This window comes from Brucella gallinifaecis (assembly GCF_006476605.1).
Taxonomy (GTDB): Bacteria; Pseudomonadota; Alphaproteobacteria; order Rhizobiales; family Rhizobiaceae; genus Brucella; species Brucella gallinifaecis.
The window spans coordinates 113090-163994 of sequence record NZ_ML636807.1 but is presented as its reverse complement, the minus strand read 5'-3'; the positions used below and the strand labels follow the sequence as shown (position 1 = coordinate 163994).

Below are 50905 nucleotides of genomic sequence, written 5' to 3'. Positions count from 1 at the left end.
AAATTAGCTTTACCCATCGTAAGCTCCTTGCCTCTTTTTTAAGTCACAAGGTGTCTACAAATCTAGGGGCTATTCAGATCTCGTCTATACTGCGCAGCAGAATTTCGAAAATGCACGCATCTTTTACGAAGGTTTAAAAGCGCGGCTTCCAGCTGAAGGACGAAACCGGGATTCGCTGAAAATATTGCCGGGAATTTTGCCTATTATCGGGCGTACGCGTATGGAAGCGGAAGAACGTCACCAAAAGCTTCGGTCGCTCATTCATCCTGCTGTGGTTTATGCGATGCTGGCGCCGAAATTCGGCGATATGTCTGCTTACCCGCTTGATGGTCCGATCCCGGATCTGCCGGAAACAAATGGCATCAAATCTATCAAGGCGCAACTGGATGCAGCACGCATCAAGGGGCTGACCATCCGCGAATTATACGAGACATCGGGAGCGGGGGGCCATCGTCAGGTCGTTGGTACTGCGGAAGAAATAGCCGATCTCATCGAGGAATGGTTCGTCGGCGAGGCCTGCGACGGCTTCAACATTATGCCCCCTTATTTCATAGAAGGGTTGCAGGATATTTTTGACCTGCTGATCCCTGAATTGCAGAGACGTGGTCTTTTCCACGACGATTATCAAGGGAAAACCTTGCGGGAAAACCTTGGCCTGGAACGTCCCGCTCATCCCGCCGCTCATGTTGCTGACAATGCTGCAACAGAATAATCACAAGAGACACATCATGACATCATTCAATCGCAGAGCTTTTATTTTAACCGGCATTGTCGCACTCAGCACAAGCCTTGCAAGCACTTCGTCCAGAGCGGAGGAAACGCTTGTCGTCGTGGGGCAGGGCGGCTCCTATCAGGAGGCGCAGCGCAAGGCGTTCTTTGAACCTTTTACCAAGGAAACCGGCATAAGAATTATCGAACAGTCGCCGTCCGATCCAGCCAAGTTTCAGGCCATGGTCGAAAGCGGAAATGTAGAATGGGATGTGGTCGATGTCGATCAGGAGTTCGTTTATCGCGGCTCAAAACTCAATCTTTTCGAGAAAATCGATTATGCCGCAGCTGGAGTTAAAAGTGAAGACTTCGATGCCAGTCTGATCAGCGATTATTCGGTTCCGAGCATCATCTGGTCAACAACATTAAATTATAATTCCGAGCGTGTTGATCTTGAAAAATCTGCCACATCATGGGCTGAGTTCTGGGACGTTGAAAAATTCCCCGGTGATCGCACCTTGAATAAGCGCCCGATCAATACACTGGAAATTGCGCTTCTGGCCGATGGCGTTGAGGCGGACAAGCTCTATCCTTTAGATGTGGATCGTGCATTTAAAAGCCTCGACAAGATTAAACCACATGTTCAGGTCTGGTGGGAAACTGCAGGCAAGGCGGAGCAATTATTGGTTGACGGCGAAGTTGCCTATTCGGCGGCTGGCAATGCACGCGTGCAGAAAGCAAAACGTGACGGTGCGCCTGTAGATGTGAACTGGGGGCAGGCCCTTCAGACATCTCAGTCATGGGTTATTCCGCGTGGTTCGCAGCACAAGGATGCTGCGGTGAAATTCATTGCTTTTGTATCGCAGCCGGAGCGCCAGGCAGATCTTGCGAAGCTCATTGATTATGGTCCGAGCAACAAACGCGCATTTGAATTTATCGACGATGATGCGCAATTGCCGACTTCACCGCAGTTGCAGGAACAGGCGGTGAAAACCGACCCGAAGTGGTGGTCAGAGAATTACGGAAAAGTCAGTGAACGTTTCAATCAATGGCTGCTGAAATAATTCTCTGAAGGGAGGGTGTCACCCTCCCATTCTCTTCCTTGAAAGTATGGACGACAGTCGTGCCCCCTTTAGACGACGCCAATATAATTCAAATCAGACAGCTGAATAAAAATTACGGTTCAACGCCTATTCTGCGTGATGTTGATCTTGACGTTCGGCAAGGCGAATTCCTGACCCTGCTTGGGCCAAGCGGATCGGGTAAAACCACTATGCTCAGTATCATTGCCGGTATCTTGCAAGGTGATTCCGGTTCTATAAAGCTGCGTGGCGTTGATATTTCGCATCTGCCGCCAGAAAAGCGCGACATTGCGGTGGTCTTCCAGAACTACGCCTTGTTTCCGCATATGACGGTCACACAGAATGTTGCCTTTCCGCTCAAAATGCGCGGCATTGGCCGCAATGAATGCCGCAAACGCGTGGAAGAGGCCCTCACCATCGTCAAGCTGGAAGCATTTGCTGGGCGTTATCCTTCGGAGCTTTCCGGTGGGCAGCAGCAGCGTGTTGCTCTGGCGCGGGCGCAGGTCTTTGGTCCGGCAATCATGTTGATGGATGAGCCGCTGAGCGCTCTCGACAAACGCTTGCGTGAGCATATGAAGTCTGAACTCAAGCTCATTCAGCAAAGACTGGGCCTCACGGTCATCTATGTCACACATGATCAGGGTGAAGCGCTGGCTCTGTCTGATCGTATTGCGGTTATGGAAGAGGGGCGCATTGCACAATTATCTTCACCGCAGGAAATTTACGAACGCCCGGCTAACCGCTTCGTTGCCGAATTTATTGGCGAAGCCAATCTGATGCCGATGGAACTGTTCAAGCCGGGACAGACGGGGACTATGCTGGTTCGCCCTGAGTATATCTATACAGGCGATCGGGTCACGCTCTCGGATTACAGGCTGGATGCGCAGGTGCAGGCCATCATTTATGAAGGCACGCATTATATTGTTTCCCTGCAGGCACAGGGAAGGCCGATCACCGTCAGGCTTGAAAAGGGAAAGCTACCCGACCAATTGGCGCAGGGCCAATGGCTCAAACTGGGGTGGGATGCGAACAACGCACATGAGTTAGCTCAATGAGCGATATTTCAGCCAATTATCCATCGAAAAAAGCCGCAGAAAAAGGCCAGACCCTGCTTATGCGTTTTCGGATGCACAAAGCAACGGCTTCAGCCTATATTCTTTGCGCTCCCGCTCTTATTGTGTTGCTGTTTATCTATCTTGGCCCGATCGTGCAGACGCTGTTGCGCAGCTTTTCTACCCAGGATGCATGGTATGAAAATTATGCCCGGCTATTCTCTACCGAGATTTACTGGCAGTCTTTTGTTATAACGTTTCGCATATCGGCCATTGTGACGCTGATCTGCCTCGTGCTTGGCTATCCGGTCGCCATATGGCTCACACGGTTGAGTGCGAGGCGGCGCACAATTGCATTTGCATTCATCCTGATACCCTTCTGGACCAGTGCGCTCGTCAGAACCTATGCCTGGACTGTTATCCTGCAAAAGCGCGGCCTCATCAATGCCACGCTCAAAACGCTTGGGGTGATCGATTCGCCGCTGGCATTATCCTATACGACGCTTGGAACGATCATCGGTAATGTGCATATCCTGCTGCCTGCCATGATCCTGACGCTTTATGCCGTGCTTTCAAGGATCGACATTTCGTTGATCAATGCTGCGCGTTCGCTAGGGGCACGGCCCGCTTCGGCGTTTCTGCGTATTTATCTGCCCTTGTCGCTTCCGGCTATCATCGCGGGAAGTACTCTGACTTTCGTGGCATCTCTTGGCTCATATATCATTCCTGCGTTGCTGGGTGGGCGTGAAGACCTATTCGTTGCGCAACTGATTGACCAGCAGGTCAGTAAATTGCTTAATTTGGGATTTGCTTCGGCTATAGCCATGGTTTTGCTGGTATTGTGCCTCATATTATGCGTGGCTTACGCTCGTTTTATGGAGCGGGGCGAACGGCGAAGCGGAACAAATGGCACATTTGTCGTCAAATCTTCAGGGTGGGGTCTGCCATCCTACGCGGCACTGGTGCTTCTGTTTCTGGTTCTGCCCACTTTTGTGCTGATCCCGCTTTCGTTCAGTTCGGCGCGTTATCTGACTTTCCCGCCGCCCGGTTACTCCCTGCAATGGTATCAGGCTTATTTTGGCAATCCTGCCTGGATGGAGGCGACCCTTCGCAGCTTGCGCATTGCGCTGGCCGCAGCAATCGGCGCAGCCATTCTGGGAACCCTTGCCGTACTTGGCATGAGCCGCATGAGCAGATTGTCACGGTATATCTTTGTAGGATTAATGCTTTCGCCGCTGCTGGTCCCCAATATTATTTTCGCACTTGGGCTTTATCAGCTTTATTCGGCTTTGGGGCTGGTCGGCACGGAGACAGGGCTGGTGATGGCGCATATGGTTTTGGGATTGCCTTATGTCATCATCACGGTCAGTGCGGCTTTGTCAGCCCGCGATCATCATCTTGCGGCTGCCGCACGCAGTCTGGGTGCTGGTCCGGCCAAGGTCTTTCGTTTCATCCAGTTTCCACTGCTTCGCAATGCTATCCTGGCTGGCGGGTTTCTCGCCTTTATCGCGTCTTTCGACGAAGTGCTAATCGCGATTTTCATTTCTGGGGCACGCACTGCAACATTGCCGAAAATGATGTGGGACGGGGTGACGACCGAAGTCAATCCAACCATATCGGCGGTATCGGTTTTTGTAATTATAGTTTCGTTGCTGGTGATCATGCTCATGAATTTAATTCAGGTGCACGGCGAACGCGATGCTAAATATGATTCTTGCAATCAACCAAAATGAAGGTTGAGGTGGCAGTAAAGCTCCTCGGCCTTGATTGACAGCGGCAGCTATTTTGAGATGCATTCCGCATGCTTGTATTATCAGGCATATAGGCATTTGAGAAGCAAGTCTCAGTCAATCATACATTTGTTGAGGTTATGCTGAGGGACCACATTGAAGTTCACTTCTTCTCAACGCACGTAGAGCTATGGTTCGACGGGTTTGAATTAGAGCCACGAATGGCGACTGGCAATTAGAGGTGGTTCTTGTAATTTGAATGGTTATGATAAGTTGAAGTTCTGCTTGAATTTGGTTTAGATGCTGGAAACAGGAGTTCACGCTACGAGATGGTCGTGGCGAAACTACAGCTCATCCTTTAAAGCTAAGGTAGCGTTTGCTGCGATCAGTGGTGAGAAAAACTGGTCGAATTATAGCAACAATTCGATGTATATGCCAACCAGATCAAGCAGCGCAAAGATCAGCTTTTTGAGAGGGTCCGCGACTTGCGCCTTTGGTGATGAGACCAAGGTTGAATCGTCAGTTCCAACCATGACTTTAAAACGCTTCATGCCAAGATCGGGGAGCTGGCGCTGAAAAGCGATTTTTATCCAGAGCGCTCAGCAAGACGGGCTTGCTGGATGGGAAGAAATTATTGACCTTGTCCGCAAGCTGTCGGTTAGTCGGTAGACCAAGCTTCTCAGCTTTACCAATAGTAGCCTATTATTCTGCGCGACCAGTGCCGGATCGACCAACTGTATCTCAACGACTTGTTTGCTGAATGTCAAATGTTGCAAGGTCTTTCAACGGCAGAAGGGCTACAAATCGGATGGTTGCACTTCGCACCACTGATGAAAAAGATGGGCATTGAAGTAATTTATCGCTCCGAACATCTCGAAGTGAGCGCTAGGTAAAAAATCTATCCCTATCCCCTGCGCACCATGGTGATAACCAGACACAATCAGATGTAGGCAGTGGGTCTGACCTAAATCTCTGCGGAAATTAATTTAACAAAATGTCCGAAACTATCCCGACAAACTGAACTAATACTAACTAACAATTGCCGAATGCTTTATAGATAAGGCTCTGGCTCACCACGACAGGCCAGAGCGCATTATCATTGCCGCTAATATATGCGGCGGAACTCATCTAAGTTTTCGTGATAGGTTGCGATTTATAAGTAAATCTTTTCTTTTAAATACTTAAGTCTACCACTAAGGCAGCTCGTTAATAATGGTATACAGCTATTCTTCAACCCAACGGCGTTTGGACGCGGTGAGGTGTGCATGCATAGCGACCTGCGCCGAGAAGGGGTCTCTCGCCCGTAGCGCAGTCAAGATGGCATAATGCTCTTCAACTGCTGATCGCCATGTGCTCTGGCTTTCCGTACGCCGTTGCATGTGTTCTGAGATAGGACTGTGCCTTTCATCGAAGAGCTTAGTTACCATATTGATCATAACACTGTTCCCCACCGCCGATGCGAGACCGATGTGAAACTGTCTATCTTGTTCGACAGGCCTGCGATTGGCTTCAATTTCTTCCGACATTGCTTCGAGGATGCTCTCCAGTTTTGCTAATTCCTGCTCGCTGATTTTTGCTGCGCATTGCGCTATTAAGCCGCATTCGATCAAGATTCTCGCCTGCATCAATTCAACAGGGCTTTCACCCAATGTCTGCTCGTTCACATCAGCAGAGATCGATGGAAGCACATAAATGCCTGATCCAGATCGAATTTCTATAACGCCTTCGATTTCGAGCGCAATTAGCGCTTCGCGAAGGGATGGACGTGAAATGCCCAGTTGCTGTGCCAATTCACGTTCAGCCGGCAATCTGGATCCGGCAACCAGTGAGTTTTCACCGATAAACTCACGGATCTGGTCCGCGATTTGCTGGTAAACTTTTCGAGCCTCAAGCATTTGGTAAGACCAATACAATTGAAAGCGATTGGAAATCGCGACATTTTCCCCATTTTATTCCAGTTTTGAACAAAGTACGAGAAAGCGGCTTGACCAATTATCTATTTTCCCCCATTAAATGGCAACTTTTATCAGAGCCTCGGGAGGAGGAGCGCGATGAGAGGTCTTGCTGCGAAGGAGTCATATGGGGCGACTCCTGTGCTGTTGAAGCTCGAAGACGTATCAAAGGAATTTCCAGGCGTAAAAGCACTTTCTGGCGTCAGTTTTGATCTACGCGCCGGAGAAGTTCATGCTGTCTGCGGAGAAAATGGTGCAGGCAAATCAACGCTGATGAAAATCATCAGCGGTGTATATCAGCCAAATTCAGGTTCGATCACCTATAAGGGAGCACCGGTCAGTTTCGCTTCGACACTTGAGTCGGAAGCGGCTGGCATCGCCATTATTCATCAGGAACTTAACCTTGTGCCGCATCTGAGCGTCGCGGAGAACATCTATCTCGCACGGGAACCCCGCTGGGGCTTTCTGGTCGATCGAAAGAAGTTGATCGCAGATGCCAAGCGTTGTTTGGATCGGCTCGGAGTTAGTATCGATCCGAATCTGCAGGTGCGAACGCTTTCTGTCGCCCAATGTCAGATGGTGGAAATCGCGAAGGCGCTTTCTCTGGATGCGAATGTGCTGATTATGGACGAGCCGACCTCGTCTCTGACCGAACAGGAGGCGCAACTTCTTTTCAAGGTGATCCGCGACCAGAAAAGTCAGGGGACCGGCATTATTTATATCTCTCATCGATTGGATGAGATGCAGGAAATTGTTGATCGCGTTACGGTTTTGCGTGACGGGCGATATGTTTCGACCGATGATTTTGCTGACCTCACTGTCGATGATATTGTCGCGAGAATGGTTGGACGCTCGTTGGAGGACAAGTTTCCCGAGCCGACCCGTCGGCCTGTTGACGATGTCATTTTCTCGGTGAAGGGGCTGACAAGGCGCGATGTTTTTGAAAACATCAGCTTTGATATTCGTCGTGGCGAGATTCTTGGTTTTGCCGGACTAATGGGGGCGGGACGAACGGAAGTAGCGCGGGCAATTTTCGGTGCTGATCCGCTTGATGCGGGCACGATTATGCTCGACGGTCGAGAATTGAAGATTACAGATCCACGCAGCGCAATTGATGCAGGCATTGCTTACCTGTCTGAAGATCGCAAGGCTCAAGGTCTGGCCGTAGCAATGCCCGTCGATGCCAATCTGGTAATGGCGCACATGCAGGCGGTCAGTAATAGTCTCGGTGTTATCGAGCGCAAGCAGCTGCGGGATGCGAGCCAGCATTATGTCGATCTTCTGAATATCAAGACTCCGAGTCTCCATCAGCCGGTCCGCCTTCTGTCGGGCGGCAATCAGCAGAAGATCATCATTGGAAAATGGCTGTTTCGTGAGCCGCGGGTTATGTTTTTCGACGAGCCGACCCGTGGCATTGACGTTGGAGCGAAATTTGCGATCTATCAGATAATGGATGAGCTTGCGGCGCGTGGTATCGCGGTCGTTTTGATCAGTTCTGAATTGCCGGAAGTGCTTGGGATGTCTGATCGCATCGCCGTCTTTCATGGCAGGCGCATTGCTGCGACACTCACGACGCGAGACACCAATCAGGAAGAGATCATGCATTACGCGTCCGGCAGTGGCCGGCGCGGCGAATAAGGATAATCAGCATGGCGGATGTAATCAGCGACAAACCCGAAGAGCAGACACAAGTCCCGGCAGGGAAAGGACGACGTCTCAGCGAGCGGCAAAAGGATATTATTCAGAAGTTTGCCGCACTCGGCAGTCTTGTCGTGCTGGCTGCGATCTTCTCCGCAACGAGCAGTGCTTTCTTTACTGTCGGCAATGGCATGACGATTGCTCTTCAGGTTACCTCGATTGCATTGCTTGGCATTGGTGCGACTTATGTCATCATCACTGGTGGTATCGATCTGTCTGTTGGTTCGGTGCTCGCTCTTGCTGGCGTTGTCGCCGCGCTGGCCGTCAAGGAATTGCAACTACCCATCTGGATTTCGATGCTGCTCGGCATTCTGACTGGGTCTCTTTGTGGATTTATCAACGGGCTCGTTGTTACAAAGTTGAAATTGCCTCCCTTTATCGCCACGCTCGGCATGATGCTGATTGCACGTGGCGTGGCGTTGCAGATAACTGGCGCCCGCGCAGTGTCGGGACTGGGAGAAGACTTCGGTATTCTGGGTAATGGCTCGCTCTTTCGGTTCGAGTCTATCGATGAGCAAGGATTTCCGGTCGTCACTTTTCCAGGCATCCCCTATCCCGTTGTCCTGATGATTTTAATTGCGATAATTGCTGCATATGTCCTCAATCGGACCGTGTTTGGCCGTCATATCTATGCCATTGGCTCAAACGCTGTTGCGGCGCGTCTATCGGGAGTCAACGTCTCGCGGATTACCACTTATACCTACCTGATTTCCGGCACGCTTGCAGGATTGACTGGCTGTGTGTTGATGTCGCGACTGGTTACGGCGCAGCCAAATGAGGGTGTCATGTACGAACTTGATGCCATTGCCAGCGCGGTTATTGGCGGAACCTCATTAATAGGCGGGGTAGGTACAATCTCCGGAACCTTTATCGGTGCATTCGTCATCGGCATTTTGCGTAATGGTTTGAACATGAATGGCGTATCCGCCTTCACACAGCAAATCATCATCGGCCTTGTCATTTTGGTCACCGTTTGGATCGACCAATTGCGCAATCGTCGCTGAAGAGGAGGACGGGAAGGATAGAACCTTCCCCCGTTTCGAGCTCCGGTCGGGTTCGGTTAGTTGGAGGAAAACATGGGTAAATTTAAAACTGCGCTTTTCGCTTCGGTCATGGTTTTTTTCGGAGGGGGCGTGGCTTCAGCCGGTGAAATTGCTGTTATCGTCAAAACGGTCAATTCGACTTTCTGGCAGAATGTTCAGAAGGGTGCTGATGCTGCTATTGCCGACGCAAAAGGCGAGCACACGATGACTTTCCAGGGACCTGCATCGGAGTCGGCTATCGCTGATCAGGTCAATATGGTCGAAAATGCTGTCAACCGCAAAGTCGACGCCATACTCCTTGCGCCGTCCGATCCTGATGCGCTCGTGCCAGCGGTGAAAAAGGCTTGGGAAGCACGCATCCCGGTTGTGATCATCGACAGCCAGCTCGCTGACGGTGCTGAGAAATATTATCAGTCTTTCTTGTCCACGGACAATAAAAAGGCTGGTGAACTTGCTGCCAAGGCTCTTATCGACGAGGTCGGAACCACGGGCAAGATCGCGGTTATGTCTTATGTTGCCGGTGCCGGATCTGAAATCGGTCGTGTGGGCGGCTTTACCGACTACATAAAGGCTAATTCCGAACTGGAAATAATCGGTCCTTATTATTCGCAGTCGCAAATGGCTACTGCGCTTAATCAGACCACTGATGTTCTCGCTGCAAACAGTGACCTGAAGGGCATTTTTGGAGCGAATGAACCGACCGCAATCGGCATGGGTCGGGCAATCAAGCAGGCTGGCAAAGCAGGCAAGATTGCGGCAATTGGTTTTGATGGAAACCAGGATTTGCAGGAATTCGTCAAGGATGGCACACTCACTGCAATCGTTGTCCAGGGCTCCTACCAGATGGGCGATATAGGCATTGCGACGCTGCTAAAGCTGCTTAATAAGGAAAAAGTCGAAAAGACAATCGATACTGGCGTTGTTGTTGTCACAAAGGACAATATTGACAAGCCAGAAGCGAAGAATGTTCTTTACTAAGTTAAAGTTGGCGCGCGGAACATTTCCGCGCGCTCTTTTTTGTTAAACTGGGAGTTCGACAGGTTCTGCTGCAAGAATTTGGTTTGTACGGAACACGGCATGTGCAACAGTTTACGTCTATACATAACTCGCTATAAAATCTAAATTACTTGTCTCGCAATCAATTCATCATTCCAAAGAAGCTTTGCACCCGCTGATGCCGGTCGTTGTTGAATGTGTTGAGGTCATATCCGGTCTCAGCCCTTTTGGGGTTGCTCGTTTTTAGTGAAACGTCCTATCTTACCTGAGATTATGTGTAGAGAATCTCAGGATATTTGCGAAATGCCAGTGCTTAATCATGTCGTTGAAACTCAAGGGGAGATTGCTGCATGGCGCCGTCATCTGCATCAAACCCCTGAACTTCTCTATGATGTTCAGGAAACGGCGCGGTTTGTCGAAGAAAAGCTGAAATCTTTCGGTTGCGATCAGGTCGAAACCGGCATTGGACGCAGTGGCGTTGTTGCTGTGATCAAGGGGCGCCATGGTGATGGTCCGGCAATTGGTCTTCGTGCCGATATGGATGCTTTGCCGATCACAGAAACCAGCGGCGTTGAATGGGCCTCGAAAAATCCGGGCAAAGCGCATTCCTGTGGTCATGATGGACATACGTCGATGCTGCTGGGTGCTGCGCAATATCTTGCTGAAACCCGCAATTTCCGTGGTTCTGCGGTCCTGCTTTTCCAGCCGGCTGAAGAAGGTGGCGCTGGTGCACTGGCCATGGTTCAGGATGGGGTGATGGAGCGTTTCGGCATTGAGGAAATCTATGGCGTACACAATCTTCCGGGTCTTGCAATCGGCCAGTTTGCCATGTGCAAAGGTCCGATCATGGCGGCAACTGACGAGTTTGACCTTTCAATAAAGGGGCGTGGCGGCCATGCAGCACAACCGCATCGCACGATTGATCCGATCCTTGCCGGATCTCAGCTTCATATTGCCCTTCAGGGCATTGTTTCACGCAATATTGATCCGCTCGATTCCCTTGTGATCTCGATTACCAAATTCCATGCAGGCGAAGCTTATAATGTTATTCCGGAAACGGCGAAGCTTTCGGGTACAGTAAGGACTCTGAGCAAGGAAACCCGTGCCTATGCCGAAAAGCGTATTCGCGAGGCAGCAGCTGGTATCGCAGCTGTAACGGGTACAGAAATCACTGTTCTTTACAAGAACAACTACCCCGTCACCTATAATCATGATGATCAGACCGATTTTGCAGCCCGAATTGCAAAAAATGTTGCAGGCGAAGGCAAGGTAAAAACGGATGTCTCACCAATGATGGCGGCGGAAGATTTTTCCTATATGCTGGAAGTACGTCCCGGTGCCTATATATTCCTTGGCAATGGCGATACGCCCGGTCTTCATCACCCGGCTTATGATTTCAACGATGAAGCCATTCCTTATGGTGTAAGCTATTTTGTATCAGTTATTGAAACTGCTCTTGCGCCCTGAATAGCAGGATTTGAATAAATACGTTGACCCTGCTTTTTGCAGGGTTGGCGAAAGCCATGAAAAACAGTATGTGTTCGGAAAATGCTCATGATCATCAGGAGCATTGATAAAGGTCGGTCCCGTAGCTCAGTAGGATAGAGCGCAAGATTCCTAATCTTGAGGCCACTGGTTCGAATCCAGTCGGGATCACCATTTAAACACTTTATATAATCAATTCATTTCAATGCATGTCATCGTCTGATTTTTCATGAGAATCGTTAGGGTCAGGACCCATTAATTTGATGAGAATGGCATCTGAAATGAGAAGACTATGCTAGGAGAGACGTGAGGACCGGGGTGTTCCCCCCGGTTGAGCGGCTCGACGCAGCAGATCGTCACGTCATTTCGATGTCCGAAGGATGTGGCCCATCCGCCCGGCCTACTTCGTCGAAAAGTCTTGAAAATGAACCACATTTCCTACGCCTTTTCTTCTCGTATCCGAACGGATGGCCTCACACCATTCCCGTCAAATTAATGGGTCCTGACCCTAGGGTCAAAAAAGCCAGCTTTATGAACTCAGCTGATGCATGAGCAATTGGCTATCGGCGTGACAATTTGATGGATTCGACTGAAATTGCCAGCAAACATTGACGTATGATCGCTACAGCCAATGCTGAATTCTGGCGGCTTTCAAGAACCGCGCGTTGCAGACGTTCCATCACACGCGCCAGGCTTTCAGCATTCCATCGGCTGACAGCATTCTCAATCAGCTTCTTGCGATTGAAGAAAATCGGTGGACGCGCAGCCGCGACCACGACTGATGCAGTTTTGCGCTCGGTGTCCGCTATATGGCGCAGGGTTTGTATCTGCTGAAACTGACGGGCGGCGGTATTAAGCAACAGAAAGGGTGCCGTTCCCGATTTAACAACACGATCAAATGTCACCTCAAAGCGGCGTAAGTCACCCGTCAGCACGGCATCAATCACTTCATCGGTTGACAGTCCTGCTACATCCCCCACCGCTTCACGCACATCATCTATATCGATGCGTTCCTTGCCGCGTGCATAAAGACACAGCTTTTCCAGCTCTCCGCGCGTGGCCAGCCTGTCACCACCAAGGCTTGCCCGCAGGAGCTGACGGCCATCCATGGTGATCTGCATCTTCCATTCAGCGAGAACATCGTCGATGACACCATCAATGCCGCGTGCATCATCTGAATAGCAGGGCAGAGCCATGCCCGCAGATGAATTTTCAACGGCACTGCGCAGGCCAGCCCCTTTTTTGAGATCGCCCGCTTCGATCAGAATATATGTTTCGCGCGGCGGTTCCGTCGCCAGAAGTTTTACCGCTTCGGCAAGCTTCTTCTGTCCGGCAGCATTTTTGATCCAGATCAGTCGTTCGCCGCCAAACATTGAAATAGTATGCGCTTCATCAGCCAGTTTTGCGGGGTCGGCATCAATCTCGTCGGCTTCCATACGAATAACCGCAAAAGGATCATCGAGCGGCAGTTTGGTTGCTTTCGCATAAAGGCGAGCACGTTCATTCACCAGCCCCTTATCCGGGCCATAGAGCAGGACCACCGGAAACGAGCTGCCCGGTCTGTTGATAAATTGATCGACTTCGTGTGCTTTTTTCTGCGCCATGAAGCTTAACTAGCGCAATTTGTTTTCAAACGAAACAGCCGCCGGTCAAACTGGGCGGCGGCTGTGCAACAAAGCTGTTTGCAATGCTACTCAATCAGCAAAGCATCGTCATCAAGCGTCTGTCCACGCACCTTGCGGAACATCTCAATCAGGTCTTCAACACCAAGCGTTTTGCGCTTGTCACCCGTGACATCGAGCAGGATCTTGCCGCCATGCAGCATGATTGTCCGATCGCCATAATCCAGCGCCTGTCGCATCGAATGCGTGACCATAAGCGCTGTAAGCTTGTTTTCAGCAATCAGTGTGCGGGTCAGCTCCATCACAAATTCTGCCATGCCGGGATCAAGCGCTGCCGTATGCTCATCAAGCAGCAGCACTTGCGAGCCGGCAAGTGTAGCCATGACCAGCGAAAGCGCCTGACGCTGGCCGCCGGAGAGAAGCTCCATACGGTCCTGCATACGGTTTTCAAGGCCAAGATTAAGGCTTGCCACACGTTCGCGAAACCATTCACGGCGCTTTGAATTAAGTGCATCTGTAAGGCCACGGCGTGTTCCCCGTGATGCCGCCAATGCCAGGTTTTCTTCAATGGTCAATGTTCCACAACTGCCTGCAAGCGGATCCTGAAACACGCGTGCCACAAGACCAGCGCGCTCTGCTGTTGACTTGCGGGTAACATCCTGACCGCTGATCATCACCTTGCCAGCGGTCGGGATAACATCGCCTGCCAGAACCCCGAGCATTGTCGATTTACCCGCGCCATTGGAACCAATCACGGTGACAAAAGATCCCCGGTCCATCGTCAGGCTGATCCTGTTGAGCACCTGTTTTTCGAGCGGTGTTCCACGGCCAAAGATAACGTCAAGATTGGATAGTTCGATCATGATGATGCTCCTCCGCGACGCAGACGCGGCAATATCAGCGCGAAGGTGACCAGAAGTGCCGTTGCAATGTTGAGATCTGACGCCTGAAGGCCGACAATGCTGCCATTGGAAAGTGCCAGCTGGATGGCGATGCGGTAGATGATCGAACCAAGCACACAGCCAATCAGGATGACAAGAATCAGACGTGAGCGCAGCAATGTTTCACCAATGATCACGGCGGCAAGGCCAACCACAATGGTGCCCACGCCGGAAGTCACATCTGCAAAACCATTGGTCTGGGCAAAAAGCGAACCACCAAGCGCCACAAGCGCATTGGAAAGCGCCATGCCGAGATAAATCTGACGGTCAGTGCGAACACCTTGTGCCCGCGCCATTTTAGGATTGGCGCCGGTTGCACGCATGGCAAGCCCCATGTCGCTTTCAAGAAAGCGCCAGACGAGGAAAACCGTGATTGCCACCAGCACAAAAAGGAAAGCCGGACGCACATAATATTCAGGAATGCCATGGCCGAAAAACGGCGACAGCATCGTCTCCTGATTGATCAATGCGATATTCGGACGGCCCATAATGCGCAGATTGACTGAAAACAGCGCGATCATCGTCAGAATCGAGGCCAGAAGATTGAGAATCTTGAAGCGTACATTCAGTGTTGCCGTAACAAGGCCGGCAAGCGAGCCGGCGATCATCGCAATACCGGCGGAAAGCCATGGATTCCAGCCTGCAATAATCAGAACGCCGGTAACAGCCGCACCAAGCGGGAAAGAGCCATCCACGGTCAGATCGGGGAAATCGAGCACGCGGAAAGCCAGATAGACACCAATGGCGACAAATGAGAAGACGAGGCCCAATTCGACCGCACCCCAGAAGGCGATCTGACTCACATTGAGATTCCTTGTTCTTTGCCGCGAATGAAACATGAATCCAGCCTTGCGGCAAACATCATTCATCGCCTTTCAAACATTGCAGCATTTGCCGCTTATATCTGAAAGGCCTGTTTCAATCACGACCGGTTTTGATTTGAGTTCGCTTCGCAGGTTTTGACCTTGCGAAACCATTCCCCGGTGTTTCATGCGCAACTGCATTGATTGCGATTGTTCTGGCCAGTTATCTTTGCCGATACAACTCAAAAGTTTCAACACGCAAGCATTATCAATGAAAAAGCGCCAAAAAGCCGCGTTCTGTGGGCTTGATACAACATTTGAGCCGCTTGTTCAGGTTCAAACTTCTCCACGAGCACGCCATAATTCCCATGCAAAACGCGCACGCACGCCGATATCAAGGAATGGGCGTGGCGGCAATTCATTGGGGGAACCAAGTTTCAACATGTCATCGATCAGGGGATTGTCGATGTCGCAGGCCATATCGGCTGCAAGAATACCGCCAATGGTTCCCTTGGTGATTCCGACACCATTCTGGCACAGTGATGTGAAGACATTGTTCGCAATCTGCCCAAAACCCGGTGCTCCATTGCGCGACAGGCAGATAAAACCTGTCCATGTATGCTCCATATCCACATTTGCCAGCATCGGGAAACGTTCATCAAACAGGCGTTTGTGTTCCTGTCTGATTGTTGCACGCTGCCTGTCCGACTGACGCAGGGACGGGCAGAAATGCACATTCTGCCGCACCAGAATACGCCGGTCCGATGTAAGGCGCATGGTGATGCCTGCAAAGGAATTGGCAGGGGTCAGGCCCCAGGGAGCAACTTCGCCAATGGCCTTATATTCATCATCGTCAAGCTTGCGGCTGAGGCTTGCATGGGCTGCAAAATTTAAAAGCTTTCGTCTGAAAAAGCCGAATTGCTCACCAAAGCCATTGACCGTCAGGATCATGGCCGGTGCCTGAATACTGCCCTTGGCCGTTGTTATGAGAATGCGATCACCATAGTCGATTTTGGTGACAGCCGAATTTTCAAAAAGCGTAACATTGTCAGGCAGATTATCAGCAAGCCCGCGCACCAGTGCTGCCGGATTGAGCAAAGATGTGCCATAGGTGAAAATCGCTGCCTTGAAATGGCTTGTACCGAGCCGTTTTGCCAAAGCATCGCCTTCGAGCCAGTCAAAGGGTTCTTTAAGGCGCTCCAGTTCTTTAACTGTTGGCTCAAGCACCTCGCGCATGCCCTGATCGGAAACGGCTGCGTGAAACTTTCCATCCTGCCGCCAGTCGCAGTCGATGCTGTGCCGATCAATCTGCTGTTTCAGATGATTGATGGCTGCACGTGCCAAGGCGCGGTAACTCTGCGATTTTGCCAGCTCTTCCGTGGATGAGCTGACATTATGCGGCAGATCGATAGCAAAGCCTGCGGCGCGTCCTGATGTGCCTTTTCCGACTTCTTGTGCATCAATCAATGCAATCTGTTCATTCGGGCGGTTTTCGGCCAGTCTTCGAGCGGCAGCAACACCCGCAAATCCGGCCCCAAGTACAATCCAGTCGGCTTTGATATTGCCTTCGAGTGCTGTATTCGGGATACGAGGGCCAAGAATTTTGCTCCAGCCATTGGCGTTGTCATCGGCTGGAAGGATGCGGATTGCAGGCATTTTTAAAACTCGACAGACATGAAAATATTCAAAAGAAAAGGGCGGGAAATAGTCCCGCCCTTTTCTTTATGATGAAAATTGCAATCAGTCGATCTTGCTGGTTGCGCGGTCGATTACAGCCTGTGGAAATTCAACGCCCATCTTTTTGGCTGCACCAAGATTGATCACAAGATCAGTGCCCTTGGCGATTTCGACAGGAATATCGCCCGGCTTTTCGCCCTTGAGAATTGCAACGACCTTTTCTCCGGTCTGTTTACCGACATCGTAATAGTTGAAGCCAAGAGCTGCGAGTGCTCCGCGCTTTACCGAGTCTGTGTCAGCCGTAAAAAGTGGCAGCTTGCTTTCTTCTGCAACGCCGACTGCACTTTCAAGCGCTGAAACAATGGTGTTGTCGGTGGGCACATACATTGCATCTGCGCGGCCAATAAGAGCACGTGCAGCACCCTGAACTTCTGCCGACTTGGTGGCAGCCGATTCAACGATTTCGATGTTTTCAGCAGCGGCGGCAGCTTTGAGTGCTTCCAGTAGCGAAACCGAATTTGTTTCACCGGAATTATAGAGATAGCCGAGCTTTTTGATATTCGGCATTACTTCCTTGATGAGCTTGATATGCTCAACAACCGGCGACATATCGGAAAGGCCCGTGACGTTGCCGCCCGGCTTTGCCATATCCTTGACAAGCTGTGCGCCAACCGGGTCAGAAACAGCGGTGAAAACAATCGGAATATCACGTGTTGCCGACACAACAGCCTGTGCGGAAGGCGTGGAGATCGGAACAATTACATCCGGGCCATCACCGACGAACTGACGTGCGATCTGGGCGGCAGTTGCCGGATTGCCCTGTGCTGACTGATAGATGAAAGTGAGGTTTTCACCTTCCTTGAAACCGGCATCAGCCAGTGCATCCTTGACGCCGTCGCGTGCAGCATCAAGTGCCGGATGTTCAACAATAGCCGTGACGGCAACAGTTACATCCTTAGCCTGAGCCGTTGTGGCTATGGCTGTTGCGGCCAGCAAGGCCAGAAGCATGGAACGCATGAAAATCTCCCCTGTATCGGTGCTTTGCCCGTGAAGGCATTTGTCGGCCTACACCCTTTGTTCAATGTCGCACTGTCCGAAATTGAAGGTTTATCCGCCTGATAACAAGGCTTAATCGGGTCCGTTTGGACTGTCAACGTGTCCACATAACCTGTTTTGATATGCCGTTATATTCTGTTTCATGAACACAGTGTTCAGGGGGCTTTCCGTGGCTATCATACAAGACCATATTCTGCGAGAACTCTTGAAAAGTGCCTTTGCAATCGCAGGACAGGCACCCGAGGAATATGATTATGAAAAAAATAGGTTTTCTTTCATTCGGCCACTGGTCCCCTTCACCGCAATCGGGCACCCGTTCAGCGAGCGATGCACTTTTGCAATCGATCGATCTGGCTGTTGCGGCTGAAGAACTGGGGGCAGATGGTGCTTATTTCCGCGTGCACCATTTTGCACGTCAGCTTGCTTCGCCTTTTCCGTTGCTTGCAGCCGTGGGTGCAAAAACCAGCAAGATCGAGATCGGTACAGCCGTTATCGACATGCGCTACGAAAACCCGCTTTACATGGTGGAAGATGCCGGTGCTGCTGATCTTATCTCGAAAGGCCGCTTGCAGCTTGGCCTTAGCCGTGGCTCGCCTGAGCAGGTGATCGACGGTTGGCGCTATTTTGGTTATGCGCCGGAAGAGAGTGCAAGTGATGCCGATATGGGCCGCAAACATGGCGAGGTGTTCTTTGAAGCGCTCAAAGGTCAGGGTTTTGGTCAACCAAACCCACGTCCGATGTTCCCGAACCCTCCCGGCCTGTTGCGCCTTGAACCGCACTCCGAAGGTCTTCGGGATCGCATCTGGTGGGGCGCAGGCTCCAATGCAACGGCACGCTGGGCGGCAAAGCTTGGTATGAATCTGCAAAGCTCGACACTCAAGGATGATGAGACGGGTGAGCCGTTCCATGTTCAGCAGGCAGCACAAATCCGTGCCTATCGTGAAGCATGGAAAGAAGCCGGGCACAGCAGAACACCACGTGTTTCGGTAAGTCGCAGCATCTTTGCGCTGGTTGATGATCGCGACCGGGCTTATTTTGGTGGCGGCAGCAAGGAGCAGGATTCAGTGGGTTATATTGATGAGAATACCCGCGCCATTTTTGGCCGTTCCTATGCCGCCGAACCAGAAGCTCTTATCAAGGAGCTTGCGCAGGATGAGGCGGTTGCCGAAGCGGATACGCTGCTTTTGACCGTGCCAAACCAGCTTGGCGTTGAATATAATGCTCATGTGATTGAGGCGATCCTCAAACATGTCGCACCGGAACTTGGCTGGCGGTAACATGAAGCCATAAATAAAAAGCCTCGCGGCATGTTCTGCCGCGAGGCTTTATTTATTTCCTGTCGGGCAATCAGAACTGGCCGGAAAGCCGGATCAGAGCACCAAAAGCATTTTCGCGCGATGCAGTGCGGATGTAATAAGGCGTCAGTGCAAGATTGGCCTGATAGCTGAGCCGGTAACTCAGGCTTGTCGATGCTGATCCACGTGTATGAGAAAATTCAGAATCGAGTGAAACCACACCAATATAATCTGCCTTTGCAGTGAATTGAGGTGTCTTATCGGCAATATCCTGTTCAATTTTCATATTGGCGGACCATTGAAACCTGTCATTGAGCGGGATGCTGTAATGCGCACCCGCATAGGCCGTTGTCAGCTCATATTTCATATCGCTATATGTGAAAGGGAACAGCGCATTGCTTTCTGTATATCCCTGCATGGTGACATGGCTGTAACTGAGACCGCCATAATATCCGAAACGGGAATTCTGAAAGCTCAGATTGTCTGTCCGGCCAAGTTCCAGCGCTGTGCCCCATCCCTGAAAACGGCTTTCGCCGGTGCCTGCTTCTGTGTATGGGAGCAGGGAGCGGGTTATATCGGTATCGTAACGATTTCCTGCCAGACTGGCCCGTAGATACCAATCACCCGTTGCGGCCTTGTCTGTCCATTGCGCATAGATACCGCCACCGAAATTATCACTGCCAGTATCAAAACCTTCCGGCATATTGCGCCAGAATGAATGTGCAAAAGTGAAACCCGCTGAAAGATTTTCCGTGAAGCCGTGTCCCAGCGTGAAACCCGACAACAGGTCTTTCTGATCGCCAAAACCGCTGAAATCCGTAAACAGCGCATAGCAGGTCTGGCCGGCAGCACGCACATCGCAAACATTCTGCAGCTTGTTAAGCGTAAGGCGCTGTCCTTCCATTGCGGAAAAACTGCTGACTGCCGTTTGATAAAGTGTTGCGAGCGTGTGGTTGACGTCGATGGCGACAGGCGTGATGCCGGGCTTTGTTGCTGGCGGGTTCTTAGTCAAACCTGAATCAGGGGCAGGGGAAGGGGAAGGATTGCCGGGAGCGGCAGATGAATCATCACCTGAACCGGTTTCAATATCATTCCCCGGTTTCGTAGCTGAATCCGGGTCTGGGTCCGGGGCAGGGCCCGGGTCGGGGTTTGGATTTGGGTCAGGATTTGGATTGACATGATGATCCGTCTTGGGAATTTTCCAAAGCGTTGCGTGAAGCTCCCCTTCGGCTGTTTCTGCTGTTCCGGCAATGACAGTGCCATCGCCAGAAATATCCAATGCAACCGCGTTTTCTCCACCGATTGTACCGAGATCCATCATCCCTTCATTGGCCGTCCAGCGAAAGGCGCGCATTTGCATTGTATCTGTATAACTGAAGCCAACGACTGCGCTGCCGTCATCCGTTATGGCATGAGCCTTCGACATGCCGCCACCAAGCGAGCTCAGATTGATCATGCCCGTTTCAGCCGTCCAGCGGAAAGCCTGTGTAAAACCACTTTCTACATCTGTGATGCCTACGACCACTTTGCCATCTTTGGAAACGAAATCGGCAATGCTGTTATAGCTACTTCCTGAAGGGCTTAAATCAATCATGCCGGTTGCCTGTGTCCACCGGAAAGCATGCTGTTTGTTATCTGTAGTGTCGCTGGCGCCCACAATGACAGAGCCATCTGCTGAAACACCACGCGCTGTCGAGTTCAGGCCGCCAAGTGTATCAAGGCTGGTCATTCCGGTTGCCTGCGTCCACCTGAAAGCTCGCGTCTCCAAACTGTCAAGCGTGCTATAGCCGACGATCGTACTGCCGTCTGCGGAGATTGCATTGGAGTAGGCCGAGATTCCGCCCAGCGTTCCTATGTTGGAGATTCCATCTTCTTGCGACCAGCGAAAGACATTGGTGGTTGCATCACCGGAAATTTGACTGTCTCCAATAACAATATTGCCATTTTCGGAAACAGCTTTGGCATTAGAAGATGATCCGCCCAATGTTCCAATATCCAGAATGCCGGTATTTTGTGACCACCAGAAAGCATGCGTATGGCTTGAACCAAAAGTACTGTCACCAATGGCGGCCATGCCATTTCCTGACACGGCCAGAAGTGCGGTCTGATCAGAGCCGAGTAAAGAGCCAATGTCGGCCATGCCATCCTGGGTCACTATGAAGGATTTATCATAGCCTATTCCAGGAGATATTCGCCTGACGCCAAAGGTTTTACCGTCTGTTGATATGCTCACCGCATCAGCTCTTGCTCCCCCAAAAGCGCCATAAGCCTCATGAACAGGCTGATTAGCCCATGCACAAGTGCAAATCATAGATAATATTGATGATTTTAAAATTATACTATGAGTTTTCATTTTAATGATGGATCTCTTATTTAGATTTTTATAATTTATATTTACTTAATAAGTATTATCATCATGCTTGTTTTTTTAACTATTATTTAATAATTTATATTTGTAAATATATTTGTATAAATATTATAAAGCTTGCGCATGATTTGTTCAGGCGCAAGCGTTTTCAGGTAATACCTCTGATTCTGATAAATTAGTGACGTATGAATATTGTGCTGGTTTCAGGAAATCAGACTGTCTTTGATGAACTGTTTTGTGCAGTCTTTAAAAGCAATATCAATGGAAGTGCGGCCAGGCTGGCATACATCATCAACAAGAAGCAATCCGCATATGCAATGACTTCTGCTTGCACACTGACAAGACTGTTTATCTCTGCCCGTCCTTGCAAGGTGGACAGATCCACAGCGCTGCCTGCTTGCTGCAATGCACGCGAGTAAGGTGAGATATGCTGAGCCAGTGAAGAATGAATAATTTGCTCGTTTCTTACAAGCAAGAAGCTCATTACAGAAATACCTACGCTCGAACCAATATTGCGAACCAGATTATAAAAAGCAGTGCCCTGGGTTCGCAATGCATCCGGCAAAGTGGCGAAGGCGACCGTAGACATCGGAACAAAGACAAAGCCTATTCCGAATCCCTGAACTATGCCCGTTCTTATCAAAGTGGCCTCTGATACATCCTTCGTAAACATGCTCATTTCCCATAATGAGAAAGCGGTCATCAGGAAGCCAGCGCTCAGGAGCAGTCGAATATCGACCTTGCCGATCAGTCGACCAACCAGAATCATCGCAGCCATTGTTCCAATGCCGCGTGGAGCAAGCACGATTCCCGCAGTCAAAACGGGATAGTCGAGCAGCTCCTGAAGATATGGACTCAACATTGCCAGCGTTGCAAGCAGTACCGCGCCAACCACGAAGATAAGAAATTGCGATACCACGAAATTTCGATCTATGAAAAGTTTGCGGTCGACAAAGCTTTGAGAGCGTGTTGTCATCGTATGCACGATGAAGAGATACAGGCCCAAAACAAACAGGCCAAATTCAAAACGAATTTCAACAGATTGAAACCAGTTGAGCTCCTGACCGCGATCGAGAAACAATTGGAGCGAGGCAATTGCAAGACTAAGTGTAGCAAAGCCAAAAGCATCAACCCGGGCATCGGGATTGGGTGGTTTCTTCGGAAGAGATCCTATAGCAAGAAACAGGGCGAAGGCGCCAATCGGCACATTGACGTAAAAAACCCAGCGCCAATCGTAATATTCAGTGAGCCAGCCTCCCAGTGTCGGGCCGAGAATCGGTCCGAGCATGACCCCAAGGCCGAACATGGCCATGGCTTGGCCCTGAATACGGCGCGGATAAGTATCGAGCAGGGTTGCCTGTGCCAGAGGAACCAGCGGCGCACCAAATATTCCCTGAATTAGCCGGAACATGACCATTTCTGTCAGGCTGGTCGCCGTGCCGCAGAGCATCGAGGCACAGACAAAGCCAATGATGCAGATGATAAATAATTGCCGGCGACCAAACCTTTGTTCCAGCCAGCCGGTTGCCGGTGTGGTAATGGCGGCAGCAACAATATAGGACGTTAAAACCCAGTTGACCTGTGTGCTTGTAGCAGACAGGGCACCCTGCATATAGGGGAGTGCGACATTGGCAATGGTGGAGTCCAGCGCCTGCATAAGGGTTGCAACCATTACACAGAGCGTTATCGCAACCCGTTTTGAGCCTGTCACCTCAGATTTTACCATCATTGGCGATGCCATTACAGGTTCACGATGCTTGCGAGGTCAGTTATCAGTGTTTTCAATGTGCGTTTGTAATTGGTGTAAATCGTTACATTCGCACTTGAACCAACGCGCAAAAGAATATCTTCAGGACGATTATCAATTGTAATACGAACTGGAATGCGCTGTACAACCTTCACCCAGTTGCCGCTGGCATTTTGTGGAGGCAGCAGTGAAAACACCGAACCTGATGCTGGAGAAATGCTGGCAACGCGCCCTTTCAGCTGAAGATCGGGGTAATTGTCAACGACTATATCTACAGGGTCACCCACCTTTACATGAGCTAGATCTGTTTCTTTTATATTCGCGTCAATCCATGATTTTTCAGATACAAGCGTGAAAGCTGCCTGACCCGGTTCAAGATAGGTGCCGATCTGGATATTGCTGACCTGGGTGGTGATGCCATCAAAGGGCGCCAATATAGTGGTCTGACTCAAATTCCATTCAGCCTTTTCCTGCATTGCCATTGCTTGCAGGTATTCTGCCTGTTGCTCGATTGGAATATTGACAGAACCGCCCAGCAGAGCCAGTGTCGAGCTTGCGGCATCTTGCGCTGCAAGGCGCTGATCCTGAGCAACGCGCAGACTGCGCCGTGCTGCATCAACAGCCTGCACGGTGCCTACACCGGTCTGGCGAAGCTGCTGCGCCCTGTCAAACTCGCCCTGTGCATATGTTACATCGGCCTCAGCCTGTTCTACAGCGGCCAGATTTTGCTTATAGGTCTGAGCAAGCCCGGCCAGCTTTTCCCGTACTGCCTGTACCTGCGCCTTTGATTGATCCAGAGCGATACGGTATAAAGCAGGGTCAATTTTGAAAAGCGTCGAATTAACGGAAACATGTCCGTTTTCCTGTGCTTCAACATCTATGACGCGGCCTGAAACCTGCGAGACAATGGTTATATTAGGCGCTCCAACATAACTGTCATCTTCAGAAACTGTGCGACCGCCGGTAAAATAAATCACAAGCGCAATTATGATTGCGATGATCGGTCCTGCAATTAATAAAACGGGTCTGAGCATGTGATCATGGGAGTGCGTGCGGGCTTTTGTGTCATCAACATCTTGCCCCAAAGGTTGATTTTCAGTCACTTAAACCTCGCATCATATATTCTAGCATTGACGTTCATGAAATTCAGATACGCAAATTACACTGAAGTTCTGATCCCATGTTCAATAGTCCGCTGATATGACTTTGAACCTGGAACTCGTTTATATGAATGTTTTGCAATCATATAATTTCAGTCCTGCCGTATTTACGCATTTACTGTTTAACTTAAACATTGGAAATGCTCTATCTTTTTGTGTTCAAGCGCGTCATTTTCTGAAAGCTGCTTTTATGTTCACAATTGGCTTCAGACATTACGGCGGAATGAATGGAGATGGTGATTATTACTTGCGTCAGGACAGGCAGCTTTTAAAGCTGAAATCACATATATTGCTGTTGGAACAAGCAAATATCCTGTCTGTTATAGACCTGTATAGTTGATGGGGCTGAGACAAACGCCATTATGCTCCGGACCTGCTGATGAGATCAAGAACAGTTTCGCTAAAATTGTAATTATCCTACTTAATAGCGAGAAAAAAAGTAGATGATTCTGAGAATATATCAATAGGGTCACTTTAAATTAAAAATAATATTTATACTTGATGCATCGGCCTAACTTGTATTCAATCTCTCTTGTAAAGGGTTCTATTTTTTGGGAAGGCGGATTGAATGACTGATATCATACAGCCAATACGGGGTACAAAGGGTGCAGATATTGTTGGGCCGCGTAATCCGGCAGTAGAAGCACAGAATCCAGATATTTTTCTCCCACCTGAAACAGATCATGGCGGAATTCCAAATTTGAAATTCCCTTTTGCCATGGCACATAACCGTCTTGAAGACGGTGGTTGGGCACGCGAAGTCACACAGCGCGAAATGGGCAGTCTGAAAGAGTTGGCAATCGTCAACATGCGTCTTCCTGCCGGCGTTGTACGCGAAATGCATTGGCATAAGGAAGCTGAGTGGGCCTATGTTTTGAAAGGCAAGGTCCGTTTCTATCTCGTGGATGACCAGCGGCAGACTCTTGTTGAGGATCTTGAGCCGGGCGATCTCTGGCTTGCACCTGCAGGGTTTCCCCATGCGATCCAGGGGCTTGAAGAAGGTACGGAATTCGTGCTCGTCTTTAACGACGGAAACTTTTCTGAAAACCAGACTCTTCTTGTCACAGAGCTTTTCGCCCATACGCCGCGTGAGGTTCTTGCAAAAAACTTTGGCGTTCCTGAAAGCGCCTTTAACGGCATTCCTTCAGAGGAAAAATATATTTTCCGTCAGCCTGTGCCACCGTCAATCGAAGAGGTTCGCCGTGACCTTGGCGCTGTGACCTTTACGGATAAATATGTGTTCCGTGCCTCAAAGCAGCAGAAAAATCATTTTGAAGGCGGGGCCACACAGGTCGTTGATAACAAGACGTTTGAAGCAACCAATCTTGCTGCATTGTTTATTGATCTGGAACCGGGTGGCATGCGTGAAATTCATTGGCATCCTGATGCTGATGAAATTCAGTATTACATCAGCGGTCAGGCCCGCATGACGGTTTTTGATGCTGTCAACAATGCACGGACTTTCGATTTCGTGGCAGGTGATGTCGGTTATGTACCCAAGACTCTTGCCCATTATATTGAAAATACCGGCACTGAACCGGTCCGCGTGCTGAATGTTTTTCATACCGGCGAATATAAAGACATTTCGCTCAACAACTGGCTTGCATTAACACCGCAAGAGCTGGTCAAGGGACATCTGGATGTTGGTGAACCATTGATGGGATCGCTGCGTCAGAAATATCAGACTATCGTCAAGGGCTGATAGCCCAATTCTAAGGTCAGGAGTTCGTTCATTAATAACGAACTCCTGCATTTACTGTATTTTACTATGTGCATTTTGTTGGGTGTCATGCGCTGCTAATCACCTCAGATCATTCACCTGATGGTTTTGATGCAGTGGGTTGTGTCAAGGGGAGCTATCATGGAAGAATTCATGTCGAAGATGCTGGTCTCGGACCTCATCCCGATCTTTGTTGTAATGATTCTGGGTTATGTCAGTGGCAAGAAGAATATTTTTGCTGAAGACCAGGCAAAAGTTTTTAACAAACTCGTTCTCGATTTTGCGCTTCCAGCCGCGCTTTTTGTTTCAATTGTTCGCGCAGACCGGGCAATGTTGTTTGAAAATGCGACTTTGACAATCATTTCATTTGTCGGACTTGTTGCACTTTTTATGCTGTCCTATTTCACGATGCAGTGGTTTTTCAAGCGCAGCAAAGCTGAGGCAGCCGTTTGCGCCCTGATTGCCGGATCACCAACAATCGGATTTCTGGGCTACGCAATTCTCGATCCGCTCTACGGGACAGGTGTTGAAACTGGTCTCGTGATTGCAATTGTGGCGATTGTTGTGAATGCAATTACGATCCCGATCGGTCTTTATCTGTTGAATGCAGGCGGAGGCGGTGACAAGTCAACAGACGGCGCTCCGAAGGACAATGCATTGCTTTCAGCATTGAAAGAGCCTGTTGTATGGGCTCCGGTATTGGCCGTTGTGCTTGTTCTTATCGGCATCAGAGTGCCTGCCCAATTTGACCCGACTTTCAAACTTCTGGCACAGGCAAATTCCAGCGTAGCGGTGTTTGCGGCAGGTCTTACACTCGCAGCCTACAAGATAGAACTGGATCGGGAGGTTGCTTATAATACAGCATTCAAACTTATCCTGATGCCAGGCGTATTCCTGCTTGCTGGCTGGGCATGTGGTCTTAGCCCGATTGTATTGCAGATGCTGGTTCTCAGCGTTGCACTTCCGCCCGCCTTTTCGGGCATTATCATCTCAAGCCGTTTTCAGGTCTATACGCGCACGGGAACATCTTCGCTTGCAATAAGCGTTCTGGGCTTTGTTATCGCTGCACCGGTATGGGTTTATCTTGCAAAAATAATCGGCAGCTGATCCAGCCTGAAAGCGAATTTTGTAGCGAATAGATTATCTGTCTTTGAGGAGTATTTCTTTTGATTTAGAGCGCTGATCTGAGTGAATCAGATCAGCGCTCTAAATATTTGTTTTAACGCGCATCTTTGTCCGAAAACCGTTTCACACTTTTCGGGATGTGCTCTGATCAGAAGAAGTGCTCTCGCTTTTTTGCGCATGCTCTATTTGCCTTTTGATTGCCATATGGCATAGATAAGAGCGATATAAATCCTCCTATTTGACTGATATATTCGCAAGCCGTTTAGGGCTTTTGCTGATTGGAACTACGAATGATCTCGAAGTCGTTGAAAATCCTGTGTGCGGCAGCGGCTCTTTCAGCCCTGACTTTGTCGAGCGCTTTGGCTAATCCATCGATTGCCGTTGATGTAGCCACCGGCAAGGTTTATTCGGCGCAGGATCCATTCCAGCGCTGGTATCCGGCCTCGCTCACCAAGATGATGACGGCCTATGTGACGTTTCGGGCGCTTCAGGCTGGACAATTGAGCCTTGAGTCACCGGTCAAAATGAGCGTGAATGCATCCAAAGAGCCGCCGAGCAAAATGGGCTATCGTTCGGGTTCGGTATTGACGCTTGATAATGCGCTCAAGATCATGCTGGTCAAGTCAGCCAATGACGTGTCGGTTGCGGTTGCAGAGGCTGTGGGTGGAAGTGAAGCAGCTTTCGTCAAGCGCATGAATGCGGAAGCGCAGCGTATCGGCATGCATGGAACGCATTTCTCCAATCCGAATGGTTTGCACGATCCGAACAATTATTCGACCGCGCATGATCTGGCTGTGCTTGGCGTGCAGCTTCGCCGTGAATTTCCGCAATATGCGCATTACTTTAATACCGAAGCCATTGATGCAGGTGATGGCAAGAAGCCACAGGCCAATTATAATATTCTGCTTGGCCGCTTTGATGGTGCGGACGGTATGAAAACCGGTTTTGTCTGTGCGTCAGGCTTTAATCTGGCCAGCTCTGCGACCCGTCAGGGCCGGACAATTCTGGCTGTGGTTCTGGGGGCTGATCGTCAGGAAACCCGTGCGGTGCAGGCCGCGCAATTGATGAGCGATGCATTTCGCAGCAATGGTGCGGGTGTGCCAACTTTAGGATCAATGGTTCCGCCAGCAAGCAGTGCAATCAATCAGGCTGTGGATATGCGCAAGCAGATTTGTAATCAGCAAGCCATGGCTGATCGCTGGGATGGCCGCGATGTTGAAGGGCGTTTGCAGCTCAATTCGCCTTATATTCATGCGATGACCCGTGATCCTGTTCCGGTTCAGGTTGGACTTGTTTCTGCACCACCTGCAACGATTACCAAAGTCGGACAGCTTGATATTTCGCAGATACCTTTGCCAATGCCACGCCCGCAGCGTGCTGCGGCTTCAATCAATTAAGATCGTACCATGGCGCATCCCATTCCTGTTTCTGTTCTGACCGGTTTTCTTGGTTCAGGGAAAACCACCTTGCTTAATCGTTTGCTGAAAGACCCGGCATTGAGCGATACGGCTGTCATTATCAATGAATTTGGTGAGATCAGTATCGATCATCTGCTGGTTGAAGAAGCGAGCGAAGGGGTGATCGAGCTTGCCGATGGCTGCCTGTGCTGCACGGTGCGCGGCGAGCTGGTCGACACGCTGGCCGATCTGATAGACCGTCTTCAGACGGGAAAGATCAAGGCATTAAAGCGGGTGATCATCGAGACAAGCGGTCTGGCCGATCCGGCGCCGGTACTGCATTCGATTATGGGGCATCCGGTCTTGATGCAGGCTTTTCGTCTGGATGGGGTGCTTGCAACGGTTGATGCCGTCAATGGTATGGCAACGCTCGATCATCACGAGGAAGCCGTCAAACAGGCAGCAATGGCTGATCGCATTATCATCACCAAAGCGGATATGCCGGAAGCGCAGGCCGGGCTTGGAGCGCTCAAAGCACGGTTGAAACTGCTTAATCCCGGTGCAGATGTTCTTGAAGCATCGGACAAGCGCACAGGCTATGCAGCTTTGTTTGAATGTGGGCTTTATAATCCTGAAACGAAAACGGCAGATGTGCAGCACTGGCTGAACGCTCAAGCCTATGAAGATCATCATGATCATTCGCACCATCATGACCATGATCATGTGTGCGGCCCTGATTGCGATCATGACCACCATGATCACCATCATCATGGGCACCATCACCATCATGATGATGCAATCCGCTCTTTCTCGCTGCGCCACAAGGAGCCGATCCCGTTTTCAACTTTCGAGATGTTTCTGGACCTGCTGCGCTCGACCCATGGTGAGAAACTTTTGCGTGTGAAAGGCATTGTGCAGATTGCGGAAGACCCGGAGCGTCCGCTGGTCATTCATGGTGTGCAGAAGATTTTCCACCCGCCTGCGCGTTTGCCAAAATGGCCAAATGATGAGCATGAGACGCTTCTGGTCATGATCGTCAAGGATTTGCCGGAAGCCTATATTCGTGAGCTTTTTGATGCATTTCTTGGCAAGGCCGGGATTGATCGTCCTGATCGCGCGGCAATGATGGATAATCCGCTGGCAATTCCGGGTTATTCTACGCGATAATTATTTTTTTTGTATGAGAAAACGGTGAAGGTTCTCACTGCGCTCCTGCGAAAGCAGGGTGTGGCCTTCCTGTGTGCAGAAATGCGGAAGGTCGATTCCCGACAAAGGGTCCGTTGTTTCCACCCAGAGGAGCGCATTGGCTGGCATGTTTTGCAAGCGATTGCGCGTCTTTAAAACGGGAAGAGGGCATTTAAGTCCTCTCAGATCATAGATTTCAATATCAGTATCGCGTGGCATTAGAGCATGATCCGATTTTCGTTCAACGAGGATCGATAAGATTATGCTTAAGGTAGAAGAGTTAGAGCGCCGATCTGATTCAATCAGATCGAAACGCGCTCTAATTCCCACCGAGTTTCCACCATGGCTTTTTCTTTTCAGGCGCAGGGATTGCAACGGTGTTTGCCGTGGCCATAGGTGCCACAGTGGCCGGGTTCTGCTGCGGAACAGGAACAGAAGCTGTCTGGGTTGCATCAACGATAGCGGGAGTTGATGCAATTGCTGTTGGCTGGGCCGAAATTGGCGTTGGCGCAGGTGCAATATCCGGGGCGTTTGGCGTTTCTGCCGATGCAGGCGAAAGCGACGGCGGTTCGCGCGTTACTTTTTCACCGCGTGCACGCGCAGCGCTCCATGCAGAGACGAGCTTGGCTTCGCTAATGCCCTGAATGGATGGTGCAGGTTTCTTCTGTGCCGCACTGAAAGCCGACTGGAACGTCTTTTCATAGGACGAGGCATAAGCCATGGAGCTGGCATTGGCCGAAGGCGGGCAGGCACCGGTTGGAGATAATGGCTGGCCGTCAGGTGTTGCTACGTTGAAAACATAGCGCTTTTCGCAGACGTCAACTTTTGGCGGCACTTTCGTTGCTTCAAAAGAATCATAGCCCTGCTTGAGCATTTTCCAGAAGTCATAATTCGGGTCATTCTTGTAACGCGCCATATTGGCCGCGGTCATGCGGAATGGAAATGCCTGAATCTGAAAATCGCGCTGACCACCCTTGAATGCATCACGACCAAAAGCATAAATTTCGCTCACACTTTCATCGGTCATCGAATAGCAGCCCGAGGAAGAACAGGCGCCATGCACCATCAGATTCTGGCCGGTGCGGTTATGTGCACGGTCATAGGCATTCGGGAAGCCCATGTTAAAAGCAAGGTGATATTGCGAATTCGGGTTCATCTGTGCCGGGCGAACTGTATAGAAACCCTCTGGTGCCTGACGATCACCTTCGATGAATTTCGGTCCAAGCTTGCCTGACCATTTACAGATTTCGTAAGAGGCAATCTGGTCGTATTTGCCATTATTCTTCTGTTTCCAGACTTCGAGAACGCCTTCTTCCTTGAAAATACGAACCATGACAGGCGAAGTGCGGGTCATGCCCTTCGCTTTCATCTTGGCAACAATCTTCTGGGGCAGTGGCTTTTCGGCACGCAGACTGAGATCGGAGACAGACGAACCCTGACAACCCGCAAGCAAAGCGGATGCCATGAGAGTTCCCAAAAGTGCGGTTCTGATCTTCATATCGTATCAAACCTGTTCGAAATCTGAATTTTCAGTATTCTTAACTATCAACAAAACCTTTCGGTATCGTTGATGAATCCTTGCTCAAATACCTAAAAAACAGCGTGTCCGCAATATGGCGGAAATGCAGGTCAGATGCAAATCCGGCGCAGTTTGTGCTGCGCCAGAGCAAGTTTTTGAATTTTATGGTAAATTAAAGCATAATCCTACCTTCGTTCAACGAGGATCGATAAGATTATGCTTAAGGTAAAAGAGTTTAGAGCGCTGATCTGATAAAATCAGATCGGAATGCGCTCTAAATATTACGACCGATCTCCAGGAATTTCTGGCGACGCTCCTGTTTGAGGGTTTCGCCATCAATATCTTTCATGGAGCGCAATGAAGCGGTGATAATCTCGCCTGCTGCTGCAATGGTCGATTGCTTGCCGCGATGCGCACCACCAAGAGGTTCAGGGATAATTCCGTCGATGACCTTGAGATCGAACAGATCCTGCGCGGTGATGCGCATATTGGATGCTGCATCTTTTGCACGGGTTGAATCATGCCAGAGAATCGATGCTGCACCTTCGGGCGAAATGACCGAATAGATCGAATGTTCGAGCATATAGACGCGGTTTGCCACAGCAATTGCGATTGCGCCGCCTGAACCGCCTTCACCGATGATGATCGAGATAACCGGTACACGCAGCTTGAGGCATTGCGCTGTTGAGCGTGCAATGGCTTCCGCCTGACCACGTTCTTCAGCACTTACGCCCGGATAGGCGCCGGCTGTATCGACAAAGGTAATCAATGGCAGCTGGAAACGGTCGGCCATTTCCATGATGCGTACCGCCTTGCGGTAGCCTTCAGGGCGGGCTGAGCCAAAATTATGCTTGAGACGTGTCTTGGTGTCCGAGCCTTTTTCCTGACCGAGAATGGCAACAGGCAGACCATTGAAGCGGGCAAAGCCACCCTGAATAGCCTCGTCATTGGCAAATTGCCGATCACCGGCCAAAGGCGTGAATTCGGTGAAAAGCGTGTTGATATATTCAAGGCAGTGCGGACGGTCCGGGTGGCGGGCGATCTGCGCCTTCTGCCATGGGGTCAGCTTGCGATAAATATCATTGAGCGCATCGGCCGAGCGTTTCTCGAGACGGCTGATCTCGTCGCTCATCTCGACGCTGCCCTGTTCCTGCGCGAGCTTTTTCAGCTCAAGGATCTGGCCTTCGAGGTCTGCGACGGGTTTTTCAAAATCGAGATAGTTATACATCGGGCCTGACTATTGTGCGTTTCCAGAGATATCGGGCATAAAACATCCCAGATAACGGCTGTTTTACGGCTTCTTACATATTTACTTCGAGCGCATCATGCAAATTTTTCTGAAATTCTCTTAAACGGCGCGAGCTTAATCGGCAAGCGGATGATGTTCACTTACCAGCTTATGCAGTCTTTCTTCCAGAACATGGGTGTAAATCTGGGTCGTTGATATGTCGGAATGGCCGAGCAATTGCTGTACGGTTCTCAGATCTGCGCCGTTTTGCAAAAGATGGCTGGCAAAAGCATGGCGCAGCACATGCGGGGAGACGGAAGCGCTTGAGAGGCCTGCACGTGCCGCAAGGCTTTTCAGCTCCCGGCCAAAGACCTGTCGCGCCAAATGGCCGCTTTCTGAATAAGCGGGAAACAACCATGGATTATCGTCACTGCCCGGCAACGTATCGCGCAGGCTTATAAAGACCTGCAATGCGTCGCGTGCCTTTTGTGAAAGTGGCACCATGCGGTCTTTGGAGCCCTTGCCCCGGACAATCAGGAAGCGATGGTCAGTACGCGCAACGCTGACGGGCAGGCCAACAAGCTCCGAGACACGTAAGCCTGTGGCATAAAGCGTTTCAAGAAGAGCATGAAGCCGCAGGGCTTTGAAACGTTCTGCTGGCTCAACGGCCTCCTGTGCTTCTCTTGCTGCGCGATCAAGAAGGCGGCTGACATTTTCGACGCTCATGATTTTGGGCAGCGGTTTTTGTTTTTTGGGGGCGTCAATCAGGCTTGTGGGGTCGTCTTGTCGAAAACCTTCTGCATAGAGAAAGCGAAAAAACTGCCTTATGGCCGAAAGACGCCGTGCCTGCGAGGTGGCCGCAAAGCCTTCATCAGCCATAGTGTCGAGCACATGGCGAATATCATCGGTTCTGGCTTCAGCCAGATTGACACCGCGTGTCGCCAATAATTCGGCGCAGGTCTCGAGATCGCGGCGGTAGGATTCGAGCGTATTGTTTGCAGCACCGCGTTCGGCGCTCATCATTTCAAGAAAGTTTTCAATGGCCAGTGACGCCCGCATGTCTATTCCTCACGCTTGGTTTCGTCTTCCACGAGGGGTGCTGGTTGCGGCGGCGGATCTATGATCGTCTGTTTCAGCTTTGATGCTGGAATTTCGATGGTGATTTCATGGGTGGTTGGCGTAACGAAACGCGCAAGTGAGTACATCGCGCCATAGATAATGGCAGCAATCACAGCAAGCAGGAAAAGAATGCGCGTTAGCGTAGGCATGAAGCGTTTATGCTGTTCTATTGAGGTGAAAGCAAGGACTGGTGGTCTTTGCGGCGAAAAAGCTGCCCCCGGTTTGATTTTGTCGATGAAAGCGATTGACGCAGCACGGTTTTTAATGTGGAACCGGAGGAAATGGATGAGGTCAATGAGCAGTACAGCAAAACAAACAAGTCTGAATGAGAAGGCGGATATTGTCCGTCAACTTCTTGGCACGAAAGTGGTTGTTCTTGTTGGGTTGATGGGTGCAGGCAAGTCGACGGTTGGTCGCAAAATGGCAACCATGCTTAATCTGCCTTTTAAGGATGCCGATAACGAGATTGAATCGGCAGCCCGTATGACTGTTCCTGAACTGTTTGAGGTCTATGGCGAGGCGGAATTTCGTGATCTTGAACGCCGGGTGATCCTGCGTCTGCTTGAAGATGGTCCGATGGTGCTGGCCACTGGTGGCGGCGCCTATATGAATGCTGAAACCCGTGAGGCCATTGCTGCGAATGGTGTTTCGGTGTGGCTCAATGCCGAGCTTGATGTGCTGATGGATCGCGTGTCTCGCAGGCAGAATCGCCCGCTTCTCAAAAATGATGACCCGCGTGGTGTGATGCAGCGGCTGATGAATGAGCGCTATCCTGTTTATGCGCTCGCCGATCTCCAGACCATGACGCGCGACGATAAGAAAGAAGTGATTGCCGGAGAGCTGATCGATATTTTGATCGCTCATCTGGAAAAGGATCAGGTTTAAAGCCTCTGGGAGAATGCAATGATTGCCGACAGTGTAACAGTTCCGGTTTCGCTTGGAGACCGTTCTTATGAAATCCTGATTGGCAAGGGATTGGTCGCGCGTGCCGGTGAAGAAATTACAAAACGTCTGCCGGGCATTCGTGTTGCAATCATTACGGATGAGAATGTTGCCAAAGCGCATCTTGAGGCACTGACAGAAAGTTTTACCCGTGCCGGCATCGAATCAACCTGTATTATTGTGGCTCCCGGCGAGAAGTCGAAATCCTTTTCGACATTGGAAACCGTTACCAATGCTGTGCTGGCAGCAAAGCTTGAACGCGGTGACGCGGTGGTGGCTTTTGGCGGCGGTGTGGTCGGTGATTTGTCGGGCTTTGTTGCGGGTATCGTAAGGCGCGGCATGAATTTTGTGCAGATGCCGACGTCACTGCTTGCACAGGTGGATTCATCCGTTGGCGGCAAGACCGGCATCAATACTCAATATGGTAAAAACCTCGTCGGTGTTTTTCATCAGCCGCAACTGGTGCTGGCGGATACGGATGTGCTTGATACATTAAGCCCGCGTGAATTTCGGGCCGGTTATGCAGAAGTTGCCAAATATGGCCTGATTGATCGCCCGGATTTTTTCGCATGGCTTGAGAAAAACCGGGAAGCTGTTTTTGCAGGAGGCTCTGCCCGCACTGAGGCAATTGCCGAATCATGTCGCTCGAAAGCGGCGGTTGTTGCACGCGATGAGCATGAAAATGGCGATCGTGCGCTGCTTAATCTCGGTCATACTTTTGGCCATGCGCTTGAAACGGCAACAAATTATGATTCGAGCCGTCTGGTGCATGGTGAAGGCGTTGCCATTGGTATGGCGCTTGCGCATCGCTTTTCAGTGAAGATGAACCTGTGCGGTATCGAGGATGCTGAGCGTGTTGAGGCACATTTGAAAGCGGTTGGTCTGCCGACATCATTGCAAGATGTGCCGGGTGGATTGCCGGATGCTGAAAAGCTGATGGATTATATCGCACAGGACAAGAAAGTCGCCCGCGGTGCGCTGACATTCATTCTCACACGCGGCATTGGTCAGTCCTTTATTGCCAGGGATGTGCCACCGACGGCAGTGCTTGAATTTCTTAAAGAGCGGCTTTCTGCCTGATGGCAGTCCCTGCAAACAAGCAGGAACTGCTTGCGGCGATTGAAAGCAATTATGATCGGCTGGCGCTTGACCTTGCACGTGTCACGCCGGAGCAGTCTGCACTTGAAATCATGGAAGGTCATGCAAAAGGCACCATGATGAGTGTGCATGATCTGGTTGCCTATCTGGTCGGCTGGAATGAACTGGTGCTCAAATGGTGTGAGCGCAAGGATCAGGGGCTGGAGGTTGATTTTCCTGAAACTGGATTCAAATGGAACGAGCTTGGTGCGCTTGCTGCCAAGTTCTACCGCGATTATGAGGATGTGCCGTTTGCCGCTCTTTTATTGCGGCTTGAAACAGCGAAAAATGCGCTGGTTGCACTGGTTGCAGCGCGTAGCAATACCGAGCTTTATGGCGTTCAATGGTATGAGAAATATACGCTTGGACGCATGATCCAGTTCAATACGTCCTCGCCTTACGCCAATGCGCGCACTCGTTTGCGCAAATGGCTCAAAGCTCAAGTATAGGAAAATTAGCGGCGGGTGACTTCGCCGGGGGCTGAAGGTTCCAGTGCGAGCGCATGAACACCGTTATTGAGTTCATCTTTGAGAAGGTCATTGATGGCGCGGTGACGGGCAATGCGACTCAAGCCTTCAAATCTGGCTGATATGATGCGTATGCGAAAATGTGTTTCGCCAGTGCCGTCATAGACCTCATGATTGCCACGATCTTCGTGATGATGGCCGGCATGGAGATGGCTTTCATTGATGATTTCAAGCTTTTCAGGCGCAAAGGCTGCATGCAGTTTTGCTTCCATTGAAGATTGTTTGCTATTGTGAATGGACATTTGAGCCAGTTCTCCCCATATAGACGCTGTGCTTCATATAGACGTCGCTTTGGCGACAACCGGTGGGGCAAATCCGCACAGGAATTGCAATCTATATTCAATTTTGCCCTGAAGTCATGGCCAAAACCATTCAGGATGAAATGTCAATTCTTGTTTAGCCACTCTTAATTCGCATAATCTGATTCGATGACAACGAGCTCAAAATTTTTCGACAGCATCCGCATCCGTCCCAAGAAGGAAGCGGAAAAGAAGTCCAGTGGTCCCTGCTGCCAATGGGATGGTTGCGATAAGCCTGGTACGCATCGTGCACCGGTGGGGCGTATGCGTGAGGGTGAATATCTGCATTTCTGCGTTGATCACGTCCGCGAATATAATAAGAATTTCAATTATTTCTCGGGCCTGTCGGACAAGGATATTTCCAAGTTCCAGAAAGATGCGATCACCGGCAATCGTCCGACCTGGTCAACGGCGTCTAATTCGACCGCTTCCGCGCGTACATCGCCTGATATGGCGACACGCCGTTCTGGTTCTGCCGCTTATCAGAATCGCATGCGTGATCCGTTCGGATTTGTGAAGAATGCGAAAAACAATCCTGGAACTGCCAAGGCAGTGCAACGCAAACCGCGCACTCTGGAAGTAAAAGCGCTTGCGACACTTGGCCTTGATGCAAATTCAACTAGCGATATGATCAAGTCTCGCTATAAAGAACTTGTGAAGCAACACCATCCCGATGCAAATGGTGGTGACCGTGGGTCTGAAGACAGATTTCGCGAAGTCATTCAGGCTTATCAATTGCTCAAGACGGCAGGTTTTTGCTAAAGCCTGTCTGGGCTTTATGAGGCCGAGTATCAGGGCATGTTCAATGCCCTGACGGACATTCATCTTCTGCGCTTTCGTGCGGATGCGATTAAGGATGCCCGCAACTGAACTCAAGGGGGCGTCTCCCGGCTCGCCGGAAAATGCTTCCTGATTAATTGAATGTCGCGACAGGACAGTCCTGTCGCTCTGGAGGCATGATGAACAAGGTTGAGCGGGATATAGCCAATTTGCCGGATATAACGGTTTCTGTACGCGAAGTGTTTGGAATTGATTCCGACATGCGCGTGCCAGCCTATGCGGCAGGTGATTCCTATGTGCCGGAGACAGACCCGGATTATATTTTCGACCGTACGACGACTTTGGCGATTCTGGCCGGTTTTGCCTATAACCGCCGCGTGATGGTCTCGGGTTATCACGGTACGGGTAAATCGACCCATATCGAACAGGTTGCAGCCCGTCTCAACTGGCCTTGCGTTCGTATCAATCTCGACAGCCATGTCAGCCGTATCGATCTTGTCGGCAAGGATGCAATCGTCGTCAAGGACGGCGTGCAGGTTACAGAATTCAAGGACGGCATTCTGCCCTGGGCCTATCAGCACAATGTTGCGCTGGTTTTCGACGAATATGATGCCGGTCGCCCGGATGTGATGTTCGTGATCCAGCGCGTTCTGGAAACCTCGGGCCGTCTGACGCTGCTCGATCAAAGCCGCGTTATCCGTCCGCATCCGGCATTCCGCCTGTTTGCGACCGCCAACACGGTTGGCCTTGGTGATACGACCGGTCTTTATCACGGCACGCAGCAGATCAATCAGGCTCAGATGGACCGCTGGTCGATTGTGACCACGCTTAATTATCTGCCGCATGACAATGAAGTGAATATTATTCTCGCCAAGTCCAAGCATTACCAGAATGCTGAAGGCCGCGAGATCGTCAACAAGATGGTTCGCGTTGCCGACATGACCCGACAGGCTTTCATCAATGGTGATCTTTCGACCGTGATGAGTCCGCGTACCGTTATTACCTGGTCTGAAAATGCTGCAATCTTCAACGATGTCGGCTTTGCATTCCGCCTGACCTTCCTCAACAAGTGCGATGAACTTGAGCGCCAGACGGTGGCTGAATTCTATCAGCGTGCTTTCGGTGAGGAACTCCCGGAATCGGCTGCCAATATCGTTTTGGCATAAGGCTGGATGATGCTTGTCGCTCATCAAGAGCGGCAGTGCATTTAACGCATGTCGTTAGCGGAAAACCGGTTCCCACTTTTCCGCGACATGCTTTATATAAAGTCAGGAAAAGCAGATGTCGGGCCAGAAGTCAGGAATTGGCGATAATTCGCGCGAGCGCACAAACGGACCAGTGGATTCAGAGCCGTTCAAGCGGGCGATGACCGCTACAATGCGTGCCATTTCCGGTGAGAACGAACTGGAAGTGGCTTTCAGTAATGATCGTCCTGCACTGACCGCCAACCGCGCCCGTCTGCCTGATTTGCCAAAACGTCCGACAGCGCATGATGTTGCGGTTACTCGTGGCCTGGGTGATTCCATGGCACTGCGTCAGGCACGCCACAATGCGCGTATTCACGCAAGCCTCGCGCCGGAAGGCAAGCAGGCCCGTGCGATCTATGATGCGGTTGAGCAGGCGCGTGTGGAAGCCATTGGCGCCCGCGCCATGGCGGGTGTTGCGGAAAACCTTTCGGTGATGCTGGCTGACAAATATGCCCGCGCCAATTTTTCGAGCGTGACCGACAAGGATGATGCACCACTTGAGGAAGCTGTCTCGCTTTTGTTGCGTGAAAAACTGACTGGCCGCAAGGCGCCGGTGGAAGCCGGTTCTGTGCTTGATCTCTGGCGCGAGTGGATTGAGCAGAAGGCCGGCCCTGAACTTGCACGTCTTGGCGATAATCTGGAAGATCAGCAGGCATTTGCACGTACAGTGCGCGATATGCTGGCATCCATGGATATGGCTGAAGAGCTTTCTCAGGAAGAGCAGAGCGACGAGCAGGACGAAGATAACGAGCAGACGCCGGAGCAGGACGAAAACGAAGAAGGCGGCGACGAAAGCCAGGAAGGTTCTGATTCTGCGGAAAGCGAAGAATCGGACAGTTCCAGCGAAGAAGGCGAGCAGGGCGAAATGGAAGCCACTGACGCCGCTTCCGATGATATGGATGACAATGAGGATGTCGACGCGGAAACGCCGGGCGACACGCGCCGCCAGAACCAGCCTTTTGCGAATTTCGCCGAGCATGTCGATTACAATGTCTTCACGCGTGAATTTGATGAAGAGATTGAGGCCACGGATTTATGTGATGAAGCAGAGCTTGATCGTCTGCGCGGTTTTCTCGACAAGCAGCTTTCCAATTTGCAAGGTGTTGTTGGCAGGCTTGCCAACCGGTTGCAGCGTCGCCTGATGGCACAGCAGAACCGTTCGTGGGATTTTGATCTGGAAGAGGGGTATCTCGACAGTGCGCGTCTGGTGCGTATCGTGATCGATCCGACACAGCCGCTTTCCTACAAGATGGAGCGCGATACGGATTTTCGCGATACGGTTGTGACGCTGGTGATTGATAATTCCGGCTCGATGCGTGGGCGTCCGATTACCGTTGCTGCAACATGCGCCGATATTCTGGCGCGAACGCTGGAACGCTGCGGGGTGAAAGTCGAAATATTGGGCTTTACCACCAAGGCATGGAAGGGCGGACAGTCACGCGAGGCATGGCTTGGTCGTGGCAAGCCGTCCAATCCGGGTCGTCTCAATGATTTGCGCCATATCATCTATAAAAAGGCTGATGCGCCATGGCGTCGTGCACGGCGTAATCTTGGTCTGATGATGCGCGAAGGTCTGCTTAAAGAAAATATCGATGGTGAAGCGCTGATCTGGGCGCATCAGCGCCTTTTGGCACGGCCTGAGCAGCGCAAGATCATGATGATGATTTCCGATGGTGCGCCGGTGGATGATTCAACACTTTCGGTCAATCCGGGCAATTATCTTGAACGCCACTTGCGTGCTGTCATCGAAGAGATCGAAACGCGTTCGCCGGTTGAACTGATTGCCATTGGTATTGGCCATGATGTGACACGCTATTATCAGCGGGCCGTCACTATTGTGGATGCTGAAGAGCTTGCCGGTGCAATGACCGAACAGCTTGCATCCCTGTTTGAAGAACAGGGTGCAGGTGGAGCCGGGCGGGGACGCAGGCGTTCAGGCAGATAAGACTGGATAAATGAAAGGGGTCTTCAGGCCCCTTTCATTTACGATCCGGTGCATAAAGCGCAGGCGCAAAAATCGCCAGAATAGCGCCATAGGGCACAAGCATCAGCGTGCCCATGACAACCTTTACAAAGAAGTCGCCGATGGCCAGTGAGGCCCATAGGGGCATTCCAAGGCCAAGGAAGGTTGCGGGATCGGACAATGATGAATCGGGCAGGCCGGTCATGGCATCGATCCATGCAAAGCTTGCGGCAAAAGCGATGGAGAAAAACAGCAGCGTATCGACAATCGAGCCGAACATGGCCGCTGCAAAAGGTGCTTTCCACCATGTCTTTTGGCGTAGTCTATTGAAGACCGTGATATCCATTAATTGAGCAATCAGAAATGCCGAACCGGATGCAATGGCAATCCGCGGTGTTGCCAGCCAGATTGACATAATAACACCCAGCACAAAGCCAAAATAGACGACTTTGCGTGCCGCAGCAGGGCCAAAGCGACGATTGGTCAAATCATTGACGAGAAAAGCAAAGGGATAGGTAAAGGCACCATAGGTGAGCAACTCGCCGAGGCCAAAATGCTCGAATGGATATTGTACAAGAATATTGGAGGCAGCAACGGCTGCGCACATGCACAATATGGCCGGCAAAAGCCGGGACAAAGCAGGGCTTGCATAAAACATTTTTTTATCCTGGGTGATGTCACCAGTAAAAAAGGCTGACGCAAGCCAGCCTTTTTTGTCTAAACTTAAAAAGCTGATTGCTTATGCAGCAAGTTCAGCCTGCTTCTTCACGATCTGACGCTTCAGCAGGCGTGCACGCTGCGAGAGTTCCTTGTCATTTGACTTGACGAGGAAAGCATCAAGGCCACCGCGATGCTCAACCGAACGCAGAGCCGAAGCGGAAACGCGAAGACGGTAGCTCTGGCCGAGTGCTTCGGACATAAGCGTAACGTTGCAGAGGTTTGGCAAAAAGCGACGACGCGTACGGTTGTTCGCGTGGCTTACATTATTGCCGTACTGGACCGAGGTGCCGGTCAATTCACAAGCGCGGGACATTTTGGTCTCACCTTCAAATTTTTGTTTCTCAGGCCCCGACTCGAATGTCCGAATTCATAGCAATCAAAGCAGTTTTAATGCTGCTGGCGCGCGATTTCGGACAGGCGGCCTATTGGGAAAGTCGCGTTTCTATAGTGACAGGAGAGAAAACAGTCAAGACAGATTCCGCTGCGAGAGCCTAAAGGCGCTTATTTACGGCGTTTTGTGGCGATTGACGCTTTGCCCGATCATAACTTTGCCCGTTTTCTCTGTTCGACAAGGCTATAATCGGGAATATGACAGGATGTTGCTGCAGATTTTGAGCTGTAAGGACAAGACAGTGTATCTGTCCGGAAGTAGAATCGGTTTGCAGACGGGTGCAAGGTTTGAAAGGAAAATCTGGCATGATCAGGCAATTGTATTTCTGGAAGCCGTTCGCAGTGCGCGGTATTGCATTGCTGAGCGGACTGACGATTGCAAGTGTTTCTGTCGTGAGTTCCACCCATGCAGATGATCTTTACCGGACAGAATATGATATTTCGATATTTGGCCTTTCCATCGCCCGTTCAGCTATAGAAACCATCGTCAAAGGGGCCAATTATGGCGTTAATGGCCGTTTCAAGACGTCCGGCATTGCCCGGGTTTTTGATGATACGGATGGTACAGTCTATGTGGCTGGTCGTGCCAATCAGAACAAAGTGACGCCGTCTGCCTTTGATCTGGCCTATAAGCACGGGCGCAAGAACAAAAGCACCAAGATAGGTTTTTCCGGTGGCAATGTAACCTCTTCCGAGAATGTGCCCCCGGTGAAAAAGCGCGAACCATGGGTGGAAATAACGCCACAGGATCTTATCAATGTCAGCGATCCGCTGAGTGCGCTGATGATCCCGACCAGAGATCCGAAAGCGGTTTGTAATCGTATATTGCGCGTTTTTGACGGTCAGACCCGTGCCGACATCCATCTTAGTTTCAATGGCACGGAATCCTTTACCACCAAAGGATTTACCGGTGAATCTGTTATCTGTTCAGCCAAGTTCGTGCCACTTGCCGGTTATCAGAAGGGCAAGAAAGCCATTGATTATCTTGCCAATCGCAGCAAGATCACGATCTCTTTTGCTTCGCTTGGCAATTCCGGCATCTATGCGCCGTTGGTGGCGCGCATAGGTACGCAGCTTGGAACGTTGAAAATCGAGGCGTCGCGGTTTGAGAAAATTCAGTAAGATAGCTGAATTTTAATGCTGCGGATGCAGGCATTCATCGTGATTGCCAAGGATTTCAATGACCCGGCACTGGTCAATGCGGCCATGGGCTGTGCAATCGAGCATGCGCAGCAGTTCCGTCTTCAATGACATCAGTTTTGCGATGCGATTTTCAACATCAACCAGACGCATGCGTGCAATGGAATCAGCTGCTGCGCAGGACTGGTCGGGATTATCCTGAAGGTTGAGAAGTGTGCGGATTGCATCCACTTCAAAGCCCAGATCCCGCGCATGGCGGATAAATAAAAGCCGCTGAATATCAGTTTTGTCATAAAGGCGTCGATTGCCTTCTGTGCGTGGAGGTGACGGCAAAAGCCCGATTTGCTCATAATAGCGGATGGTTGGCACTTTTACACCACTGGCTTTTGATGCTTCGCCAATCGGAACATTTTGGTTCATTTTCTGCTTGCTCCTCTAGTCACTAGAGGATGTAGACCTTGTTTCAGATAATTCAAGTGCGAACCCGCACCAGATATTTCTGGGCAATTTTTGGGGCAGATGATGAACCATACCGAACGCGCCAAACAACATGATCACGATCATGAACATAGCCACGAACATGCGGCTTGTGACGGTCATGATCATGATCATCACGACCATGGCCATGATCACGAGGAGCCGGAAGCAAAGCAGATTATTGCAAGCGCTGACAGTTTCCGTTTTCTTGTGGAGGGGATGGATTGCGCGTCCTGTGCGACCAAGATTGATACGGCTGTGCGGCGCATCCGTGGGGTTCAGGATGTTTCGGTTTCCGTGACCAATAGTACCATGACTGTCAATCATGATGGTTCATCGCGCTCTGATGAGATTGCGGAAAAAGTTTCAGCACTGGGATACAAGGCCAGTGTGCAATCGGCTCTTGATACAACATTCAGGCCGGTGAAACAAGCAAAGCCAAAGCGCTGGTGGCAGAGCGACAAGGGCCAGATGATGCTTGCCTGTGGCGGCGGTCTGGTGCTGGCTTATATTATCGGACATCTTTATCCGCCAATTGCATTATGGGCTTTCACGGCGGCCATGCTGATCGGTCTTATTCCGATTGCAAGACGTGCTTATTCGGCGGCGATCAATGGCACGCCTTTTTCCATTGAAATGCTGATGACCATTGCGGCGATCGGGGCGGTCATTATTGGGGCAACGGAAGAAGCCGCGGCTGTCGTGTTTTTGTTTCTGGTTGGCGAATTGCTGGAAGGTGTGGCGGCTGGCAAAGCGCGTGACAGCATCCAGTCGCTGACCGCGCTGGTGCCGAAGACCGCTTTTCTTGAAAGCAATGGATCGACGAAAGAAGTGCCGGCGGAAGAGCTGAATGTCGGCGATGTGATTGCCGTGCGTCCTGGCGACCGTATGCCTGCCGATGGTGAGATTATTTCCGGCGAAAGCGCCATTGATGAAGCGCCGGTGACTGGTGAAAGCACGCCGGTTGGCAAAGCTGTGGGCGACAATGTGTTTGCCGGAACCATCAACGGTGATGGCCTGCTGCGCGTGAAAGTGACGGCTGCTGCACAGGATAACACGATTGCACGTGTTATACGGCTGGTTGAGGAAGCACAGGAAGCGAAAGCACCGACTGAGCGTTTTATCAACCGGTTTTCGACCTATTATACGCCGGGTGTTGTCGTGGTTGCGGCACTGGTTGCGATTTTACCGCCGCTGGTTGCTGGTGGCGAATGGGGCGAATGGGTTTACAAGGGCCTGGCTATATTGCTGATCGGTTGCCCCTGTGCGCTGGTTATTTCGACGCCTGCTGCCATTGCAGCTTCGCTTTCGGCTGGTGCGCGGCGCGGACTTCTGTTGAAGGGGGGCGCAGTGCTGGAGACTATCGGAAAGATCACGACAGCCTGTTTCGACAAGACCGGCACGTTGACGCAAGGCAAGCCACAGGTAACAGATGTTTTGTCCGCATCACTTTCGGCAGATGAAGTGCTGCGTTTGTCCGCGTCCCTTGATGCCGGTTCCAGTCATCCGCTGGCGCTGGCGATTGTGAGCGCATCCGAAGCGCGTGGTTTGAAACTCTCAACTGTTTCGACAGGTAAAGCGCATGGCGGCAAGGGTGTATCAGGTACGGCTGACGGGGGTGAGCTGTTCCTTGGTTCGCGCAAGGCTGCCAATGAAATCTCGGTTATTTCGGAAGAGCTGGCAGCGCAGATTGCAACCTGTAACGATGAAGGCAAGACGGTTTCAGTTCTTGTTGCTGATGGCAAAATTGCGGGTGCTATCGCCATGCGCGATGAACCGCGTGCTGATGCAATTGCAGGACTGAAGACACTCAAAGCTGCCGGTATCCGTACCATCATGCTGACGGGCGATAATCGCCGCACAGCGGACGCTATTGGTAAGGATATTGATATTGAGGTGCGGGCTGAACTTCTGCCCGAAGATAAGCAGCGGATCGTCGGTGAGCTGCGCAATGAAGGCCAGATTGTCGCCAAGGTCGGCGACGGTATCAATGATGCACCGGCACTTGCCGCAGCCGATGTGGGCATTGCCATGGGCGGTGGCACTGATGTGGCGCTGGAAACGGCTGATGCAGCCGTGCTGCATGGGCGTGTGGGAGATGTGGCTGCGATGGTCGATCTTTCCAAGCGGACCATGCGCAATATTCATCAGAACATTGCAATCGCGCTTGGGCTGAAAGCCGTGTTTCTTGTAACCACGGTTTTGGGAATTACGGGTCTCTGGCCTGCAATTCTGGCCGATACGGGGGCAACCGTTCTGGTGACAATCAATGCGCTGCGGCTGTTAAAGCAGCCAGCTTAAGATAAAACCGGCGAAGTCACCTTCGCCGGTTTTTAAATTATTCGCCTATCAGCTCGCGGATGCGTTCACCATATTGCTTGGCAAAGGTGACATGCTCCGGGTTGATCTGTTTCACTTCATCGACAAGCTGATCTTCTTCTTCCGCATCTGCCGCTGCAAGCCCGCTCATCATCGCAAAATAAGCCAGCAGATAATCGCGCGGCGCAATATTCTCCGCTTGCATCACCTCGACAACCTGGGGGCGGGACTCGATGCTTTTGACCATCGAATCCATCGAAGGCCGGGCATCCTGACCTTCTTCTGCTGTGGGCGAAAGCTGCATTTCTTCAAGCTTGTTGTGGATTTTTTCCATGCGTGACAGAAGGTCTTCGCTCAGCTTGAAATTGTTGATTTCTGCCGGCGTTTCGAGCGGTGTGGCAATTGCCAGAATATCTTCGGCAAAAGCCGGTTTTACGGATTGCGGCAGGATCGCAAGCGAGAGACCCAAAAGGGCTGCGGTCTGGAAGCGTTTCGCATTCTTGAAGCTTTTCATCGTGAAAATCTTTGTCATGATAGAATCCTAGAATAAATCTTTGCGCTTACGGATTTCCGCAAAAACTGCTTCATCACTTGCGTTTTGCATATTGAGCCGCGTACGAATTCGCGCATCGTGCCAGCGCAGAAACGGATTGGTTGCCATTTCAAGTGTGATGCTGGTGGGAAGCGTCATCTTATCAGCCGCACGCAGCCGTGCAATCTCGGTGGCACGTTCTTTCAGCGCCGAATTATCGGGGTCTATGGTGAGGGCAAAACGCGCATTGCTCTGGGTATATTCATGACCGCAATAGACTTGTGTATCACCGGGCAGGGCTACAAGCTTTTGCAATGACTGGAACATTGTGCCGGCTGTGCCCTCGAACAATCTTCCGCAGCCCAGTGCGAAAAGCGTGTCTCCTGTGAAGACGACTTTTGCTTCCGGCAGATAGAAGGAAACCTCGCCTGCTGTATGGCCGGGGGTTGAAATCACCTTGACCTTGAAAAGCCCGAAAGTGAATTCGTCACCATCCTGCACGGTGCGGTCGAGTGTTGGAATTTTGTGGGCTTCTGCCTTGGGGCCAATGATGCTGACGCCGAATTTGGCTTTGAGTGCCGCATTGCCCTCAACATGGTCAAGGTGATGGTGGGTGGTGAAGATGAAATCCAGCGTCCAGCCACGGCGCCTGAGTGCGTTTTCAATAGCCTTTGCATCGGGTGCATCGATTGCTGCCGTCAGATCGCTTTCCGGGTCATGAATGAGAACGCCATAATTATCGCTGCGGCAGATGAATTGTTCAATATCCAGTCTTTTGCCGATTGGGGACATGGCGCTCTCCTATCAAGTTTTTAGTCTGTCTTTGATTCTAACTTTGATTCTGGCAGGGTATGTTTCTGGATAAGCGGCATTTGTAAAAGTGTGAAGACAATGGTGATCGGCATAATGCCCCAGACCTTGAAGGAAACCCAGGCATCGGTTGAAAAATTGCGCCACACCACTTCATTGACCACGGCGAGAAAAATGAAGAACAGACCCCAGCGGTAGGTCAGTTTGCGCCAGCCGTCTGCATCGAGTTTGAAGGCCGAGTCAAACACATAGCCGAGCAGGGATTTTCCGAATAAAAGCCCACCCAGCAGAATTGCGCCAAACAGCGTGTTGACGATTGTCGGCTTCATCTTGATGAAGGTATCATTGTGCAGCCAGAGCGTGAGCGTACCAAAGACCAGCACCACAATACCGGAAATAAGCGGCATCATAGGCAGGGTGCGCGTCATTGACCATGAAACAGCAAGGGCGATGACGGTCGCAACCATGAAAAGCGCAGTCGCCAGAAAGATCGGTTTGTCGATCTGTGCCAGCACAGGAAAGCGCTCAATCAGGCTTTCACCACGTGCATTGGCAAAGAAGAACACCAGAAGCGGCCCAAGTTCCAGCGCAAGCTTGAGCAGCGGCGGCACTTCCTTGCGTTGGATTTCAGTTTTTTGTGAGGGATCGCGTTCGAAAACGGGATGCTCCATCAGGCAACTCCTGCGATGGCGCGGGCAAAATCCTTGGCCGCAAATGGTTCAAGATCGTCGACACCTTCGCCGACGCCGATGAAATAGATCGGTAGTTTGTGTTTGGCCGAAATCGCAACCAGAATACCGCCGCGTGCCGTGCCATCCAGTTTGGTCATGACAAGGCCATTGACGCCAGCGATATTCTTGAAAATTTCAACCTGATTGAGCGCGTTCTGCCCGGTGGTCGCATCCAGTGTCTGAAGAACCGTGTGCGGTGCTTCCGGGTCATGTTTGCCCAAGACCCGGACGATCTTGGCAAGTTCGTCCATCAGCTCGGCCTTGTTTTGCAAACGACCTGCCGTGTCTATGATCAACACATCGCTGCCCGCATCTTTCGCCTGTTTCCATGCATCATATGCGAGACCGGCCGCATCAGCGCCAAGCTTGCTTGACACAACAGGTGATCCGGTACGTTCGCCCCAGATATGCAGCTGCTCAATGGCTGCGGCACGGAATGTATCGCCTGCCGCAAGCATCACCTTGAGGCCACCGGCGGTCAGCTTTGCCGCAAGCTTGCCGATTGTCGTTGTCTTGCCGGTGCCGTTGACGCCAACCACCAGAATGACATGGGGCTTATGCGAGAGATCAAGCTCTAACGGCTTGGCAACCGGGCCAAGCACTTTTTCAATTTCCGCACCCATGATGTTGCGGACTTCTTCGCCCGTGACATCCTTGCCGTAACGCTCTGATGACAGGGCATCAGTTACCCGCATGGCGGTTTCAAGCCCGAGATCGGCCTGAATGAGCACGTCTTCGAGATCCTGCAACGTATCTTCATCCAGCTTGCGCTTGGTGAAAATGCCGCTGATGGAATCACTCAATGAATTCGATGAACGCAGCAGACCGCGGCGCAGCCGCTCGAACCATGAAAGCTTTGGTTCAGGTGCGGCTTCGACCTCCACTTCTTCCTGATGTTCTTCAACGGCTTTTGCGACCTTGACCTTTTTGGGTTTGACTGGCTCAGGAGCAGGTGCAATTGCCGGGGTTTCAGCAGGCTCTGTTTCAATCGCCGGTGTTTCCACCACGACCGGTTCCATTACCGGGGGATGTTCAATTGGAATTTCGATTTCAGCCACCGGATGTTCCGGTTCAGCCATGGCTTCTTCAACCGGATCAGGCTCTGGAGCAACCACAGCTACTTCCGGTTCGGCAATGGTTGCTTCGGCAGCAGGAATTTCAGCTTGTTCAGGCGTTTCGACGGTTTCCGGAAGTGCTGCTTCGACAGTATCGGGAACCGGTTGTTCGACCGGCTTTTCCTCGACCTCCTTCTTGCCGAAGGAGAACATTTTCTTGATGAAACCCATTGCCATGAATTTTGATGCCTTGTCTAAGCCGCTTTGTACTCTGCCTGACGGGTGAGAAGTTTTTCACCGTCATGCCCCGTCACAATTCGTTCGATAATTTCGCCGGGATTGCCCTGATCCACTGCGGCGAGCGTAAAGCCTTCCGTACGGGCAATGCCTTCCTTCTCGATCAACAGGCGCTGGTGAGTGCCATTGAGAGAAGTGAGGTGTTTTTCATAAGCCCGGTCGCCCACGGCGCGTAAGCGTGCTGCGCGATCTTTGACGATTTCGCGCCTGACTTGCGGCATACGCGCCGCCGGTGTGCCTTCGCGTGCGCTATAGGGGAAGACATGCAGATGCGTAAGCCCGCATTCCTCGACGATCTTCATCGAATTTGCGAACATTTCTTCTGTTTCGGTCGGGAAACCGGCAATGATATCGGCACCAAAGACGATATCCGGGCGAAGAGCGCGTACATCCTCGCAGAAGCGGATGGAATCATCACGCAGATGACGACGCTTCATGCGTTTGAGGATCATGTCATCGCCTGCCTGAAGCGACAGATGCAAATGCGGCATCAGGCGCTTTTCATTGGCGATTGCCTCCATCAGGTCTTCGTCGGCCTCGATGGAATCAATGGATGACAGGCGCAGGCGCTGCAAATCCGGCACTTGACCAAGAACAGTTTTCACCAGCTTGCCAAGGCGTAAGCTTCCCGGAAGGTCAGGACCGTAAGAGGTCATGTCCACGCCGGTCAGCACCACTTCCGCGTAACCATTATCGACGAGGCGTTTGACCTGATCGACCACACCGCCCATTGGCACCGAGCGCGAATTGCCGCGTCCATAGGGAATGATGCAGAAAGTGCAGCGGTGATCGCAGCCATTCTGCACCTGCACGAATGCGCGTGCACGGCCTTCAATCGCATCAACCATATGGCTTGCGGTTTCGCGCACTTCCATAATGTCGTTGACGCGGACCTTTTCGAACTGGTTCACACCGAAATCGGGCAACATGCGGTAGGAGTTGGATTTCAGCTTTTCCTCATTACCCAAAATAAGGTCAACTTCGTCCATGGCCTCGAATTTGGCCGATTCCGTTTGTGCAGCGCAGCCCGTCACAATGATACGCGCTTGCGGGTTGTCGCGTCGCGCTTTGCGGATTGCCTGACGCGCCTGACGCACGGCCTCTGCTGTCACCGCACAGGTGTTGAAGATGATCGCGCCGTCCTTCAACGCGCCAAGACCGGCATTATCCGCTTCGCGCTTCATCACCTCGGATTCATAGGTGTTGAGGCGGCATCCGAAAGTTACGACTTCCACAGCCATCAGGCAGCTCCCCGGCTCGTCTTTGGGGCGTTCTCCCATATGCCATTTGCAGGATCGAATGTGCCGTTGAATTCCCACTCGGCAGGGCCGGTCATCATGACATGATCATCTTCGCGCCATTCAATCGTGAGCGGGCCGCCGGGCACTTGAACGGTGACGTTGCGTTGCGTGCGGCCCGTGCGTGCGCCTGAAACAGCGGCAGCGCAGGCGGCAGAGCCACAGGCACGGGTCAAGCCTGCACCGCGTTCCCATGTGCGCAGATTGATGCTTTCGGGCGATGTGACCTGAGCAATGGAAATATTGGCGCGTTCAGGGAAGATTGGATCATGTTCGAGCACAGGTCCATATTGATCGAGCGCATAGGACCAGACATCGTTTTCAACCCAGAAAATCGCATGCGGATTGCCCATGGATGCAATCGACGGCGATTGCAGAACGGGCGCATCGGCAGGGCCGGCAAAAAGATCAATGGCGCGTGTGTCTGCGACTTCATGGGCAAGAGGGATTTCCTGCCAGCCGAAATGCGGTTTGCCCATATCAACAGTGATCAGCCCGTCTTCATGCTTATAGGCGCTCACGATGCCTGCCAA

At 51.2% G+C, this 50905-nt stretch carries 46 protein-coding genes, 1 tRNA gene and 1 pseudogene (1 of these 48 only partly in view); 23 read left to right on the top strand and 25 right to left on the bottom strand.

Annotation, left to right across the window (positions count from 1 at the left end):
- Positions 1 to 196: 196 nt before the first annotated feature.
- The 4 genes from FHY56_RS12815 to FHY56_RS12800 are packed head-to-tail and all read left to right on the top strand — an operon-like array spanning position 197 to position 4575.
- Positions 197 to 712: an LLM class oxidoreductase gene (locus FHY56_RS12815; RefSeq protein WP_140905592.1), complete on the top strand. Its 516-nt coding sequence runs from the start codon at positions 197 to 199 to the stop codon at positions 710 to 712.
- A 16-nt stretch (positions 713 to 728) separates the two neighbouring features.
- Positions 729 to 1772 (top strand): polyamine ABC transporter substrate-binding protein, encoded by a 1044-nt coding sequence (locus FHY56_RS12810; protein WP_158447763.1) that lies wholly within the window; start codon positions 729 to 731, stop codon positions 1770 to 1772.
- Positions 1773 to 1831: 59 nt separating this feature from the next.
- Positions 1832 to 2845: an ABC transporter ATP-binding protein gene (locus tag FHY56_RS12805; RefSeq protein ID WP_140905590.1), complete on the top strand. Its 1014-nt coding sequence runs from the start codon at positions 1832 to 1834 to the stop codon at positions 2843 to 2845.
- The gene (locus FHY56_RS12800) at positions 2842 to 4575 is read left to right on the top strand and encodes an ABC transporter permease subunit (RefSeq protein WP_140905589.1); all 1734 of its coding nucleotides are present in this window, start codon (positions 2842 to 2844) and stop codon (positions 4573 to 4575) included. The genes FHY56_RS12805 and FHY56_RS12800 overlap by 4 nt, the downstream gene beginning before the upstream one ends.
- A 407-nt stretch (positions 4576 to 4982) precedes the next feature.
- Here FHY56_RS12800 and FHY56_RS17820 read toward each other — a convergent pair whose 3' ends face one another.
- Positions 4983 to 5123 carry a hypothetical protein gene (locus FHY56_RS17820; protein WP_158447762.1) on the bottom strand — a complete coding sequence of 47 codons (141 nt, stop codon included), beginning with the start codon at positions 5121 to 5123 and terminating at the stop codon, positions 4983 to 4985.
- A gap of 672 nt (positions 5124 to 5795) precedes the next feature.
- Positions 5796 to 6467 carry a FadR/GntR family transcriptional regulator gene (locus FHY56_RS12795; protein WP_140905588.1) on the bottom strand — a complete coding sequence of 224 codons (672 nt, stop codon included), beginning with the start codon at positions 6465 to 6467 and terminating at the stop codon, positions 5796 to 5798.
- A gap of 156 nt (positions 6468 to 6623) precedes the next feature.
- Here FHY56_RS12795 and FHY56_RS12790 point away from each other — a divergent pair, with 156 nt between their 5' ends.
- From FHY56_RS12790 to FHY56_RS12770, 5 genes are all read left to right on the top strand, one after another.
- Entirely contained in the window at positions 6624 to 8162 is a 1539-nt protein-coding gene (locus FHY56_RS12790) for a sugar ABC transporter ATP-binding protein (protein ID WP_140905587.1), read from the top strand.
- Between the two features lie 11 nt (positions 8163 to 8173).
- Positions 8174 to 9226 (top strand): ABC transporter permease, encoded by a 1053-nt coding sequence (locus tag FHY56_RS12785; protein WP_140905586.1) that lies wholly within the window; start codon positions 8174 to 8176, stop codon positions 9224 to 9226.
- A 72-nt stretch (positions 9227 to 9298) separates the two neighbouring features.
- Positions 9299 to 10243, top strand: coding sequence for an ABC transporter substrate-binding protein (locus FHY56_RS12780; RefSeq protein ID WP_140905585.1), 945 nt, complete (start codon positions 9299 to 9301; stop codon positions 10241 to 10243).
- A gap of 321 nt (positions 10244 to 10564) precedes the next feature.
- Entirely contained in the window at positions 10565 to 11728 is a 1164-nt protein-coding gene (locus tag FHY56_RS12775; protein WP_140905584.1) for a M20 aminoacylase family protein, read from the top strand.
- 115 nt (positions 11729 to 11843) lie between these two features.
- Positions 11844 to 11920 (top strand) — tRNA-Arg (locus FHY56_RS12770).
- A gap of 386 nt (positions 11921 to 12306) precedes the next feature.
- Here FHY56_RS12770 and holA read toward each other — a convergent pair.
- The 5 genes from holA to FHY56_RS12745 all read right to left on the bottom strand — a co-directional run bounded on the left by holA (position 12307) and on the right by FHY56_RS12745 (position 17806).
- Positions 12307 to 13350: a DNA polymerase III subunit delta gene (holA, locus tag FHY56_RS12765; RefSeq protein WP_140905583.1), complete on the bottom strand. Its 1044-nt coding sequence runs from the start codon at positions 13348 to 13350 to the stop codon at positions 12307 to 12309.
- Between the two features lie 86 nt (positions 13351 to 13436).
- Positions 13437 to 14231: an ABC transporter ATP-binding protein gene (locus FHY56_RS12760; RefSeq protein WP_140905582.1), complete on the bottom strand. Its 795-nt coding sequence runs from the start codon at positions 14229 to 14231 to the stop codon at positions 13437 to 13439.
- On the bottom strand, positions 14228 to 15112 hold the full coding sequence (locus FHY56_RS12755; RefSeq protein ID WP_140905581.1) for an ABC transporter permease: 885 nt from the start codon (positions 15110 to 15112) through the stop codon (positions 14228 to 14230). The genes FHY56_RS12760 and FHY56_RS12755 overlap by 4 nt, the downstream gene beginning before the upstream one ends.
- 336 nt (positions 15113 to 15448) lie before the next feature.
- Positions 15449 to 16768: an NAD(P)/FAD-dependent oxidoreductase gene (locus FHY56_RS12750; protein ID WP_140905580.1), complete on the bottom strand. Its 1320-nt coding sequence runs from the start codon at positions 16766 to 16768 to the stop codon at positions 15449 to 15451.
- Between the two features lie 84 nt (positions 16769 to 16852).
- Positions 16853 to 17806, bottom strand: coding sequence for an ABC transporter substrate-binding protein (locus FHY56_RS12745; protein ID WP_140905579.1), 954 nt, complete (start codon positions 17804 to 17806; stop codon positions 16853 to 16855).
- Between the two features lie 293 nt (positions 17807 to 18099).
- On the opposite strand from FHY56_RS12745, the gene FHY56_RS12740 reads away from it, so the two are divergent.
- Positions 18100 to 19122 carry an LLM class flavin-dependent oxidoreductase gene (locus FHY56_RS12740; protein ID WP_140905578.1) on the top strand — a complete coding sequence of 341 codons (1023 nt, stop codon included), beginning with the start codon at positions 18100 to 18102 and terminating at the stop codon, positions 19120 to 19122.
- Positions 19123 to 19192: 70 nt separating this feature from the next.
- On the opposite strand, the gene FHY56_RS12735 is transcribed toward FHY56_RS12740, so the two are convergent.
- The 3 genes from FHY56_RS12735 to FHY56_RS12725 form a co-directional block, all read right to left on the bottom strand.
- Entirely contained in the window at positions 19193 to 21373 is a 2181-nt protein-coding gene (locus FHY56_RS12735) for an autotransporter domain-containing protein (RefSeq protein ID WP_158447761.1), read from the bottom strand.
- A 346-nt stretch (positions 21374 to 21719) separates the two neighbouring features.
- Positions 21720 to 23237 (bottom strand): DHA2 family efflux MFS transporter permease subunit, encoded by a 1518-nt coding sequence (locus FHY56_RS12730; RefSeq protein ID WP_140905576.1) that lies wholly within the window; start codon positions 23235 to 23237, stop codon positions 21720 to 21722.
- Between the two features lie 11 nt (positions 23238 to 23248).
- Positions 23249 to 24358: an HlyD family secretion protein gene (locus tag FHY56_RS12725; RefSeq protein ID WP_235889491.1), complete on the bottom strand. Its 1110-nt coding sequence runs from the start codon at positions 24356 to 24358 to the stop codon at positions 23249 to 23251.
- Positions 24359 to 24482: 124 nt separating this feature from the next.
- On the opposite strand from FHY56_RS12725, the gene FHY56_RS12720 reads away from it, so the two are divergent.
- The 5 genes from FHY56_RS12720 to FHY56_RS12700 all read left to right on the top strand — a co-directional run bounded on the left by FHY56_RS12720 (position 24483) and on the right by FHY56_RS12700 (position 29824).
- Entirely contained in the window at positions 24483 to 24755 is a 273-nt protein-coding gene (locus FHY56_RS12720) for a hypothetical protein (RefSeq protein ID WP_140905575.1), read from the top strand.
- 228 nt (positions 24756 to 24983) lie between these two features.
- Entirely contained in the window at positions 24984 to 26117 is a 1134-nt protein-coding gene (locus tag FHY56_RS12715; RefSeq protein WP_140905574.1) for a cupin domain-containing protein, read from the top strand.
- A 171-nt stretch (positions 26118 to 26288) separates the two neighbouring features.
- Positions 26289 to 27242: a transporter YfdV gene (yfdV, locus tag FHY56_RS12710; RefSeq protein WP_235889490.1), complete on the top strand. Its 954-nt coding sequence runs from the start codon at positions 26289 to 26291 to the stop codon at positions 27240 to 27242.
- Positions 27243 to 27550: 308 nt separating this feature from the next.
- The gene (locus FHY56_RS12705) at positions 27551 to 28657 is read left to right on the top strand and encodes a D-alanyl-D-alanine carboxypeptidase family protein (protein WP_140905572.1); all 1107 of its coding nucleotides are present in this window, start codon (positions 27551 to 27553) and stop codon (positions 28655 to 28657) included.
- 9 nt (positions 28658 to 28666) lie between these two features.
- The gene (locus FHY56_RS12700) at positions 28667 to 29824 is read left to right on the top strand and encodes a CobW family GTP-binding protein (protein ID WP_140905571.1); all 1158 of its coding nucleotides are present in this window, start codon (positions 28667 to 28669) and stop codon (positions 29822 to 29824) included.
- Here FHY56_RS12700 and FHY56_RS12695 read toward each other — a convergent pair whose 3' ends face one another.
- From FHY56_RS12695 to FHY56_RS12675, 5 genes are all read right to left on the bottom strand, one after another.
- Positions 29825 to 30061: a sulfurtransferase TusA family protein gene (locus FHY56_RS12695; protein WP_140905570.1), complete on the bottom strand. Its 237-nt coding sequence runs from the start codon at positions 30059 to 30061 to the stop codon at positions 29825 to 29827.
- A gap of 100 nt (positions 30062 to 30161) precedes the next feature.
- Positions 30162 to 31340 (bottom strand): L,D-transpeptidase family protein, encoded by a 1179-nt coding sequence (locus FHY56_RS12690; protein WP_140905569.1) that lies wholly within the window; start codon positions 31338 to 31340, stop codon positions 30162 to 30164.
- Positions 31341 to 31635: 295 nt separating this feature from the next.
- Positions 31636 to 32589: an acetyl-CoA carboxylase carboxyltransferase subunit alpha gene (locus FHY56_RS12685; RefSeq protein ID WP_140905568.1), complete on the bottom strand. Its 954-nt coding sequence runs from the start codon at positions 32587 to 32589 to the stop codon at positions 31636 to 31638.
- A 135-nt stretch (positions 32590 to 32724) separates the two neighbouring features.
- Positions 32725 to 33648 carry a site-specific tyrosine recombinase XerD gene (xerD, locus tag FHY56_RS12680; RefSeq protein WP_140905567.1) on the bottom strand — a complete coding sequence of 308 codons (924 nt, stop codon included), beginning with the start codon at positions 33646 to 33648 and terminating at the stop codon, positions 32725 to 32727.
- A gap of 2 nt (positions 33649 to 33650) precedes the next feature.
- Positions 33651 to 33857: a recombinase gene (locus tag FHY56_RS12675; RefSeq protein ID WP_235889489.1), complete on the bottom strand. Its 207-nt coding sequence runs from the start codon at positions 33855 to 33857 to the stop codon at positions 33651 to 33653.
- Between the two features lie 145 nt (positions 33858 to 34002).
- On the opposite strand from FHY56_RS12675, the gene FHY56_RS12670 reads away from it, so the two are divergent.
- Genes FHY56_RS12670 through FHY56_RS12660 form a run of 3 tightly spaced genes read left to right on the top strand, consistent with a single transcriptional unit; the run spans position 34003 to position 36236 of the window.
- On the top strand, positions 34003 to 34593 hold the full coding sequence (locus FHY56_RS12670; RefSeq protein WP_140905565.1) for a shikimate kinase: 591 nt from the start codon (positions 34003 to 34005) through the stop codon (positions 34591 to 34593).
- 18 nt (positions 34594 to 34611) lie between these two features.
- Positions 34612 to 35730, top strand: coding sequence for a 3-dehydroquinate synthase (gene aroB / locus FHY56_RS12665; protein WP_140905564.1), 1119 nt, complete (start codon positions 34612 to 34614; stop codon positions 35728 to 35730).
- Positions 35730 to 36236 carry a ClbS/DfsB family four-helix bundle protein gene (locus tag FHY56_RS12660; RefSeq protein ID WP_140905563.1) on the top strand — a complete coding sequence of 169 codons (507 nt, stop codon included), beginning with the start codon at positions 35730 to 35732 and terminating at the stop codon, positions 36234 to 36236. Before aroB ends, FHY56_RS12660 begins: the two co-directional genes overlap by 1 nt.
- Positions 36237 to 36241: 5 nt before the next feature.
- Here FHY56_RS12660 and FHY56_RS12655 read toward each other — a convergent pair whose 3' ends face one another.
- On the bottom strand, positions 36242 to 36556 hold the full coding sequence (locus FHY56_RS12655) for a BolA family protein (RefSeq protein WP_140905562.1): 315 nt from the start codon (positions 36554 to 36556) through the stop codon (positions 36242 to 36244).
- 186 nt (positions 36557 to 36742) lie between these two features.
- Between FHY56_RS12655 and FHY56_RS12650 the strand changes: the two genes are divergently transcribed.
- The 3 genes from FHY56_RS12650 to cobT all read left to right on the top strand — a co-directional run bounded on the left by FHY56_RS12650 (position 36743) and on the right by cobT (position 40585).
- Positions 36743 to 37375 carry a J domain-containing protein gene (locus FHY56_RS12650; protein WP_140905561.1) on the top strand — a complete coding sequence of 211 codons (633 nt, stop codon included), beginning with the start codon at positions 36743 to 36745 and terminating at the stop codon, positions 37373 to 37375.
- Between the two features lie 197 nt (positions 37376 to 37572).
- A complete protein-coding gene (gene cobS, locus FHY56_RS12645) occupies positions 37573 to 38559 on the top strand; it encodes a cobaltochelatase subunit CobS (RefSeq protein ID WP_140905601.1) in 987 nt (328 codons plus the stop codon).
- A gap of 115 nt (positions 38560 to 38674) precedes the next feature.
- Entirely contained in the window at positions 38675 to 40585 is a 1911-nt protein-coding gene (gene cobT, locus FHY56_RS12640; RefSeq protein ID WP_140905560.1) for a cobaltochelatase subunit CobT, read from the top strand.
- A gap of 34 nt (positions 40586 to 40619) precedes the next feature.
- Here the strand turns inward: cobT and FHY56_RS12635 are convergent, their stop codons facing one another.
- Both FHY56_RS12635 and rpmB read right to left on the bottom strand, forming a co-directional pair.
- Positions 40620 to 41261 carry a queuosine precursor transporter gene (locus FHY56_RS12635; RefSeq protein ID WP_140905559.1) on the bottom strand — a complete coding sequence of 214 codons (642 nt, stop codon included), beginning with the start codon at positions 41259 to 41261 and terminating at the stop codon, positions 40620 to 40622.
- A gap of 81 nt (positions 41262 to 41342) precedes the next feature.
- A complete protein-coding gene (rpmB, locus tag FHY56_RS12630) occupies positions 41343 to 41636 on the bottom strand; it encodes a 50S ribosomal protein L28 (RefSeq protein WP_140905558.1) in 294 nt (97 codons plus the stop codon).
- A 383-nt stretch (positions 41637 to 42019) separates the two neighbouring features.
- Here rpmB and FHY56_RS12625 point away from each other — a divergent pair, with 383 nt between their 5' ends.
- Positions 42020 to 42835: a DUF3108 domain-containing protein gene (locus tag FHY56_RS12625; RefSeq protein ID WP_140905557.1), complete on the top strand. Its 816-nt coding sequence runs from the start codon at positions 42020 to 42022 to the stop codon at positions 42833 to 42835.
- Between the two features lie 12 nt (positions 42836 to 42847).
- On the opposite strand, the gene FHY56_RS12620 is transcribed toward FHY56_RS12625, so the two are convergent.
- Positions 42848 to 43273: a MerR family transcriptional regulator gene (locus tag FHY56_RS12620; RefSeq protein WP_140905556.1), complete on the bottom strand. Its 426-nt coding sequence runs from the start codon at positions 43271 to 43273 to the stop codon at positions 42848 to 42850.
- A gap of 177 nt (positions 43274 to 43450) precedes the next feature.
- Here FHY56_RS12620 and FHY56_RS12615 point away from each other — a divergent pair.
- Positions 43451 to 45631: pseudogene (locus tag FHY56_RS12615) on the top strand (heavy metal translocating P-type ATPase); the annotation flags it as partial.
- A gap of 37 nt (positions 45632 to 45668) precedes the next feature.
- Here the strand turns inward: FHY56_RS12615 and FHY56_RS12610 are convergent.
- The 6 genes in view from FHY56_RS12610 to dapF are tightly spaced (at most 27 nt apart) and all read right to left on the bottom strand, a layout consistent with a single transcriptional unit that may run on beyond the window.
- Positions 45669 to 46163 carry a hypothetical protein gene (locus FHY56_RS12610; RefSeq protein WP_140905599.1) on the bottom strand — a complete coding sequence of 165 codons (495 nt, stop codon included), beginning with the start codon at positions 46161 to 46163 and terminating at the stop codon, positions 45669 to 45671.
- A gap of 27 nt (positions 46164 to 46190) precedes the next feature.
- Positions 46191 to 46973 (bottom strand): hydroxyacylglutathione hydrolase, encoded by a 783-nt coding sequence (gene gloB / locus FHY56_RS12605; RefSeq protein ID WP_140905555.1) that lies wholly within the window; start codon positions 46971 to 46973, stop codon positions 46191 to 46193.
- A 20-nt stretch (positions 46974 to 46993) separates the two neighbouring features.
- A complete protein-coding gene (locus tag FHY56_RS12600) occupies positions 46994 to 47662 on the bottom strand; it encodes a septation protein A (protein ID WP_140905554.1) in 669 nt (222 codons plus the stop codon).
- Positions 47662 to 49014, bottom strand: a complete 1353-nt coding sequence (ftsY, locus tag FHY56_RS12595) for a signal recognition particle-docking protein FtsY (RefSeq protein WP_140905553.1) — start codon at positions 49012 to 49014, stop codon at positions 47662 to 47664. Before ftsY ends, FHY56_RS12600 begins: the two co-directional genes overlap by 1 nt.
- A gap of 17 nt (positions 49015 to 49031) precedes the next feature.
- A complete protein-coding gene (gene mtaB / locus FHY56_RS12590) occupies positions 49032 to 50315 on the bottom strand; it encodes a tRNA (N(6)-L-threonylcarbamoyladenosine(37)-C(2))-methylthiotransferase MtaB (protein ID WP_140905552.1) in 1284 nt (427 codons plus the stop codon).
- Positions 50315 to 50905, bottom strand: partial view of a diaminopimelate epimerase gene (dapF, locus tag FHY56_RS12585; protein WP_140905551.1) — the 3' portion only. It continues 297 nt past the right edge of the window; 591 of the gene's 888 nt are visible here — the last part of the coding sequence; the start codon falls outside the window, past its right edge; its stop codon occupies positions 50315 to 50317. Before dapF ends, mtaB begins: the two co-directional genes overlap by 1 nt.

Bases quoted from the DNA above. Each gene is read 5' to 3' on its own strand.
- FHY56_RS12660 (WP_140905563.1), top strand. From the start codon at position 35,730: ATGGCAGTCCCTGCAAACAAGCAGGAACTGCTTGCGGCGATTGAAAGC.
- FHY56_RS12685 (WP_140905568.1), bottom strand. From the start codon at position 32,589: ATGTATAACTATCTCGATTTTGAAAAACCCGTCGCAGACCTCGAAGGC.
- FHY56_RS12720 (WP_140905575.1), top strand. From the start codon at position 24,483: ATGAATGTTTTGCAATCATATAATTTCAGTCCTGCCGTATTTACGCAT.
- FHY56_RS12670 (WP_140905565.1), top strand. From the start codon at position 34,003: ATGAGCAGTACAGCAAAACAAACAAGTCTGAATGAGAAGGCGGATATT.
- FHY56_RS12650 (WP_140905561.1), top strand. From the start codon at position 36,743: ATGACAACGAGCTCAAAATTTTTCGACAGCATCCGCATCCGTCCCAAG.
- FHY56_RS12790 (WP_140905587.1), top strand. From the start codon at position 6,624: ATGAGAGGTCTTGCTGCGAAGGAGTCATATGGGGCGACTCCTGTGCTG.
- FHY56_RS12655 (WP_140905562.1), bottom strand. From the start codon at position 36,556: ATGTCCATTCACAATAGCAAACAATCTTCAATGGAAGCAAAACTGCAT.
- FHY56_RS12610 (WP_140905599.1), bottom strand. From the start codon at position 46,163: ATGAAAAGCTTCAAGAATGCGAAACGCTTCCAGACCGCAGCCCTTTTG.
- rpmB (WP_140905558.1), bottom strand. From the start codon at position 41,636: ATGTCCCGCGCTTGTGAATTGACCGGCACCTCGGTCCAGTACGGCAAT.
- FHY56_RS12675 (WP_235889489.1), bottom strand. From the start codon at position 33,857: ATGCCTACGCTAACGCGCATTCTTTTCCTGCTTGCTGTGATTGCTGCC.
- yfdV (WP_235889490.1), top strand. From the start codon at position 26,289: ATGTCGAAGATGCTGGTCTCGGACCTCATCCCGATCTTTGTTGTAATG.
- FHY56_RS12690 (WP_140905569.1), bottom strand. From the start codon at position 31,340: ATGAAGATCAGAACCGCACTTTTGGGAACTCTCATGGCATCCGCTTTG.
- mtaB (WP_140905552.1), bottom strand. From the start codon at position 50,315: ATGGCTGTGGAAGTCGTAACTTTCGGATGCCGCCTCAACACCTATGAA.
- FHY56_RS12740 (WP_140905578.1), top strand. From the start codon at position 18,100: ATGAAAAAAATAGGTTTTCTTTCATTCGGCCACTGGTCCCCTTCACCG.
- FHY56_RS12730 (WP_140905576.1), bottom strand. From the start codon at position 23,237: ATGATGGTAAAATCTGAGGTGACAGGCTCAAAACGGGTTGCGATAACG.
- FHY56_RS12625 (WP_140905557.1), top strand. From the start codon at position 42,020: ATGATCAGGCAATTGTATTTCTGGAAGCCGTTCGCAGTGCGCGGTATT.
- FHY56_RS12750 (WP_140905580.1), bottom strand. From the start codon at position 16,768: ATGCCTGCAATCCGCATCCTTCCAGCCGATGACAACGCCAATGGCTGG.
- FHY56_RS12635 (WP_140905559.1), bottom strand. From the start codon at position 41,261: ATGTTTTATGCAAGCCCTGCTTTGTCCCGGCTTTTGCCGGCCATATTG.
- holA (WP_140905583.1), bottom strand. From the start codon at position 13,350: ATGGCGCAGAAAAAAGCACACGAAGTCGATCAATTTATCAACAGACCG.
- gloB (WP_140905555.1), bottom strand. From the start codon at position 46,973: ATGTCCCCAATCGGCAAAAGACTGGATATTGAACAATTCATCTGCCGC.
- FHY56_RS12795 (WP_140905588.1), bottom strand. From the start codon at position 6,467: ATGCTTGAGGCTCGAAAAGTTTACCAGCAAATCGCGGACCAGATCCGT.
- xerD (WP_140905567.1), bottom strand. From the start codon at position 33,648: ATGCGGGCGTCACTGGCCATTGAAAACTTTCTTGAAATGATGAGCGCC.
- FHY56_RS12800 (WP_140905589.1), top strand. From the start codon at position 2,842: ATGAGCGATATTTCAGCCAATTATCCATCGAAAAAAGCCGCAGAAAAA.
- FHY56_RS12775 (WP_140905584.1), top strand. From the start codon at position 10,565: ATGCCAGTGCTTAATCATGTCGTTGAAACTCAAGGGGAGATTGCTGCA.
- FHY56_RS12760 (WP_140905582.1), bottom strand. From the start codon at position 14,231: ATGATCGAACTATCCAATCTTGACGTTATCTTTGGCCGTGGAACACCG.
- aroB (WP_140905564.1), top strand. From the start codon at position 34,612: ATGATTGCCGACAGTGTAACAGTTCCGGTTTCGCTTGGAGACCGTTCT.
- FHY56_RS12705 (WP_140905572.1), top strand. From the start codon at position 27,551: ATGATCTCGAAGTCGTTGAAAATCCTGTGTGCGGCAGCGGCTCTTTCA.
- FHY56_RS12695 (WP_140905570.1), bottom strand. From the start codon at position 30,061: ATGCCACGCGATACTGATATTGAAATCTATGATCTGAGAGGACTTAAA.
- FHY56_RS12780 (WP_140905585.1), top strand. From the start codon at position 9,299: ATGGGTAAATTTAAAACTGCGCTTTTCGCTTCGGTCATGGTTTTTTTC.
- FHY56_RS12715 (WP_140905574.1), top strand. From the start codon at position 24,984: ATGACTGATATCATACAGCCAATACGGGGTACAAAGGGTGCAGATATT.
- ftsY (WP_140905553.1), bottom strand. From the start codon at position 49,014: ATGGCAATGGGTTTCATCAAGAAAATGTTCTCCTTCGGCAAGAAGGAG.
- FHY56_RS12785 (WP_140905586.1), top strand. From the start codon at position 8,174: ATGGCGGATGTAATCAGCGACAAACCCGAAGAGCAGACACAAGTCCCG.
- FHY56_RS12745 (WP_140905579.1), bottom strand. From the start codon at position 17,806: ATGCGTTCCATGCTTCTGGCCTTGCTGGCCGCAACAGCCATAGCCACA.
- cobS (WP_140905601.1), top strand. From the start codon at position 37,573: ATGAACAAGGTTGAGCGGGATATAGCCAATTTGCCGGATATAACGGTT.
- FHY56_RS12620 (WP_140905556.1), bottom strand. From the start codon at position 43,273: ATGAACCAAAATGTTCCGATTGGCGAAGCATCAAAAGCCAGTGGTGTA.
- cobT (WP_140905560.1), top strand. From the start codon at position 38,675: ATGTCGGGCCAGAAGTCAGGAATTGGCGATAATTCGCGCGAGCGCACA.
- FHY56_RS17820 (WP_158447762.1), bottom strand. From the start codon at position 5,123: ATGAAGCGTTTTAAAGTCATGGTTGGAACTGACGATTCAACCTTGGTC.
- FHY56_RS12700 (WP_140905571.1), top strand. From the start codon at position 28,667: ATGGCGCATCCCATTCCTGTTTCTGTTCTGACCGGTTTTCTTGGTTCA.
- FHY56_RS12810 (WP_158447763.1), top strand. From the start codon at position 729: ATGACATCATTCAATCGCAGAGCTTTTATTTTAACCGGCATTGTCGCA.
- FHY56_RS12600 (WP_140905554.1), bottom strand. From the start codon at position 47,662: ATGGAGCATCCCGTTTTCGAACGCGATCCCTCACAAAAAACTGAAATC.